53 protein-coding genes, 2 tRNA genes and 2 pseudogenes (1 of these 57 only partly in view) are annotated in these 56,038 nt (G+C 70.6%); 22 read left to right on the top strand and 35 right to left on the bottom strand.

Annotated features, from left to right (window positions below; all coding sequences use genetic code 11):
• Together cydD and FEF34_RS19090 are read left to right on the top strand one after the other, a co-directional pair.
• A protein-coding gene (gene cydD / locus FEF34_RS19085; protein WP_138054244.1) for a thiol reductant ABC exporter subunit CydD crosses the window boundary here: on the top strand, positions 1–1,018 show its 3' end. The gene continues 2,621 nt to the left of window position 1, outside the view; only the last 1,018 of its 3,639 coding nucleotides appear in the window; the start codon falls outside the window, past its left edge; it ends in the stop codon at positions 1,016–1,018.
• Between the two features lie 342 nt (positions 1,019–1,360).
• Positions 1,361–2,413 (top strand): M23 family metallopeptidase, encoded by a 1,053-nt coding sequence (locus FEF34_RS19090; RefSeq protein WP_138054245.1) that lies wholly within the window; start codon positions 1,361–1,363, stop codon positions 2,411–2,413.
• Between the two features lie 45 nt (positions 2,414–2,458).
• On the opposite strand, the gene FEF34_RS19095 is transcribed toward FEF34_RS19090, so the two are convergent.
• The 3 genes from FEF34_RS19095 to FEF34_RS19105 form a co-directional block, all read right to left on the bottom strand.
• Entirely contained in the window at positions 2,459–3,328 is an 870-nt protein-coding gene (locus FEF34_RS19095) for an HAD family hydrolase (RefSeq protein WP_138054246.1), read from the bottom strand.
• Between the two features lie 104 nt (positions 3,329–3,432).
• Positions 3,433–4,365: an LLM class flavin-dependent oxidoreductase gene (locus FEF34_RS19100; RefSeq protein WP_138054247.1), complete on the bottom strand. Its 933-nt coding sequence runs from the start codon at positions 4,363–4,365 to the stop codon at positions 3,433–3,435.
• 113 nt (positions 4,366–4,478) lie between these two features.
• On the bottom strand, positions 4,479–4,778 hold the full coding sequence (locus tag FEF34_RS19105; protein WP_138054248.1) for a hypothetical protein: 300 nt from the start codon (positions 4,776–4,778) through the stop codon (positions 4,479–4,481).
• Positions 4,779–4,988: 210 nt separating this feature from the next.
• Here FEF34_RS19105 and FEF34_RS42065 point away from each other — a divergent pair, with 210 nt between their 5' ends.
• The 5 genes from FEF34_RS42065 to FEF34_RS19130 all read left to right on the top strand — a co-directional run bounded on the left by FEF34_RS42065 (position 4,989) and on the right by FEF34_RS19130 (position 9,580).
• Positions 4,989–6,890 (top strand): hypothetical protein, encoded by a 1,902-nt coding sequence (locus tag FEF34_RS42065; protein ID WP_199800679.1) that lies wholly within the window; start codon positions 4,989–4,991, stop codon positions 6,888–6,890.
• Positions 6,891–7,253: 363 nt separating this feature from the next.
• Positions 7,254–7,565, top strand: a complete 312-nt coding sequence (locus tag FEF34_RS19115) for a hypothetical protein (protein ID WP_138054249.1) — start codon at positions 7,254–7,256, stop codon at positions 7,563–7,565.
• 52 nt (positions 7,566–7,617) lie between these two features.
• Complete coding sequence (locus FEF34_RS19120) at positions 7,618–8,820, top strand: hypothetical protein (protein WP_138054250.1); 1,203 nt, start codon at positions 7,618–7,620, stop codon at positions 8,818–8,820.
• Positions 8,821–8,933: 113 nt separating this feature from the next.
• Complete coding sequence (locus FEF34_RS19125; protein ID WP_138054251.1) at positions 8,934–9,182, top strand: type II toxin-antitoxin system CcdA family antitoxin; 249 nt, start codon at positions 8,934–8,936, stop codon at positions 9,180–9,182.
• On the top strand, positions 9,179–9,580 hold the full coding sequence (locus tag FEF34_RS19130; protein WP_138054252.1) for a DNA-binding protein: 402 nt from the start codon (positions 9,179–9,181) through the stop codon (positions 9,578–9,580). Before FEF34_RS19125 ends, FEF34_RS19130 begins: the two co-directional genes overlap by 4 nt.
• Before the next feature lie 56 nt (positions 9,581–9,636).
• Here FEF34_RS19130 and FEF34_RS19135 read toward each other — a convergent pair.
• The 5 genes and pseudogenes from FEF34_RS19135 to FEF34_RS19155 all read right to left on the bottom strand — a co-directional run.
• Positions 9,637–9,873, bottom strand: a pseudogene (locus tag FEF34_RS19135) (LLM class flavin-dependent oxidoreductase); the annotation flags it as partial.
• Between the two features lie 65 nt (positions 9,874–9,938).
• Positions 9,939–10,481 (bottom strand): RNA 2'-phosphotransferase, encoded by a 543-nt coding sequence (locus tag FEF34_RS19140; RefSeq protein ID WP_138054253.1) that lies wholly within the window; start codon positions 10,479–10,481, stop codon positions 9,939–9,941.
• Positions 10,482–10,619: 138 nt separating this feature from the next.
• Positions 10,620–11,561, bottom strand: a complete 942-nt coding sequence (locus tag FEF34_RS19145) for a MerR family transcriptional regulator (protein ID WP_138054254.1) — start codon at positions 11,559–11,561, stop codon at positions 10,620–10,622.
• Positions 11,562–11,677: 116 nt separating this feature from the next.
• Positions 11,678–13,462, bottom strand: a complete 1,785-nt coding sequence (locus FEF34_RS19150; RefSeq protein ID WP_234042456.1) for an SDR family oxidoreductase — start codon at positions 13,460–13,462, stop codon at positions 11,678–11,680.
• A complete protein-coding gene (locus tag FEF34_RS19155) occupies positions 13,459–14,307 on the bottom strand; it encodes a M24 family metallopeptidase (RefSeq protein ID WP_138054255.1) in 849 nt (282 codons plus the stop codon). The genes FEF34_RS19150 and FEF34_RS19155 overlap by 4 nt, the downstream gene beginning before the upstream one ends.
• 262 nt (positions 14,308–14,569) lie before the next feature.
• Between FEF34_RS19155 and FEF34_RS19160 the strand changes: the two genes are divergently transcribed.
• The 6 genes from FEF34_RS19160 to FEF34_RS19185 all read left to right on the top strand — a co-directional run bounded on the left by FEF34_RS19160 (position 14,570) and on the right by FEF34_RS19185 (position 19,002).
• Positions 14,570–15,535 (top strand): ABC transporter ATP-binding protein, encoded by a 966-nt coding sequence (locus tag FEF34_RS19160; RefSeq protein WP_138057585.1) that lies wholly within the window; start codon positions 14,570–14,572, stop codon positions 15,533–15,535.
• Positions 15,532–16,443, top strand: coding sequence for an ABC transporter permease (locus tag FEF34_RS19165; protein ID WP_138054256.1), 912 nt, complete (start codon positions 15,532–15,534; stop codon positions 16,441–16,443). The genes FEF34_RS19160 and FEF34_RS19165 overlap by 4 nt, the downstream gene beginning before the upstream one ends.
• A gap of 2 nt (positions 16,444–16,445) precedes the next feature.
• The gene (locus FEF34_RS19170) at positions 16,446–17,357 is read left to right on the top strand and encodes an ABC transporter ATP-binding protein (protein ID WP_138054257.1); all 912 of its coding nucleotides are present in this window, start codon (positions 16,446–16,448) and stop codon (positions 17,355–17,357) included.
• A 14-nt stretch (positions 17,358–17,371) separates the two neighbouring features.
• Positions 17,372–18,091, top strand: coding sequence for an ABC transporter permease (locus FEF34_RS19175; protein ID WP_138054258.1), 720 nt, complete (start codon positions 17,372–17,374; stop codon positions 18,089–18,091).
• A gap of 105 nt (positions 18,092–18,196) precedes the next feature.
• A complete protein-coding gene (locus FEF34_RS44485; protein WP_456114600.1) occupies positions 18,197–18,649 on the top strand; it encodes an SGM_3592 family protein in 453 nt (150 codons plus the stop codon).
• A 264-nt stretch (positions 18,650–18,913) separates the two neighbouring features.
• Positions 18,914–19,002 (top strand) — tRNA-Ser (locus FEF34_RS19185).
• A 273-nt stretch (positions 19,003–19,275) separates the two neighbouring features.
• Here FEF34_RS19185 and FEF34_RS19190 read toward each other — a convergent pair.
• From FEF34_RS19190 to FEF34_RS19230, 9 genes are all read right to left on the bottom strand, one after another.
• Entirely contained in the window at positions 19,276–20,079 is an 804-nt protein-coding gene (locus tag FEF34_RS19190; RefSeq protein WP_138054259.1) for an HAD family hydrolase, read from the bottom strand.
• Positions 20,076–21,353, bottom strand: coding sequence for a serine--tRNA ligase (gene serS, locus FEF34_RS19195; protein WP_138054260.1), 1,278 nt, complete (start codon positions 21,351–21,353; stop codon positions 20,076–20,078). Before serS ends, FEF34_RS19190 begins: the two co-directional genes overlap by 4 nt.
• Positions 21,354–21,926: 573 nt before the next feature.
• The gene (gene pheA, locus FEF34_RS19200; RefSeq protein ID WP_138054261.1) at positions 21,927–22,868 is read right to left on the bottom strand and encodes a prephenate dehydratase; all 942 of its coding nucleotides are present in this window, start codon (positions 22,866–22,868) and stop codon (positions 21,927–21,929) included.
• 40 nt (positions 22,869–22,908) lie between these two features.
• Complete coding sequence (gene efeB / locus FEF34_RS19205) at positions 22,909–24,159, bottom strand: iron uptake transporter deferrochelatase/peroxidase subunit (protein WP_138054262.1); 1,251 nt, start codon at positions 24,157–24,159, stop codon at positions 22,909–22,911.
• Between the two features lie 51 nt (positions 24,160–24,210).
• Positions 24,211–26,370, bottom strand: a complete 2,160-nt coding sequence (locus FEF34_RS19210) for a copper resistance CopC/CopD family protein (RefSeq protein WP_138054263.1) — start codon at positions 26,368–26,370, stop codon at positions 24,211–24,213.
• Positions 26,371–26,416: 46 nt separating this feature from the next.
• Positions 26,417–26,866 (bottom strand): copper chaperone PCu(A)C, encoded by a 450-nt coding sequence (locus FEF34_RS19215; protein ID WP_138054264.1) that lies wholly within the window; start codon positions 26,864–26,866, stop codon positions 26,417–26,419.
• Complete coding sequence (locus FEF34_RS19220; RefSeq protein ID WP_138054265.1) at positions 26,863–27,525, bottom strand: SCO family protein; 663 nt, start codon at positions 27,523–27,525, stop codon at positions 26,863–26,865. Before FEF34_RS19220 ends, FEF34_RS19215 begins: the two co-directional genes overlap by 4 nt.
• 36 nt (positions 27,526–27,561) lie before the next feature.
• On the bottom strand, positions 27,562–28,308 hold the full coding sequence (locus FEF34_RS19225) for a YcnI family copper-binding membrane protein (RefSeq protein ID WP_138054266.1): 747 nt from the start codon (positions 28,306–28,308) through the stop codon (positions 27,562–27,564).
• A 120-nt stretch (positions 28,309–28,428) separates the two neighbouring features.
• Entirely contained in the window at positions 28,429–29,274 is an 846-nt protein-coding gene (locus FEF34_RS19230; RefSeq protein ID WP_138054267.1) for a hypothetical protein, read from the bottom strand.
• 214 nt (positions 29,275–29,488) lie between these two features.
• Between FEF34_RS19230 and FEF34_RS19235 the strand changes: the two genes are divergently transcribed.
• Positions 29,489–29,932 (top strand): ATP-binding protein, encoded by a 444-nt coding sequence (locus FEF34_RS19235; RefSeq protein WP_138054268.1) that lies wholly within the window; start codon positions 29,489–29,491, stop codon positions 29,930–29,932.
• Positions 29,933–30,005: 73 nt separating this feature from the next.
• Here the strand turns inward: FEF34_RS19235 and FEF34_RS19240 are convergent, their stop codons facing one another.
• Entirely contained in the window at positions 30,006–31,496 is a 1,491-nt protein-coding gene (locus tag FEF34_RS19240; protein ID WP_138054269.1) for an aminopeptidase P family protein, read from the bottom strand.
• Positions 31,497–31,600: 104 nt separating this feature from the next.
• Positions 31,601–33,112, bottom strand: coding sequence for a PP2C family protein-serine/threonine phosphatase (locus FEF34_RS19245; protein ID WP_171053311.1), 1,512 nt, complete (start codon positions 33,110–33,112; stop codon positions 31,601–31,603).
• A 452-nt stretch (positions 33,113–33,564) separates the two neighbouring features.
• Between FEF34_RS19245 and FEF34_RS19250 the strand changes: the two genes are divergently transcribed.
• On the top strand, positions 33,565–34,275 hold the full coding sequence (locus FEF34_RS19250; RefSeq protein ID WP_138054270.1) for a bifunctional DNA primase/polymerase: 711 nt from the start codon (positions 33,565–33,567) through the stop codon (positions 34,273–34,275).
• Between the two features lie 158 nt (positions 34,276–34,433).
• Positions 34,434–34,988, top strand: a complete 555-nt coding sequence (locus tag FEF34_RS19255) for a hypothetical protein (RefSeq protein ID WP_138054271.1) — start codon at positions 34,434–34,436, stop codon at positions 34,986–34,988.
• A 283-nt stretch (positions 34,989–35,271) separates the two neighbouring features.
• Here the strand turns inward: FEF34_RS19255 and FEF34_RS19260 are convergent, their stop codons facing one another.
• The 3 genes from FEF34_RS19260 to FEF34_RS19270 all read right to left on the bottom strand — a co-directional run bounded on the left by FEF34_RS19260 (position 35,272) and on the right by FEF34_RS19270 (position 37,953).
• Positions 35,272–36,243, bottom strand: a complete 972-nt coding sequence (locus tag FEF34_RS19260; protein ID WP_138054272.1) for a DUF5926 family protein — start codon at positions 36,241–36,243, stop codon at positions 35,272–35,274.
• A gap of 222 nt (positions 36,244–36,465) precedes the next feature.
• A complete protein-coding gene (locus FEF34_RS19265) occupies positions 36,466–37,068 on the bottom strand; it encodes an ATP-binding protein (RefSeq protein ID WP_138054273.1) in 603 nt (200 codons plus the stop codon).
• Positions 37,069–37,161: 93 nt separating this feature from the next.
• Positions 37,162–37,953, bottom strand: a complete 792-nt coding sequence (locus FEF34_RS19270) for a glycerophosphodiester phosphodiesterase (RefSeq protein ID WP_138054274.1) — start codon at positions 37,951–37,953, stop codon at positions 37,162–37,164.
• A 286-nt stretch (positions 37,954–38,239) separates the two neighbouring features.
• Between FEF34_RS19270 and FEF34_RS19275 the strand changes: the two genes are divergently transcribed.
• The gene (locus FEF34_RS19275; protein WP_138054275.1) at positions 38,240–39,655 is read left to right on the top strand and encodes a S1C family serine protease; all 1,416 of its coding nucleotides are present in this window, start codon (positions 38,240–38,242) and stop codon (positions 39,653–39,655) included.
• A 138-nt stretch (positions 39,656–39,793) separates the two neighbouring features.
• Here the strand turns inward: FEF34_RS19275 and FEF34_RS19280 are convergent, their stop codons facing one another.
• The gene (locus tag FEF34_RS19280; protein WP_138054276.1) at positions 39,794–40,927 is read right to left on the bottom strand and encodes a glutathione-independent formaldehyde dehydrogenase; all 1,134 of its coding nucleotides are present in this window, start codon (positions 40,925–40,927) and stop codon (positions 39,794–39,796) included.
• 202 nt (positions 40,928–41,129) lie between these two features.
• On the opposite strand from FEF34_RS19280, the gene FEF34_RS19285 reads away from it, so the two are divergent.
• The gene (locus FEF34_RS19285; RefSeq protein WP_026165024.1) at positions 41,130–41,321 is read left to right on the top strand and encodes a hypothetical protein; all 192 of its coding nucleotides are present in this window, start codon (positions 41,130–41,132) and stop codon (positions 41,319–41,321) included.
• A 566-nt stretch (positions 41,322–41,887) separates the two neighbouring features.
• Here FEF34_RS19285 and FEF34_RS19295 read toward each other — a convergent pair.
• From FEF34_RS19295 to FEF34_RS19305, 3 genes are all read right to left on the bottom strand, one after another.
• Positions 41,888–42,871, bottom strand: coding sequence for a serine hydrolase domain-containing protein (locus FEF34_RS19295; RefSeq protein WP_138054277.1), 984 nt, complete (start codon positions 42,869–42,871; stop codon positions 41,888–41,890).
• On the bottom strand, positions 42,868–43,104 hold the full coding sequence (locus FEF34_RS19300) for a hypothetical protein (RefSeq protein ID WP_138054278.1): 237 nt from the start codon (positions 43,102–43,104) through the stop codon (positions 42,868–42,870). The genes FEF34_RS19295 and FEF34_RS19300 overlap by 4 nt, the downstream gene beginning before the upstream one ends.
• 127 nt (positions 43,105–43,231) lie before the next feature.
• Positions 43,232–43,774 (bottom strand): site-specific integrase, encoded by a 543-nt coding sequence (locus tag FEF34_RS19305; protein ID WP_234042457.1) that lies wholly within the window; start codon positions 43,772–43,774, stop codon positions 43,232–43,234.
• 460 nt (positions 43,775–44,234) lie between these two features.
• Here FEF34_RS19305 and FEF34_RS19315 point away from each other — a divergent pair, with 460 nt between their 5' ends.
• Complete coding sequence (locus FEF34_RS19315) at positions 44,235–45,695, top strand: IS1380 family transposase (RefSeq protein WP_234042458.1); 1,461 nt, start codon at positions 44,235–44,237, stop codon at positions 45,693–45,695.
• 561 nt (positions 45,696–46,256) lie between these two features.
• On the opposite strand, the gene FEF34_RS19320 is transcribed toward FEF34_RS19315, so the two are convergent.
• From FEF34_RS19320 to FEF34_RS19330, 3 genes and pseudogenes are all read right to left on the bottom strand, one after another.
• On the bottom strand, positions 46,257–46,445 hold the full coding sequence (locus tag FEF34_RS19320; RefSeq protein ID WP_138054279.1) for a hypothetical protein: 189 nt from the start codon (positions 46,443–46,445) through the stop codon (positions 46,257–46,259).
• 111 nt (positions 46,446–46,556) lie between these two features.
• On the bottom strand, positions 46,557–47,363 hold the full coding sequence (locus FEF34_RS19325) for a hypothetical protein (protein WP_138054280.1): 807 nt from the start codon (positions 47,361–47,363) through the stop codon (positions 46,557–46,559).
• A 146-nt stretch (positions 47,364–47,509) separates the two neighbouring features.
• Positions 47,510–47,670, bottom strand: a pseudogene (locus FEF34_RS19330) (IS982 family transposase); the annotation flags it as partial.
• Between the two features lie 134 nt (positions 47,671–47,804).
• On the opposite strand from FEF34_RS19330, the gene FEF34_RS19335 reads away from it, so the two are divergent.
• Positions 47,805–47,892 (top strand) — tRNA-Ser (locus FEF34_RS19335).
• Between the two features lie 1,457 nt (positions 47,893–49,349).
• Here FEF34_RS19335 and FEF34_RS19345 read toward each other — a convergent pair.
• The 5 genes from FEF34_RS19345 to FEF34_RS19360 form a co-directional block, all read right to left on the bottom strand.
• Positions 49,350–50,201, bottom strand: coding sequence for a hypothetical protein (locus tag FEF34_RS19345; protein ID WP_138054281.1), 852 nt, complete (start codon positions 50,199–50,201; stop codon positions 49,350–49,352).
• On the bottom strand, positions 50,182–51,075 hold the full coding sequence (locus FEF34_RS19350; RefSeq protein ID WP_138054282.1) for an aldo/keto reductase: 894 nt from the start codon (positions 51,073–51,075) through the stop codon (positions 50,182–50,184). Before FEF34_RS19350 ends, FEF34_RS19345 begins: the two co-directional genes overlap by 20 nt.
• Positions 51,072–52,253, bottom strand: a complete 1,182-nt coding sequence (locus tag FEF34_RS19355) for a cupin domain-containing protein (protein WP_138054283.1) — start codon at positions 52,251–52,253, stop codon at positions 51,072–51,074. Before FEF34_RS19355 ends, FEF34_RS19350 begins: the two co-directional genes overlap by 4 nt.
• Before the next feature lie 19 nt (positions 52,254–52,272).
• Entirely contained in the window at positions 52,273–52,404 is a 132-nt protein-coding gene (locus FEF34_RS43705; protein WP_267883507.1) for a hypothetical protein, read from the bottom strand.
• A 169-nt stretch (positions 52,405–52,573) separates the two neighbouring features.
• The gene (locus tag FEF34_RS19360; RefSeq protein WP_138054284.1) at positions 52,574–52,801 is read right to left on the bottom strand and encodes a hypothetical protein; all 228 of its coding nucleotides are present in this window, start codon (positions 52,799–52,801) and stop codon (positions 52,574–52,576) included.
• A 243-nt stretch (positions 52,802–53,044) separates the two neighbouring features.
• Here FEF34_RS19360 and FEF34_RS19365 point away from each other — a divergent pair, with 243 nt between their 5' ends.
• Together FEF34_RS19365 and FEF34_RS19370 are read left to right on the top strand one after the other, a co-directional pair.
• Positions 53,045–54,349 (top strand): helix-turn-helix domain-containing protein, encoded by a 1,305-nt coding sequence (locus FEF34_RS19365; RefSeq protein WP_234043102.1) that lies wholly within the window; start codon positions 53,045–53,047, stop codon positions 54,347–54,349.
• Positions 54,346–55,167, top strand: coding sequence for a class I SAM-dependent methyltransferase (locus FEF34_RS19370; protein WP_138054286.1), 822 nt, complete (start codon positions 54,346–54,348; stop codon positions 55,165–55,167). Before FEF34_RS19365 ends, FEF34_RS19370 begins: the two co-directional genes overlap by 4 nt.
• 288 nt (positions 55,168–55,455) lie before the next feature.
• Here the strand turns inward: FEF34_RS19370 and FEF34_RS41325 are convergent, their stop codons facing one another.
• Positions 55,456–55,626: a hypothetical protein gene (locus FEF34_RS41325; protein WP_171053013.1), complete on the bottom strand. Its 171-nt coding sequence runs from the start codon at positions 55,624–55,626 to the stop codon at positions 55,456–55,458.
• Positions 55,627–56,038: the final 412 nt, after the last annotated feature.

Consider the following 56,038-nt stretch of genomic DNA (forward strand, 5'->3'; position numbering starts at 1 on the left):
CGTCGCCTTCGCGGCGTACGCAGGTGTCACGGCCGTGCACTCCGGCCGGGTCGAAGGGGTCGAACTCGCCGTCGTCGTGCTCACGCCGCTCGCCGCCTTCGAGGCGGTCGTGGGGCTGCCGCTGGCGGTGCAGTACCGGCAGCGTGTGAAGCGCAGCGCCCAGCGGGTCTTCGAGGTGCTCGACGCCCCGGTGCCGGTGAGCGAGCCCGCGGAACCGGTCCCCGCGCCTGCCTCCGTGTTCCCCCTGGAGGTCCGGGGGCTCACCGTGCGCCATGCCGGCGGGCGGGAGGACGCGCTGTCCGGCTTCGACCTGACACTCACCGCCGGCCGGCGCGTCGCCGTCGTCGGTTCCTCCGGGTCCGGCAAGACGACCCTCGCGCAGGCACTGCTGCGCTTCCTGGACGTACGGGCCGGGACTTACACGATCGGCGGGACGGACGCGACGGCGCTCGACGGGGACACCGTCCGCCGCCGCGTCGGCCTCTGCGCCCAGGACGCCCATCTCTTCGACAGCTCCATCCGGGAGAATCTGCGGCTCGCCCGGACCGGTGCCTCCGAGGAGGAGCTGCGCGCGGCACTCGCGGCCGCCCGGCTGCTGGACTGGGCCGAGGGGCTTCCGGACGGGCTCGACACCCTGGTGGGTGAGCACGGAGCCCAACTCTCCGGCGGTCAGCGCCAGCGGCTGGCCCTGGCGCGTGCCCTGCTCGCCGACTTCCCCGTGCTGCTGCTCGACGAACCGGCCGAGCATCTGGATCTCGCTACGGCGGACGCCCTGACCGCAGACCTGCTGGCCGCGACCGAGGGCCGTACGACGGTGCTGATCACCCATCGGCTCCGCGGCCTCGACACGGTCGACGAGGTGCTGGTACTGGACGAGGGCCGCACCGTGCAGCGCGGGCCCTACGCGGAGCTGGTGGCAACGGACGGTCCGCTGAGCCGCATGCTCGAACGTGAGCGTGCCGGTGATCTGCTCGGAGAGCGCCTCAGGGATCCCGCTTTCTCGGCCAAACAGGAATAGGTCGGACTCATCGGCGGGGGTCGTGCTGCTGCCGAGGGCGAAGGCGGACTGGAGGTGGTCGAGGGCGGTGGCGGTACGGCGGTCGCCCGGGAGGCCCGCTCCAGGCGCAGAACGCCCTCGCCGCGCCATCGGCCGACGCGGCGGGGCCGAGCCGCCGCGGGCGTGGTCCCTCCCCCCGACGCCCCGTCAGCAGGTGGTCCGGCCACCAGTCCGGCGGTCCCGACGCACCGTCACCAACGCGTCGTGAGGTGTCGCCGAGGGCCCCCGGACGGCTGGGCCGGATGGCCGTACGTACCTGGATAAATGTGGCAAAACCTCAGGGTCTGATGTGACGATCCGAGCATGGGACACCGACAACGCGACTGCCACCGGCGGCTGTTCAGGCCATTGCTGTGCGCGCTGCTGGTCGCCTTCCCACTGCTGCCCGCGCCCGCCGCGTCCGCGAATGACGGCCCCAACGTCAGCGTGCAGGTCGCCCAGCTGCTCGAGGAGGTGTCCAAGGCCACCGCCACGTACGAGCGGGGACTGCAGGCGTCCGTCGCCGAGCGCGCCCGGCTCGACCAGCTGCAGTGGCAGCTTGCCGACAGACGGCGCGAGATGCGGAAGATGCATGACAAGCTCGGCGCGGTGGCCAGGGCGCAGTACCGCAGCGGTGGCAACCTTGCGCCCACCGTCGAGCTGATGTTCGCCTCCGATCCCGATGAGCTGCTGCGCGGGCAGCGGATGTACGCCAAGGCCACGCTGACGGTGAACCTGCTGCTGGAGGAGGCCAGGGAAGCCGAGCACCTGACGGCCGTGGCGGAGAAGAGGGCTCGTGAGGCCTGGTACCGCCTGGACGCCCGTACGGCGGAGCTGGCGCGGATCAAACGCGGCATCGAGACCAAGCTCGACGCGGCGCGATGGTCACTGCAGGCACAGGCGGACCGGAGCGCGGCCTCCGGGCAGTGCTCCGGCTCGGTCCCGCTGCCGCAGACGGACTTTCCCGAGGGTTCGGCCTGGGTGACGCCCGTCCAGCGCTACACGCTGTCGGCCGGCTTCGACAGTGCCGGTACACGCTGGGCGAACCGGCACACCGGGCAGGACTTCGCCGTCGGGATCGGCAGCCCCGTGCGCTCGATCGGCGCCGGCCGGGTGGTGTCCGTCTCCTGCGGCGGAGGCTTCGGCATGCAGATCGTCGTCCAGCACAACGACGGCTGGTACTCGCAGTACGCGCACCTCGCCTCCGTCACGGTGGACCAGGGCGACCGGGTCCGCACCGGCCAGTGGCTCGGCCAGGCCGGGACCACGGGCAACTCGACCGGGCCCCATCTCCACTTCGAGGTGCGGCTCACCCCGGACTTCGGATCGGCGGTGGATCCGGTGACCTGGCTGCGGAACCGCGGAGTCTGGCTGTGACCCTTCGGCGGGCGGCCGAGGCCCGTCCCCGATGCTTCCCGGGCGCTACGCCCGCGGCCGGGCTCCGTGCGACGCGGCGAGGAGCCGCTCGATGACGACCGCGACACCGTCGTCGTTGTTCGCCACGGTCCGGCCGGACGCGGCGGCGACCACGTCGGGGTGGGCGTTGCCCATGGCGAACGACGTGCCCGCCCAGGTCAGCATCTCCACGTCGTTCGGCATGTCGCCGAAGGCCACGACCTCGTCCGACGATATGCCGCGCTCCGCGCAGCACAGGGCGAGCGTCGAGGCCTTGGACACCCCGAGACCGCTCACCTCCAGCAGCGAGGTCGGGCTGGAGCGGGTGATGGTGGCCAGGTGCCCGGCGGCAGTGCGGGCCAGGTCGAGGAAGCCGTCGGGGACCAGTTCGCCGTGCTGGGCGAGCAGCTTGAGTACCGGGGCCGCGGACCCCGCCTTCTCCTCGTGCAGCAGCTTCTCGGCGACGGCGACCGTGGCGCCGGGGTCGAGGTGGAAGGGCGGGTAGCCGGGTTCGTAGTGGATCCCCGTGGCGGTCTCGACCGCGAACGAGGTTCCGGGTGCCGCGTCGCGCAGCCTCCGTACGACGTCGAGCGCGTTCCCGCGCCCCAGCGGACGGACCTCCAGGAGTTTCCCGCCGGCGTGCAGATCGACCACCGCCGCGCCGTTGGCGCAGATCGCCAGCCCGTGGCCGTGCACATGGTCGCTGACGACGTCCATCCAGCGCGCCGGGCGGCCCGTGACGAAGAAGACCTCGATCCCCGCCCTCTCCGCCGCCGCGAGTGCGGCGATGGTGCGCTCCGAGACGGACTTGTCGTCACGCAGCAGGGTGCCGTCGAGGTCGGTGGCGATGAGCCGGACGGTCGAGGGCAGTGGCAGAGGATCGGTAGCTGAGGTCACGCGTGCATTCTCCCGTACCCCCTGCACGGCCGTGCAGGGGGTCGCACATCTGAGTGGTCGTCCGCTGGCTCCCCGTAACCGGGACGCCGTCGGGCCCTGCGTGATCAGCCGAGCCGGGAGACGGCCTCGGTGGCGATGCGCTCGAAGACGGCCTGGTCGGCAGCGAAGACGGAGTCGTCGATGGGCCAGTGGACGACGATCTCGGTGAAACCGAGCTCCGCGTACCGCCCGGCGAAGTCCACGAACGCCTCCAGGGAGTCCAGCGGACGGCCCCGCCGGGGGGCCGGGACGGCGGGATTGAAGTCCGGGGTGAACCCGGTGAGCAGGATCCTGTCCAGCTCGGAGGCGTCCCGGCCCGCCTCGGCACAGGCCTTGCCGAGCTTGGTCAGCTGACCGGCCACGGCCTCGACGGACTGCTCGGGAGTGCCCGTCTCGAAGAGCTTCGGATCGCCCGTCGTCACCCAGGCCTGCCCGTACTGGGCGGCGAGCCCCAGTCCGCGGGGGCCCGTGGCGGCGACGGCGAACGGTAGGCGGGGCCGCTGTACGCAGCCGGGTACGTTCCGTGCCTCCCGGGCCGCGTAGAAGCGGCCCTCGTGGGTCGTGCCGGCGGGCTCGCGCAGCAGCCTGTCGAGCAGGGGTACGAACTCGCCGAAGCGGTCGGCCCGCTCCCGGGGCGTCCACGGCTCCTCGTCGCCCTTCAGCAGCGTGGTCGCGTCGAAGCCGTTGCCCCCGGCCCCGATGCCCAGCGTCACGCGGCCGTCGGAGATGTCGTCGAGAGTGATCAGTTCCTTGGCGAGGGTGACCGGGTGCCGGAAGTTCGGAGACGTGACGAGGGTGCCCAGGCGCATACTCTGTGTTGCTGTCGCGGCCGCCGTGAGCGTGGGCACGGCGCCGAACCACGGGCCGTCCCGGAAGGACCGCCAGGAGAGGTGGTCGTACGTGTACGCGGCATGGAAGCCGAGGTCTTCGGCCCGCCGCCAGATCTTCTGTCCTTCGGCCCACCGGTGGATGGGGAGGATCACCGTGCTCAGTCGCATGCCAGCGACCCTACGCTCCTGCGATCGGTGAGCGTCGGGCGCGCGAGGCTTCCGCGACTGCGCTGCGGCGGGCGGCGTTGAGTCCACGTACTCCGAGCGGTACCTGGCGCCGTTCAGCTCTCGCGGTAGCGCGCGAAGACTCGAGCGCGCTCCTGCTCCCAGGTCGAGTCCGCGGCCGTCCGGCTGAATGGGGCACCCTTCGTCAACTCGAAGAACTGGCCGGCGGGCCTGCCGGTTGCCTTGAGGACCACGATGGCGGACAGCATGGGCTCAAGCCCCAAGCTGTCCCGGCGGCAGGCGTCACCCAACAAGAGGCTGATGATCCGGCCGCGGTAGTGGACGCTGTGCCCATTCGCCTTCAGCTCTTGGCTGAGGGACTTGTACCAGCCGTCGATACGTCCTCCCGTGCCCAACGCCGAAGGATCTCCATCGTCGCGTCCAGTGCTGCCAGGTACTCGGCGTCGCCCTGTCTCATCCGAACCCCGCCCGTCTCGGTAACTCCCCCATCCCGGCGGAGCATGTCGACGTCGTGCCCGCCACGACTGCTCATCCGGGGGACGGTGACGTGACCAGCGAAGCTGGATCCGCCGCCGACTCGACACAACCTGCCGCATAATCCTCGGGTGTCCCAGACCCCCGTACCGATACCGTCAGGCTCCGTTTCCGAAGGCGTTCCCGCCTGGCTGTCCGCCGACGCAGCGGCCTGGGCGAGCGCCCGCCCTGCCTCGTGGGCGAGGCCGCTGTGGTCCATCCTGGCGCTGTTGGCGACGGTGGTCGCGGCGATTGCCATGGAGCCGGTACCGGTGTGCAGCGACGCGGACCCGTGCGGTCCGGACTGGATCGGCATGGTGCAGATGGGCCTGGCCGTCGGCTTGTTGTACTGGTACGCCCGGCTCCCGGAGCTCACCCTTGTCGCTGCACCGGCTCTGGTGGGCATCGTGGCATGGGAGGAAATTCCTTCCTTCGGATGGGCATCCCGGGCAGCGAATCTGGCGGTCATCGCGGCCCTCGGCTTCGGCTGGGCAGCGGCGTGGGCCCGGCTGGCGGCCCGGCAGCGGCAGCGGCGGCTCGTCGAGCGGACCGCCGGCGCTGAGCACCGCCGGGTGGAGCTTGTCGGCCCGCTGAGGCGGGGGACGATCCCGATCACCGCCGGGCTGGTGCTGTGCGCCGTGGCCGTCGGCGCGATCGTCCTGGGCTTGCGTGCTGTGCAGGTGGACGAGCGGCAGGCCGCCGTGGCGACGCGTACCGAGGCCGAAGTCACCAGCCGTACAGACATGTCGCTGCGTGTCCGCACCCATGACGGGCGTCGCATTACCGTCGACGCCCTCTTCCCCGAGGATTACAGACTCGGAACCACCGTGGTGGTGCTGGAGGACGGATCGTGGCGGCGCCTGGCCACCGAGCCGTACGACGCGTTCGGCTGGCAGTTGCTGACCCTGGCCGGCGGATTGCCCGGGCTCTCACTGTTGACGACGGGGATTCTGGCACGTCGACGCGATACGGCGCTGCGTCTCGGACCGGTGCACGCTCTGCGGATGCTGGAGCGGTTGGACCACGAGGGCCGGACCTGGGTCTACGCCGCCGACGACGCCGCGGGGCGCACACCCCTCTTCGTCTGTACCTGCGTACCGGTGCTCCCGGACGCGGATGACCGCGAGGAGCCCGGCGCGGAGACCGGTGTCGTCCACGACGCCGACGGCGCCGACGACATCGACGACGTCCCGATCACCGAGACGAGGCTCCACGAAGCCGTGATGCTCGGCGCGCCGTACGAAGGTGGCGAGTTGGCCTTCATCACCACGGGCGCCGATGGGACCCCCGTAGTGACCCACACCGTCGGACCAGTCCGGATGCCCGGGCCTGGGGAGGGGCCCGTAGGGGAGACTCCTGCGGACATGGACGCCGCATCCGCCGTCACTGAAGCGCGGCACGGCGACGGCGTGGATCGCGCTGACCATGTGGATAGTGTGGCCGCGGGCCGGAAGCCCACCGATCGTCCCATTCGCTGGGGACCGGGCGCCGTGGCCAGAGTCGGCGGGCTGGCGCTCAGCGCGGTGATCGTCGGCGGGGTCCACGTCCTCACCGGCTCACTAATGACCGACGGACTCGGCTGGGACATCGTCCCCCTGCTCGGCCTGCTCATGCTGATCAGCCCGGCGGCCACCCTGCTCAACTGGCGCGTCACCGCGGACCGGGAGGGCGTGTGGCTCGTCGGCCCCTGGAACGTGCGGAACGTGCCGTGGGACCAGTTGCGGGCAGCCGTGTACACCCCGGACGGCAGCGTCGAGATCCGCCTCTGCAGAGGGGACCTCTGGCGCCTCCCCGGCCTCGGCTGGCCATGGGTCGAGCGCCGACTGGGGCTGCGCCCGTCACACACCCGGGTGGTCGAAGAACTCACCGTCTTGCACCGTCAGCCAGAGCTGCGTCCCGTCGGGCAGCGCTTCTCACGTCGCAATGGCCTGCCACTGGGGCCCTCCCTTGCCCTGGTGGTCGGCCTGGCCGCTGCTTCAGCGTTCGTCGGATGAGAGCTGAGGCGGCGACGCCGCGGGTATGCCCGCATGCATGATCGTGGGGTTGCCGAGCGCGGCTCCCCGCTCGCGGCGCAAGGAGCGTTTCAGCAGGTCAGCCCGCGATGGGCGGACGAGGTTTGACTGACGTGAACTTGTGCCTCCCGGCTTTCTGGTCTGGATGGTTCACCTGGCGACTCACGGTGGCGGTCATATCTCGTTCAGGTCGGTGACCGCTGCTCCCAGACTGGGGCGAGCGCCGCGACGGGGTCGGTGTTGGCCGATGCTGCGGGCCACCATGCGCCATCGTCGTACCGGAGATGGGATACCAGCGGTGTCATGGCCGCCCTGTGTCACCCCGAGGGTGGCTAGTGTTGCCCCATGAGCGCGTTGGACACGGCCGAGCTTGAGGCCATGATCGAAGATGCGACTGTCGACGCCTACAACGAGGACGAGCAGCTGACCGGTCTGTTCACCATGCTTGAGGAGCACCTCTGCCTGCCCTTCACCACCCCGGTTCTCGGCGTCGAGGTAACCGTGGGCGGCATCGACCTCACGCCGGACGGAAGGATCGTCGCCCTGTGCTCTCGCGGCGGCATGCGGCAATCGATCGGAATCCTGGAGCTGCCGTTGCCCAGCCCGGCGCCTGAGGGCGCGGAGTGGATCGAGGCGTACCGTCACTGGGCCGGTTGAGGTCGGGCACCGCACACCCCACTCGGAACCGGCTTGTCTGGGAGGGCTGAACGTGGCTGACGCCGTACAGGGCACGCATCGGGGCGGCGGCGAACCGTCGCTGGCCGACCTCATCGAGCGCAGTGCCGAGTTGAAAGGGCAGCTGGTCGCCTTCGGGCAGAGCGCCCGCTTTGACCGGTGGTTGACGCCCCTCCTGCTGGAGGCCGCTGGGCCTGAGCGGCAGTTGGACGAGGGCGGGGCAATCCGGATCATCGACCACTTCATCCTGCGGTACCGCCTTCCGGGCGGTTCGACCGTGGTGGACCGTTTCGTCGCGGGACGGAAGGACTTGACCGCGGTCGACCGGGAGATTCTGCTCGGCTGGCGTGACCCGGTCGAGGGCATCTTCGAGATCCAGCGCAAGGAGAAGGATGCCGTCGTCTTGCTGAACCTGGTCGACGACCTGGAGTACCGCACGTACTCCAATGTCGGGCGGGCGGCGTTCCGTGGAGTGTCCAAGGGGGGCTTCCTGCACACCTGCCTGGTACCGGTCCACTCGGCCGGCGGGGCGTGGCTGGTGTCCGGGGCGATGTCGAGTTACCCCAAGTCCAGTGCCACCGAGATCGCCCAGGCTGCTATCCGTCTGGCGACCAACCAGCCCGAACTCGTCTTCCGCAACCCCGTGAAGATCGAGCAGGGCTGGCAGCGGATGCGGGAGGACCGGGCCGCGTTCGTCGAGTTCTGCGGCGGCGACGAACTGGTCCTTCCGCCTGCCGAAGCCGAGGACCTCCTCAATGGCTACTACCGCCACCGCCAAGAAGCCGCCGTCGCCGGACAGCCCGGCCGTGCCCGGGGCAGGCGGCTTCCCGGCCTGGACTTGCCCTTCTTCGAGCTGCCGCGAGAACTGGCGGACTCGGACACCATCGGTGTCATCTACGACCAGGTTGACGGGCTCAACTTCTACGTGGACTACGGGATGCTGCGGGACCTGTTCGCAGACCCGGCCCTCGTGGCCCGCAGGCAGCACCAGGACCTATTGCGCACGTACCTGCGAGAGGAGTCGATCGCTCCACTGCCGATCCGCCGACTGGCTGCCGCTCACCCGGAGACAGCCGACGCTGTATTCCGGAAGCTGTTGCGGAAGCCCGGATTCACCTGGAGCGAGCACGGCGAGGCGCTGCTGCGCCGACGCAAGCCCTGGTACTACGCGGACGAACCCCGCCCCGGTGTCTCCGTGATCGGCGACAGACTCAGCGCGCTTGCCGTCGGCCGCTGACAGTCACCGATTCCCGTTGAGGCCCCGGGCCGCTGTCGGCCGCGGCCCATCGGAGCGGAGGAACCGCAGGCCGGAATGGCCCGAGGGTGCGCATATCGCAGTATGCTCGGGTCATGGCGGACACGACACGGATCACGGTGACGCTGCCGACCGAGCAGGTCGCCGAACTGAGGAAGCTCACCGACAACGTCTCCGGTTATGTGGCCGAGGCGGTGGCGCGTCAGCTGCGGCACCAACTGCTCGGCGCCGACCTGCAGCGCCACCAGGAGGAGCACGGGGCGTTCACCGAGGAGGAGCTGGCAGAGGCTCGCTCCAGGATCTTCGGGACGACGGGCGCGGGCGGGTCGGCGAGTGCGGCGTGAACGAGCACGTCGAGACCGTCGTCCTGGACTCCCAGGGGGTCTCCGCCTGGATTGTCCAGGACCGCAAGATCCTCGCGATGTTCCAGGTGTTTCATGCCATGGGTGCCGATTTCGTCATCGGAGCCAACACCATTGTGGAAGTCAGCCATGCGCGGGTGAACATGCCCCGGCTGCGGTGGGTGCTGTCCCGCGTCAAGGTCGAGCCGGTGACCGAGAACGCAGCGAAAGCGTCCGCGGAACTGCTCAAGGCCGCAGGTCTGCATGGCCACAAGTACGCGATCGACGCGACTGTCGCCGAGATGGCACTGCGCCAGCCCGGGCCGGTGGCCATACTGACGTCCGACCTTGACGACATGGCCCGGCTGTGCGGTGACCGAGTCCGGCTCATCGGCGTCTGAGTACGGAAGTGCCGTTGCCACCACCGGCCCAAAGCGAATCCCCCAGGTCACGTTGCGATAGGCGAAAAAGCCTTGACTGACGTGACGAGGGTGCCCAGGCGCATACTCTGTGTTGCTGTCGCGGCCGCTGTGAGCGTGGGCACGGCGCCGAACCACGGGCCGTCCCGGAAGGACCGCCAGGAGAGGTGGTCGTACGTGTACGCGGCATGGAAGCCGAGGTCTTCGGCCCGCCGCCAGATCTTCTGTCCTTCGGCCCACCGGTGGATGGGGAGGACCACCGTGCTCAGACGCATGACCTCGACCATACGCGGGCTTCCCGCTGCCCCGGCGTGTACCCTTCCGGGCGGCTGCCGGTCCCTCAGTGGGGGAAGCGCAGGAACCGCGGCGGGACGCCGTCCGTGAGCCAGACGCCGTTGGCGCTGACGTGGAAGACATGGCCGGCGCGGTGCATCGCTCCCGCGTCCACGGCGAGGACGACAGGGCGGCCCCTGCGGGCACCGACCCGGGTCGCCGTCTCCCGGTCCGGCGAGAGGTGCACGTGGTGGCGGGCCATCGGGCGCAGCCCCTCGGCCCGGATCGCGTCCAGGCTGCGGGCGACCGTGCCGTGGTAGAGGTGTGCGGGCGGCTCGGCGACCGGTAGATCCAGGTCCACCTCCACGGTGTGGCCCTGGTTCGCCCGGATCCGCAGGCCGTCGATCATGAAGCGTCGTTTGTCGTTCGCCGCCACCACGTGGTCCAGCTCGTCCCGGGTGATGGGGAACCCGTTCCCGGCCGCGGCGCGCAGCAGTTCCTCGATCGCGATCCAGCCGTTCGCGTCCAAGGTGATCCCGATGCGCTCCGGCTGGTGCCGCAGGTGCTTCGCGAGGTACTTCGACACCTTCACGGTGCGTTGCTCGTCCATGTCCTCAGGGTGCCGCCGGAAGTCGAAGCGCCGCCACGAGATTTTCTTCCGGACGACAACGGCCGAAATGTTTGGTCCACAGCCAACTCGGTTTATCCACAAGCAAATTGACGATGTTGTGGACAACTACGCGGGCCGTCAGCCGTTTTGATCAACATCGATGGCCTCGTGCCTGTTTGCCGTAAGTGCATCCAATGTCCTTGTATGTACCTCCCTTTCCGTGGCGGCGGTGATGAAGTCCGCTGCGTGCTCTCGCCCAACAAGCGCTTCCACGGCCCGAATCGTCTCCGCGGGAAGAGTCACCCGGCGTGAGTCGTCGCCGCTCTCCGGAGCCCCCTCGGTGCCGAGGTGGTAATGCAGGTGGCGCGTGGCGAACAGCCGCATGGCCCGCGCCAGTTCGGCGTCGACGGTCTGCTGGGCGAGGGGCCGCAGCCGTCGCGCCATCGACGCCGCATCCGCCGCGTCGGCGTCCGTCGGAGGTCGATGGCCGAGATAGCGGGCGAAGACGTGCTCGGTGGTGAACTCCAGGAAACGTGAGGCTATATGCTCCACTTGTCCTCGAAGTTCCCTCAGATGGCCCGAGATCGCCACCAAGGGGACGCCGGCGGCGTGCAACTCGGCGGCCACTGCCAGCTCCTGGGGGCTCGGCACCAGGAACTCGTCGTCCCTGCCCGGGATGCGCTCCAGTACGCCGAGGTCCACCGCCTCGGCGATCGCCTCCTCGTCGGGTTCTCCTCCGAAGGCCGCTTCCAGCTCAACCCGGCTTATCCGGTCGGCCTCCTCGTCGGACCAGGGGCCGTGGACCTCCGCGACGAGCCCCAGCACCCCGCCCAGTCCGCGCCCCGCGTCCCAGGCATCCAGGAGCTCCTTGATCGATGCAAGGGTGTACCCGCGGTCGAGGAGGTCGGCGATCTGACGCAGCCGTGCCAGATGGGAGTCCCCGTACACGTTCGACCGGCCGCGCCGCTCCGGTTTGGGCAGCAGTCCGCGGTCCTGGTAGGCGCGAATCGTCCGGACCGTCGCCCCGCTGTGGTGGGCGAGGTCCTCGATCCGGTACTCCACCGCATGCTCCCCGGACACGACCACTCCTCACTGCTCCATGACGGTCGGCACGCCCCATCTCTCGCGGGCGCCTCCAGGCCGGGACGCCGCCTCCCGGCCGGGGGGCCGGTGCGGCGCGACCACATCATGACCGCTCACAGCGGAGGTTCCAACCGTGCAATCGCCCGCAGGGCCCCGGGTGTGAACCGGGACAGCAGCCGGGCGCCCCGGGCCTCCGGGGTCACCGGCACCACCGCCTGGTCGTTCAGGACGGCGTGGAGGATCGCCCCGGCCACCTTCTCCGGGGGGTAGTTGCGCATCCCGTAGAGCTTGGAGCTCTTCTTCCGCAGCCGGTTCTCCTCCTGCTCGGAGACTCCGGCGAAGCGCGCCGTGGCCGTGATGTTCGTGTTCACGATCCCGGGGCAGATCGCTGAGACCCCGATGCCCCGGCCGGCCAGCTCCGCCCGCAGGCACTCGCTCAGCATCAGGACCGCGGCCTTCGACGTCGCGTACGCGGGCAGGGCCTTGGAGGGCTGAAAGGCCGCTGCCGACGCCGTGTTGACGATGTGGCCGCCCTGGCCGCGCTCGGCCATCTGCCCGCCGAAGACCCGGCAGCCGTGGATGACCCCCCACAGGTTGACGTCGAGCACCCTGCGCCAGTCGTCGGCCGTGGTGTCCAGGAACGAGCCGGAGAGCCCGATCCCGGCGTTGTTCACGAGCACGTCCACGATGCCGTACTCGCCGGCGACCTTCTCGGCGAGCTTCTCCATCGCCGCCTCGTCGGAGACGTCGACCGTCTCGGGCCATGCCTCCGGCGCTCCGATCAGCCGGGCCAACTCCGCCGTCCTGGCGGCCCCCTCGCCCTCCCGGTCCACTGCGACCACGCGTGCTCCGGCCTCGGCGAAGGCGAACGCCGTCGCCCGTCCGATGCCGCTGGCCGCGCCCGTCACCAGCACCAACTGCCCGCCGAACCGCTCCGCGTACTTCCCCCAGGACCCCGTCGCGGGAGTGGGCCGGGAGGTGCCCGAGGTGCCTCCCTCCTCGTGAGTGGTCACGAACTCGGCTATCCAGCGGGACAGTTGATCGGGGCGGGTGCGGGGCACCCAGTGCTTGGCAGGCAGCGTGCGGCGCACGAGCCGCGGGGCCCACAGCGCGAGGTCGTCGTAGAGCCGCTCGGAGAGGAACGCGTCACCGGTGGGGGTGATCAGCTGTACCGGCACGTGTGCGTACGCGTCGGCGCGGGGGTGGAGCAGCCGGAAGCGGACGTTGTCGCGGTAGAGCCAGGCTCCGTGCGCCGCGTCCGACGGCAGCGAGGCGGTGGGGTAGTCACCGCCCGGCACCTTCTCCAGCCGCTCCAGGATCTTCGGCCACCGCCGGCCCAGTGGCCCGCGCCAGGCCATCTCGGGCAGTGCCGGGGTGTGCAGCAAGTACACGTACCAGGACTTGGCGCCCTGGCCGAGGAGCTGTGCCAACCGGCGCGGAGTGGGCCGGGCCGTACGCTTCTTGATCCAGTGGCCGAAGTGGTCGAGCGACGGGCCGGACACGGACGTGAACGAGGCGATCCTCCCCTCGGTCCGTTTCACCGTGACGAACTCCCAGGACTGCACCGAGCCCCAGTCGTGGCCCACCAGATGCACCGGCCGGTCCGGGCTGACCGCGTCCGCCACTGCCAGGAAGTCGTCCGTCAGCTTCTCCAGGGTGAAGCCCCCGCGCAGCGGCACCGGAGCCGTGGAGCGGCCGTGGCCCCGGACGTCGTACAGCACCACGTGGAACCGGGCCGCCAGCCGGGACGCGACCTCGGACCACACCTCCTTGCTGTCCGGATAACCGTGCACCAGCACGACGGTCGGCTGCCGTTCGTCGCCGAGCTCCGCCACGCACAGCTCGATCCCGCCCGTGCGCACCCGGCGCTCGCGTGCTCCCTCGATCCCCGTGGTCACACCGTCTCCTCCTCGGTCCAGCGCCGCACGTGCGGCAGGTCGTCGTCCAGCCAGAAGGCGCTCTGCTCCGGGTCCTTCGAGTCCGTGACCACCAGGATCTCCTCGAACTTCGCGCCCGTCCCGCGGAAGCCGAGATGGGGCTCCACGGCCCACAGCCCAGGTTGCGGCGGATGGTCGGAGAAGCGGTAGGGCGACCACAGAGGCGACCAGCCCTCCCGGTGGCCGCGCAGCGCGTCGCTCGCCAGGCCCTTCAGCGAACGCGTGCCGAACCCGAACAGCGTCGGTGTCCAGCGCCGCGGCCCGACCCGGTCGACCTTGTGGGCGATGACGCCGAACGGATACGCCCGGTGCCGGTTGGCGTAGCCCTGGCGCACCATGAGCCCGTCCACGTCCTCGTAGACCTCCCGGAGGGAGCGGCGCTCGCGCACCTCGCGCAGGATGAGCTCCCGGTGTGCCCGGAGGTCCCCGAGCAGCCTGTCGTGCAGGGGGTGGGGCCCGAGACATCCCGAATAGCCGATGTCGGCCGTGAAACCGTTGTGGATCGGTGCCATGTCGAGGATGAAGGGCATGCCCGCCTCGAGCCTCCGGTCGGTCGGGAAGAACTGCAGCGGTATCCGGAAGCCCGCGAACGCCGTCCGGTCGCCGAACCAGGCGAAGGGGAGATGGAACCAGTCCCGCACCCCCCGCCCGTGCAGCCAGCGGCGCTGCATGCGTGCCGCCTCCCGCTCGGTCACCCCGGGTCTCAGCTGCGCCGCGACCGCCTCCGCGCACTCATAGGCCAGGCGCTGCACTTCCCGGAACCCCCGCAGTTCTGCGGTTCGTTCGCTCAGCACTGCCGAGGTCATGCCACCGTCCCGTCCGGATCCGACGCGTAGCGTCCGTCTGCCTGTGCGGTACGTGCTCGTAACGTGACACTGATGACTGTGACAATGTCCCACGGCTGCGTCAAGGGGCCTGCGGACGCCTGTGGACGACCGCCGGCGCACCGCGGCCGTCTCCTCCTCCGGCGCTGGCCCCTACGGGTCCGTACGCCTGGAGTCGGATGCGGAACCAGCCGCCAGGGCTGACGCCTGGTGTGGTGTGCACCACTACCGTCGAAGCGTGACTGTGATCGTGACCGAAAGCCTGAGCAAGCGGTTCCCCCGGGTGACCGCGCTTGACCGGCTCTCCCTGGACATCGGGCCCGGCGTGACCGGACTCGTGGGCGCCAACGGGGCCGGCAAGTCCACACTGATCAAGATCCTGCTGGGTCTGTCCCCCGCCACGGAGGGCCGCGCCGAGGTACTCGGCCTCGACGTCGCCACCTCAGGCGCCGCCATCCGTGAGCGCGTCGGCTACATGCCCGAACACGACTGCCTGCCGCCGGACGTCTCGGCCACCGAGTTCGTCGTCCACATGGCGCGCATGTCCGGACTCCCGCCGACCGCGGCACGCGAGCGCACCGCGGACACCCTGCGCCACGTCGGCCTCTACGAGGAGCGCTACCGGCCCATCGGCGGCTACTCGACCGGCATGAAGCAGCGTGTGAAGCTCGCCCAGGCCCTGGTCCACGACCCGCAGCTGGTACTGCTGGACGAGCCGACCAACGGCCTCGACCCGGTCGGCCGGGACGAGATGCTCGGCCTGATCCGCCGCGTCCACACCGACTTCGGCATTTCGGTCCTGGTCACCTCGCACCTCCTCGGTGAGCTCGAGCGCACCTGCGACCACGTCGTGGTCGTCGACGGCGGCCGGCTGCTGCGCTCCAGCTCCACCAGCGACTTCACCAAGATCACGACGACCCTGGCGGTCGAGGTCACGGACTCCGACACCCACCCCGACGGGACCGCGGCACTGCGCGAGGCGCTGTCGGCCGCCGGGGTCACCCTGCACGCCGGGGTCGAGGACGGGCTGCCGGGCGCCGGCCACATCCTCCTGCTGGAGGCCACCGGCGAGGAGACCTACGACACCGTCCGGGACACCGTCGCCGCCCTCGGCCTCGGCCTCGTACGGATGGAACAGCGCCGCCACCACATCGCGGAGGTCTTCCGCCCCGAGGCGGCGGCCCAGCCCATGGAGGTGCCGGCGCGATGAGCAACGGGACGACCCGCACGGGGACGGCGCTCAACGAGACCACCCGTATCCACAACATCGGGTACCGCAACTACGACGGAGCGCGGCTCGGCCGCGCCTACGCCCGCCGATCGCTCTTCGCGCAGTCGCTGCGCGGGGCGTACGGGCTCGGCCGCTCCGCAAGGTCGAAGGTGCTGCCGATGATCCTCTTCGCGGTCATGTGCGTGCCCGCGGCGATCGTGGTCGCCGTGGCGGTGACCACCAAGATGAAGGAACTGCCGCTCGACTACACGCGCTACGCGATCGTCACACAGGCGGTCATCGCCCTCTTCCTCGCCGCTCAGGCCCCGCAGTCCGTGTCGCGGGACCTGCGTTTCAAGACCGTGCCGCTGTACTTCTCGCGGCCCATCGAACGCGTCGACTACGTCCTGGCCAAGTTCGGCGCGATGGCCTCGGCGCTCTTCGTCCTCACCGCCGCACCCCTCCTGATCCTCTACATCGGCTCGCTGCTGGCGAAGATGGACTTCGCCGACCAGACGAAGGGCTTCGCACAGGGACTGGTCTCCGTGGCGCTCCTCTCGCTCCTCTTCGGCGGTCTCGGCCTCGTCATGGCCGCGCTCACCCCGCGCCGCGGCTTCGGCGTCGCGGCGGTCATCGCCACGCTCACCATCACCTACGGGGCGGTGTCCACGGTCCAGGCCATCGCCTACGAGACCGGGTCCGAAGGCGCGGTGGAGTGGCTCGGGCTCTTCTCGCCCGTCACCCTCATCGACGGCGTGCAGACCGCCTTCCTCGGTGCGTCCTCCTCCTTCCCCGGCGGACAGGGGCCCGGCACGGGCACCGGAGTGGTCTATCTGCTGGCCGTCCTCGCGCTCATCGCCGGCTCGTACGGCGTCCTGATGCGCCGCTACCGAAAGGTCGGGCTCTGATCATGACCACTGTCCACATCGACCACGCCTCGCGCTGGTTCGGCAACGTGGTGGCCGTCAACGACGTCACCATGGCCATCGGTCCCGGCGTCACCGGACTCCTCGGCCCCAACGGGGCCGGCAAGTCCACGCTCATCAACATGATGGGCGGCTTCCTCGCCCCCTCGACGGGCACCGTCACCCTCGACGGGGAAACGATCTGGCGCAACGAGTCCGTCTACCGGCAGATCGGCGTCGTGCCCGAGCGGGAGGCGATGTACGACTTCCTCACCGGACGGGAGTTCGTCCTCGCCAACGCCGAACTGCACGGCCTCGGTGCCAAGGAGGCCCAGCGCGCCCTGGCCACGGTGGAGATGGAGCCCGCGCAGGACCGCAAGATCGCCACGTACAGCAAGGGCATGCGCCAGCGGGTCAAGATGGCGTCCGCCCTGGTGCACGAGCCGAGCGTGCTGCTCCTCGACGAGCCCTTCAACGGGATGGACCCGCGCCAGCGCATGCAGCTCATGGACCTGCTCCGGCGGATGGGGGGCGAGGGACGCACGGTCCTGTTCTCCTCCCACATCCTGGAGGAGGTCGAGCAGCTCGCCTCCCACATCGAGGTGATCGTCGCGGGACGGCACGCGGCGAGCGGCGACTTCCGCAGGATCCGCCGGCTGATGACGGACCGGCCGCACCGCTATCTGGTGCGGTCCAGCGACGACCGGGCGCTCGCCGCCGCGCTGATCGCGGACCCGTCGACCGCCGGAATCGAAGTGGACGTCCAGGAAGGCGCGTTGCGCATTCAGGCGGTCGACTTCGGACGCTTCACCGAGCTCCTGCCGAGGGTGGCCCGTGAGCACTCCATCCGGCTGCTCACGGTCTCGCCCTCCGACGAGTCCCTCGAATCGGTCTTCTCCTACCTCGTAGCGGCCTGAAAGGAGCCAACGACATGTACGACCCGACAGTCGCCCGGCTCACCTACCGGGCCCTCCTCGGCCGCCGCCGCGCGGCGATCCTCTTCGTCCTCCCGGCGCTGCTGCTGCTCATCGCCGTAGCCGTACGGGCGTTCAACGGCGTGGACGACCAGGTCGCCGCCGACGTGCTGGGCGGATTCGCCCTCGCCACGATGGTGCCGTTGATCGGCGTGATCGCCGGAACGGGGGCGATCGGGCCCGAGATCGACGACGGCTCGATCGTCTATCTGCTGGCCAAGCCGGTGAAGCGGCCGACGATCATCGTCACCAAGCTGATCGTGGCGATCGCCGTGACCATGGTGTTCTCCGCGGTCCCCACGTTCGTCGCGGGATACATCCTCAACGGCAACGGACAGCAGGTCGCCGTGGCCTACACGGTCGCCGCGCTGGTCGCGTCGATCGCCTACGCCGCGCTGTTCCTGCTGCTCGGCACGGTCAGCCGGCACGCGGTCGTGATCGGTCTGGTCTACGCGCTGGTGTGGGAGACGCTCTTCGGCAGCCTGGTGCCCGGGGCACGGACGCTCAGCGTGCAGCAGTGGTCGCTGGCCCTGGCCGAACGGATCGGCGGGGAAGGGATGATCACCTCCGACGTGGGCCTGCCGCTCGCGACGGTGCTGCTCGTCGGGGTCACGCTACTGGCGACGGGATACGCCGGGCAGAAGCTGAGGACGCTGACGCTGGCCGGTGAGGAGTAACGAGGCATGGCGCGAGACGCCCCGGGGGCCCTCCTCCCGGGGCGTTCCCGTCCTCACACGGACCCGACGGGGCGGCGGGGACACTGTGGGTGAGAGGAGACCGTCATGCCGGAGGAGCCGACCCCCCGACCGGAGCCGGGACCGGACCCGGGTGAGTGCGGACCTGGACCGGACCAGGAGGAGCGCGGACCGGGACCGGACCCGGTGTCCGGCGAGCCCCGCAGCGGCCCCGGTGGCGGACCGCCGGGCCCCGCCGCCGTGGGCGGAGGCGCGGGCGGTCGTCCGCGGGGTGGTGCCGGCGGCGGAGGTCCCGGCGCCGGCGCGGGTGATCGGCGGGACGCCTGGGACGAGGTGGTTCTCGACGAGGACTTCGTGCGTGCCGCCGGGACCTCCGAGCCGTCGGCCCGTGCGCGGATGCTCACCGCCCGGTGGCGCGGCTCCGCGCCCGAACCGCAGCCCTGGCGTTCGGACGAGCCGCCTGCGGGCTGGTTCTGGAGCCGGGCCCGGGCACGGCGCCGCAGCGGCCGGCGCTGGTGGCGCCGGTGGCGCGGGTCTTGAGACGGTCCGCACGGATATTCGGTGGCATCGGAGGGTGCGTACCGGGCACAGTGGGCGATGCCGCCGCCGGATGTGCGGGGGCACAACAGGGCCACGATGTCCGAGACCGGGGAGGGGCGCGGCGATGACCGAGAGTACGAGTCCGTCGAGCTCCCTGCAGGGCAGCGCACGGCAGGCTTCGGAGTAATCATCGGACTCCGTGGAGCCGCCGGAAGACTGCCCGGGCGGCCGCTTCGAGCGCGCATCCGCGCGGGCCGCCCTCCCGGAGGATTGGCCGAGTGGTAAGGCACCGGCTTGCTAAGCCGTGGTCGGGGTCGACCCCCGCGCGCGTTCGATCCGCGCATCCTCCGCCATGGGTACGCGTCTGCGGACGCGTACCCGGAGTCCCGTGACGGGCCATGGGTCCGGCGGCCCGACGCCGCACACGACCGACCCGCCGGGGACGTTCCGGAACGAGCGGCAGCTCCGCATCGGACGGGAGGTCCGCACGCCGGCCCCGGGGGCGTGAGCGCAGTGGGCTGCGCCGACGACCGACAGCGCCGCGTGGGGGCACTCCCCCGTGCCCGGAGGGCCATTGGGGGAGTGCATGCCGGACGTCCCGGCCGGACGGGACTTTCGAACGCGCCCTAACGCCCCAGCAGTTCCTCCAGCACCTGTGCGATGCCGTCGTGCTCGTTCGACGCCGTGATCTCGTGTGCCACGGCCTTCAGTTCGTCGTGGGCGTTGGCCATCGCGACACCGTGCGCGGCCCAGCCGAACATGGGGATGTCGTTGGGCATGTCGCCGAAGGCGATCGTCTGGGTGGACTTCACGCCCAGCCGGCGGGCGGCCAGCGACAGGCCGGTGGCCTTGCTCAGGCCGAGGGGGAGGATCTCGACGATGTCCTCGCCGGCCATCACCACGTCCACCAGACCGCCGACCGTCGAGCGCGCGACGCGGGTCAGCTCGTCGTCGTCGAGGGCCGGATGCTGGATGTAGAGCTTGTTCAGCGGAGCCGCCAACAGCTCGGCCGGGTCGTCGAAGACCACGACCGGGAGCGGACCCTCCTGGAACCGGTAGCCGGGGCTGACGACCACCTTCCCGTCCAGGCCGTCGCGGCTCGCCGCCAGGGCGAGCGGACCGACCTCCGCCTCCAGCTTGGCGAGGGCGAGGCCGGCCAGCCGGCGGTCCAGCGTCACCGAGGTGAGCAGCTTGTCCTCACCCGCGTGGTACACCTGTGCGCCCTGTCCGCAGACCGCGAGGCCCTGGTAGCCCAGGTCCTCGAGGATGTGCCGGGTCCAGGGGACGGCCCGTCCGGTGACGACGATGTGGGCGGCGCCCGCCGCCGTGGCGGCGGCGAGCGCGTCGCGCGTGCGCTGCGAGACGCTCTCGTCGGAGCGCAGCAGGGTCCCGTCGAGATCCGTGGCGATCAGGCGGTACGGAAAGCTCACTTGGCGACCGGTTCCAGGACCTCACGGCCGCCGAGGTAGGGCCGCAGGACCTCCGGCACCCGCACCGAGCCGTCGGCCAGCTGGTGGTTCTCCAGGATCGCGACGATCGTGCGCGGCACGGCGCACAGCGTGCCGTTCAGCGTCGCGAGCGGCTTGACCTGCTTGCCGTCGCGCATGCGGACCGACAGCCGGCGGGCCTGGAAACCGTCGCAGTTCGACGCCGAGGTGAGTTCGCGGTACTTCCCCTGGGTCGGGATCCACGCCTCGCAGTCGTACTTGCGGGAAGCCGAGGCCCCCAGGTCGCCGGTGGCCACGTCGATCACCTGGAACGGCAGCTCCAGGCCGGTCAGCCACTGCTTCTCCCACTCCAGGAGCCGCTTGTGCTCGTTCTCGGCGTCGTCCGGGTGGACGTAGGAGAACATCTCGACCTTGTCGAACTGGTGGACGCGGAAGATGCCGCGGGTGTCCTTGCCGTAGGTGCCGGCCTCCCGGCGGAAGCAGGGCGAGAAGCCCGCGTACCGCAGGGGCAGCTTGTCGGCGTCGAGGATCTCGTCCATGTGGTACGCCGCGAGCGGGACCTCGGACGTGCCGACGAGATAGAAGTCGTCCTTCTCGAGGTGGTAGACGTTCTCCGAGGCCTGGCCGAGGAAGCCCGTGCCCTCCATGGCACGCGGGCGGACCAGCGCCGGGGTCAGCATCGGCGTGAAGCCCGCCTCGGTGGCCTGCGCCATGGCGGCGTTGACGAGGGCGAGCTCCAGCAGGGCACCGACGCCCGTCAGGTAGTAGAAGCGGGAGCCGGACACCTTCGCGCCGCGCTCGACGTCGATGGCTCCCAGCGCCTCGCCGAGCTCCAGGTGGTCCTTGGGCTGGAAGCCCTCGGCGCCGAAGTCGCGGACGGTGCCGTGCGTCTCCAGGACCACGAAGTCCTCCTCGCCGCCGACCGGGACGTCCGGGTGGACCAGGTTGCCCAGCCCGAGCAGCAGTCGGCGGGCCTCTTCCTCGGCCTCGTTCTGCTCCGCCTCGGCGGCCTTGACGTCGGACTTGAGCTGCTCGGCCTTCTTCAGCAGCTCGGCGCGCTCGTCCGGGGACGCCTTGGGGATGAGCTTGCCGAGCGACTTCTGCTCGGAGCGGAGTTCGTCGAAGCGGACGCCGGACGACCTGCGCCGCTCGTCGGCGGAGAGCAGGGCGTCGACGAGTTCGACGTCCTCTCCACGGGCGCGCTGGGAGGCGCGAACACGGTCGGGGTCCTCACGGAGCAGGCGAAGGTCAATCACCCCACCAGGCTACCGGTGTGTGCTCCCGGCACCCCAGTTGATATTGGTTGCGTGTCAGTTTGACCGAATTGCCGGAATTGAGGAAAGGGTCGGTGAATCCCGCGCATGGTCCGCGGGCGCCTCGGCGCCGGCTGCCGAAAAGGGGTGAATGCCGCTCCGTCCCGACGGTTGTCCGCTGCGGACCGTGGAACCCCGGGCCGTTGTCCACAGGGGAGGGAGGGGGCGCGTGAGTTATCCACAGGCTGTGGGAGGGGGCTGTGGATTGCGGAATTGATCATTCCGAAAGTCGGCAGAAGGTCCGGGGATTGCGTCTCCGAGCATGGCTCACGCACTCGTTCGAGTGGGAATTCCCCGCACTTCTTCGCCCCAAAGAGTTGATCAAAGGAATTGGGCTGACATGGGCATTCGATGTGTGCTGTGGAAGTAGCCGGGGTGAGTGAGATGATTTGTCGACTGTGTCGGATTGTGTTGTCGACTTGTCCCCAGATCGAGAAGCCGCCCTGTGGATAACTCTGTGGGTAACGGGGAGGGGCGAGGAGGACCGGGTGACGCAGGGGTGCGGTGAACCCCGGGTTAAGCGCGGCCGTCCTGACAGCGCGCCAGCCACTCCGCCGCGTCCACGAACTCCGCGTCCGAGGTCCCGGGACGCAGCGTGCGCCTGCCACGCCGCGGAGCCGCCACTCCCGCCTGCGGATAGGACCCGAGGAACCGCACCTTCGGGCAGATGCGCTTCAGACCCATCAGCGCCTCCCCCACCCGCCGGTCCGAGATGTGGCCTTCCGCGTCGATCGCGAAGCAGTAGTTCCCGATGCCCGCGCCCGTGGGCCGCGACTGGAGCAGCATCAGGTTGACGCCGCGCACCGCGAATTCCTGGAGGAGCTCCAGCAGGGCGCCAGGGTGGTCGTCCCGCTGCCAGATGACCACCGACGTCTTGTCCGCGCCGGTCGGGGCCGCGGGCCTTGCCGGACGGCCCACCAGGACGAAGCGAGTCTCCGCGTTCTGAGCGTCGTGGATCTCGGTGACCAGCGCCTCGAGCCCGTACGTCGCAGCCGCGAACTCACCCGCGAAGGCCGCGTCGAAGCGGCCCTCCTGCACCAGCCGCGCACCGTCCGCGTTCGACGCCGCCGACTCCCACACGGCGTCCGGGAGGTGGGACCGCAGCCAGTTCCGCACCTGCGGCTGGGCCACCGGGTGGCCGGTCACCGTCTTCACGTCCGACAGCTTCGTCCCCGGCCGCACCAGCAGCGCGAAGGAGATCGGCAGCAGCACCTCGCGGTAGATCATCAGCGGCTCGCCGGAGGCCAGCTCGTCGACGGTCGCGGTGACACCGCCCTCCACCGAGTTCTCGATCGGCACCAGCGCGGCAGCGGCCTCACCGTTGCGCACGGCGTCCAAGGCGGCCGGCACGGACACCATCGGGACGAGTTCGCGGGTGGCGGCCTCCGGGAGGGTGCGCAGGGCGGCCTCGGTGAAGGTGCCCTCGGGGCCGAGGTACGTGTAGCGCGTGGCGGACATACCCGTCACCCTAGTGCGCCCCGGACCCCTGCGGCGCGCCTCACGACTCCAGCAGCCGGCTGCCGACGTACCCGCCCTCGTCCGCGCCGCCCGGGACGGCGAAGAGGCCGCTCGCCTCGTGCCGGATGAAGGGGGACAACGCGTCGCCGCGGTCCAGCTTCCGCTGGACCGGGACGAAGCCCCGCAGGGGGTCGGCCTGCCAGCAGACGAAGAGCAGACCCGCGTCGGGAGTGCCGTCCGCCGCCATGCCGTCGTGGTACGAGAACGGCCGGCGCAGCATCGCCGCCCCCGCGTTCTGCTCCGGGGCGGAGATCCGGGCATGGGCGTCGGCCGGAATGACCGGGGAACCGTCCGGCCCGGTCCGGTCGAGATCGAGCTCGGTCGTCTCGCCGCCGCCGGTCAGGGGGGCGCCGTCGGACTTGCGGCGGCCGATAACCAGCTCCTGGTCCTTCGGTTTCAGCTTCTCCCAGTCGTCGAGCAGCATCCGGATCCGGCGGACGACCGCGTACGAGCCGCCCGCCATCCAGGCCGGCTGGTCCGGCGAGCCCGACCCGGACCCGGGGACCGGGACGAACACCCTGCGGTCGAAATCGGGATCGGACGGCTTGGGGTTGCGGGTGCCGTCGATCTGGCCCATGAGGTTGCGGCTGGTCATCGGCCGGGACGTGATGCCCGGCGAACGGTTGAAGCCGTTCATCTGCCAGCGCGTCCGCGCCGCGCCGCCCGCCGACTTCTGGACGGCGCGCAGCGCGTGGAAGGCGACCAGTGCGTCGTTGGCGCCGATCTGCACCCAGAGGTCGCCCTCCGAACGACGCGGATCCAGCCGGTCGCCGGAGAACGCCGGCAGCGGGTCGAGCTGGACGGGGCGCCGCGCGGCCAGACCCGTGCGGTCGAAGAAGGTCCGGCCGAAGCCGAAGGTGACCGTGAGGGAGGACGGGCCCGCGTCCAGGGCGACGCCGGTGTCGTCGTCGGCGGGCTCGCCCGCCGCCAGCCGGGCGGCGGTGGCCGACCAGCGGCGCATCAGAGCGGCCGCCTCCTTCCGGCCCGCCCCCGGCGCCAGGTCGAAGGCAACGAGATGGCCGTGGGACTGCATCGGCGTGGTGATGCCCGCCTGGTGCTCGCCGTGGAACGGCTCGCCGGTGGAGCCGACGGTCGCCAGGGCGGTCGCGGGGTCCGCGGCGGCCGCCGCGTACCCGGCGGCGCCGCCCGCCGCGCCGAGGGCCAGTCCGGTCGCTCCGGCGGCACCGACCGTTCCGAGCAGCCTGCGCCGCGAGATCTCGTTGTCGCTCATGCCTTGCCCACTGTTCCCACTGTTCCCGCTGTGCCTCGTCGGCCGACCACGTCAGCCGATCCTCACGTTCTTCTCGACGGTCGTCTGGTCGATGTCGGACGTCCGTACGGTGATCCGGACCTGCCATTCGCCCGGCAGCGGGATCTGGATGTTGCTCGCACTCCACCGGCCGGCCGCGACGCGTTCCGGGACCAGCGGGAGCGGACCGATCTTCTCCGCGGTCAGGGTGAAGGAGACCTTGACCTCGGGCGCGTCCAGGGACTGCCCACCCGGGCCCTTGGTCCACAGACGCAGTTCGTTGGCGCCCGAGCGGCCAGGGCTGACGGTCAGCCGAGCCGTGCCCCTGCCGTTCGCGCCGCCGGTGTCGAAGGGCAGGGTGACGTCGACGGGCTTGGACGGCGCGGCCTCGGAGTTTCCGCCGCCCGCCCGCGCCGCCTGCTCCTCCGTACGGCCGGGTTCGGTGGACGTCAGGACCGTCGTCACGGCGAGCACGACGACGGCGACGCCGGCCTCCGCGAGGACGGAGCGGCGCAGTCCGGAGCGCTCAGGGTCGGCGTCCCTGAGGCGCTTGCGGGCGGCCGCGGCCACGGCGGCGTCCTGCCGGGCGAGTTGGGCGGCGCGCACGGGGTCGTCGGGCGCCGCTTCGGCGGCACGGGCCCCACCGTCGTCCTCGGTGGAGGCGCCCGTGTCCCCGCCCGTGCCCGTGTCCGCCTCCCCGTTCCCGTCCGTCGGCGTACGTTCCGACAGCCGGGCCGTCCAGCGCCGCGAGATCCAGGCGATCCCGACCAGCACCGCGACCAGCCCGACCTTGACCAGCAGCAGCCGCCCGTACGAGGTGCCGGTCAGGGCCGACCACGAGCCGACCTGCCGCCAGGACTGGTAGAGCCCGGTCGCGGCGAGCACGAGGACGGACCAGAACGCCACCCGGGAGAAGCGGAGGACGGCCGGCCGCTCGATGGAGGGCGCCCGGTGGAGCGCCACGAGCAGGGTGGCCAGGCCGCCGAGCCATACGGCGACGGCCAGCAGGTGCAGCACGTCGACGGGCATCGCGAGACCGGCCTGGACACCGGCCGAGGCGTGCTCGGACAGTGCCCAGGTGGCGGCGATCCCGGCCGCGACGACCGTGCCGCCGACGGCCAGACCGAAGGTGAGATCCTGGTTCTCCCCGGCCCGTTCCCGGGCCGCTTCCGGGTGGCCCCCGGCGGCGTCCGCGCCCAGGTCCGCGGTGCTCTCCGGATGGGCCGGGCTGCGCACGGTGGGATCCGCGGTGCCCTCCGGATGGGCCGGGCTGCGCACGGTGGGATCCGCGGTGCCCTCCGGATGGGCCGGGCTGCGCACGGTGGGATCCGCGGTGCCCTCCGGATGGGCCGGGCTGGGCACGGTGGGATCCGCGGTGCCCTCCGGTCCGGTGGCTCGCTTCGGGTAAGCCCCGAACAGCACCGCGATGAACAGCGCCGCCGCGCCGAGCAGCAGCAGCCGTGAGACGAGCGCCGTCCCGGTCTTGGTCGTGAGGACGGCCTGCAGCCCGGCGAGGTCGAAGGCGTCGCCGAGTTCGCCGGAGCCGGCGTAGGGATTGCGCAGCATCAGCATCGCGAGGGTGGCGGCGGTGAGCGTCACCCAGCCGCCCACCACGAGCCGCTGCACCGGCCGGACGACCGCCCCACGCGGCCAGCACGCCAGCACGAACGCGGCACCGCCGACCAGGACGGTGAAACCGGTGTACGCCGCGTACCGGGCGATGCCGTAGAGCGTGCCGACGAGCCCGCCGCCCGCCTCCTGCTTCGGCAGTTCGACGGCGGTCTTCGAGGGCGCCCCGACCGAGAAGGTGAACGCGCCGGCGATCGGGTGGCTGTCGGCGGAGACGGCCTGCCAGGCGACCGTGTACGTGCCGTCCGGCAGGCCGGAGCGCAGCGCCACCCCGTACCTGACGACGTCCGCTGTGCCGAGGTTCCTCACCTCGCCGGTGTCGATGCGTTTGCTCTTGGGGTCGAGGACGCGGATCGAGTCGTTCCCCAGGGCGACCTGCTCGGAGAAGGTGAGCGTGACGTCCTCGGGGGCGACGGCCAGCACCGCCCCGTCCTTCGGGTCGCTCCCCGTCAGGGCGGCGTGCGCGTTCGCCGTGCCGGTGAGCACGGTGCCGAGCAGCGCCGCGGTGATCAGCAGCAGCCGCAGGAGAGTCGCCGTGCCGAGGCGCGGGGCGGTGGTGGTCATCGTGTGTCGTCAGTCCCTCGAATGGCCGAGAGCCTCTGCACGGGGCTCAGTGCTGCTTCGGGTTGTGGGTCCGCTCCTCGACGGGGAGCTCGACCCTGATCGGTTCCGACTTCTCGAAGTGCAGCTCGACGTCGATCGTGTCGCCCTGCTGCGGCTGCTTCTTGATGCCCATGAACATGAGGTGGTCGCCACCGCGTTCCAGCCGCAGCTCCCCGTTGGGGGGTACGTCGAGCGACGTCACCTGCCGCATCCTGCGGTCCTTCGTCTCGTGTATCTGGACGTCGTCCGAGAGGCTGCTGGTGACGGACGTCAGCCTGTCCGCGGTGCCACCGCTGTTGGTGACGGTGAGGAAGCCGCCCGCCATGTCGCCGACGGGCTGTGGCATGAACGCACCGTCGACCGTCAGCTCGGGTGCGGACGAGGAACAGCCCGCCAGCACCGGACCGGCGGAGAGGGCCAGTGCCGCGGCGAGGGCGGTCACCGTTCGGCGGGTCACGGGTTCTCCCCCTCGACGAGCTTGGGGAGGTCCTTGGCGAAGTCCTCGGGGGTGGTGTCCTCTCCGTACAGGACGTAGCCCCGGTCGGTCTTCGGGGAGAACGCCACGACCTGCGTCCCGTGCATGGACACGACCTTGCCGTTCTTGTCCTTTGTGGAGGGCTCGACACCGATGCCCAGCTGGCGCGCCCCGGCCTGGATGGTCGGGAAGTCGCCGGTGAGTCCGACGAAGGAGGGGTCGCCCGCGGCGGGGAGCCACTTGGCCAGTTCGGCCGCGGTGTCCCGCTCGGGGTCGGTGGTGACGAAGACGACCTGGAGCCTGTCCCGGTCGGCCTCGGGCAGTTGCTTCATGGCGACGGCGATGTTGCTCATCGTCAGCGGGCAGACGTCGGGGCAGTGGGTGTAGCCGAAGTAGATCAGGGTCGGCTTGCCCTTGGTCCGCTCGCGGAGGTCGTACGGCTTGCCCGTGGTGTCGGTGAGGACGAGGTCCGGCTTCTCGAAGGGCCGGTCGAGGACGGTCGCGGCCTTGTCCCCGGGCTGGGCGGAGACCTCGGCGACGGAGCCGTCCGCGTTGTCCGACCCCCCGTCGGGGCCGCAGGCGGAGAGGGAGAGTACGGCCGCCACCGCCAGGGCGGCGGCCGTCACGATCTTGTTGCGCATGGAGAGATGTCCCGGAAGTGGAGGATGTGACGTCGGTCAGGCGGTGCGACGGCGGCCGGCCAGCACGCCGAAGGCCACGCCACCGGCACCCACGAGGATGCCGACGACGGCGAGGACCCGCGCCGTGGTGTCCGTGGAGCTCGCCGTGGTCCCGTCCTCGCCGTCCGCGTGGTCCGCGGCGTGGGCGGCGTTCTTGCCGTCCGCCGCGTTCTTGCCGTCCGCGCCGCCGCCGTGGTGGTCACCGGTCGCCGCGGAGAGGGCGAGCACGGGCGCGGGGTGCTCCGGCTCGGCCGCGTCCTCCTGCGGCTCCTCGATCCAGCGCACGACCTCCTTGTTGTCGTACGTCTGGAGCGCCTTGAAGACGAGCTCGTCGGCGTCCTCCGGCAACCGGCCGAGGGACACCGGGAACTGCTGGAACTCACCGGGGCCGATCTTGCCGCCGGCCGCGGTCCAGGTGATCTTCGAGACGGCCTCGGTGATCTGCTTGCCGTGCACGCTCAGCGGCTTGGCCAGCTTGGTCTTCGTGACCTCGGCCTTCCAGCCCGGGACGGGCTGCGGCATCACGGACGACAGCGGGTGATCGGCGGGGACGGTGACCTCGAGCTTCACCGTCGAGGCGTTGTCGCGCTCGTTCGGGACCTTGAAGTTGACCGTGGCGTAACCGCCCTTCGCGGCCTCGCCCTGCGGCTGCACGCTGACGTGCGCGAGGGCGGGGCCGCAGAGCAGCAGTACGGAGGAGGCGGCGACGCCGCCTGCGACGGCGAGGCGAGAGACCTTGTTCATGGCAGGGAAACTCCACGTGAGCAGGGAAGGTGATCGGTCCGCGCGCGGGTGCGCGGGAGCGCCGCGGCACCGATCACCAGGGACACCCGTTTCGGGGTACGTCGCCGGGTGGCGCCGCGTTCAGGCTGCGAGAACGCAGACTGCGGGGACGCGGTGCGCGGGAGGGCCGCGCCTGATCACGATGTGCTGGAGAGCGGCCGCCACGGGCGGAGCGGAGCCGCCGGGGTCCGCCCCGACGGGTCCGGGACGGGCGTCCGGTGCCGCCGGCAGACCGGCGAGCAGCTCGCACACGAGGACGAGCGCGGCCCGCAGGGCACGCACGAGCGCGCCTTCGGCCATCACCTCGCCGGCGCCCTGGGCACCCTGCGCGGAGAGCTCGGCCAGCCGGAACAGTGCGAGGTCGCCGCGGCGCAGCAGCCAGCCGGTGACGAGCGCCGCGAGCAGATGGCCGAGGACCATGGGCAGGCTCGGCAGCAGCCCGGTGGACTCGAGTGCGGCGTTCGGCCCGGCGGCGGCGTGCCCGGCGTGGGCGGCCCGCGCCGCGGCTGCCGGGTCGATGCCCGCGCCGGCGACGATCCGGTGGGCGTCGGCCGGGCTGAGCGCGTTGCCGCCGGCCCCGCACACGAGTCTGGCCGCCATCCGGATCAGGGCGTCGTCGGCGCTCGGTGACACGGTGAGCGGGCGCTGGCCCAGTCCGAAGAGGGTGTGCAGGCCGAGCTGCCCGAGCGCCAGGGCGCCGACGACCGCGGGGAGCGAGCGCGCGCGGCCGGCGAACGGCACCACCACCGCGAACACCGCCAGGAAACCGGCGAGGAGCGTCCACCAGGGGACGGTCGCGCAGGCTGCCAGGACATGCCCCAGCGCGGACAGCACGAGGCAGACCGCGGCGAACACCGCGGCCCTCAGCAGCCGCGGTCCGGCCGCGGCCGGCGCGTCGCCGGGTGCGACCGGCAGGTGGGCAGACATGGCCGGGACATCATCGCACTGCGCCTTCCGGAGCCGTGCGGCAGGTCCGGAAGATCACGTTTGAGACCCACTCGCCCACCTGGCGTGGGCATACACCGGCATGGCCGATCGACGCATCCGCCGAATGAGGGCAATCGCGTCAACTCCACGCTTACGAGCGTGATGACGCGGCAATACGTAACCGTATGTCGAGCCGCAGCCAGGAGGCTGGAGCATGAGCATCTGGTGGTCTCTCCATTTGCGGCGCGAGGCTGCGAGCGTGCCGCTCGCTCGACGTCTTCTGCTCGGTGCCATGGAGACCGCGGGCGTCGATCCCGACATCTCCTTCGATCTCTCCGTCGCGCTGAGCGAGGCGTGCGCGAACGCCGTCGAGCACGGTGGCTTCGGCGCTCCCGGATCGGCGGCGGACGGATACCGCGTGACGGCGTATCTGGACGGCGAGAAGTGCCGTATCGAAGTGGCGGACGGAGGGCCGGGGTTCCCGGACTGCGCCCATCTCACCGGCGCGGGGCCCGCCGCGGAGAGCGGCCGCGGCCTCTGCCTCATCGAGCAGCTCGCCGACCACGTCCATCTGCGGAACCGGCCCGGCCGGGGCGCGGTGGTGAGCTTCGACAAGGTGCTGAAATGGCGGGACGGCGCCCTGCTCGGAGCGGTCTGAGCGAAGGCGCCGTCCCGGTGTGGCGGCCGGTCCGTCCGTACGGGCCGCGCGGCCCGTACGGAGGGTGCGGGGATCAGCCCTTGAGCCGGGCCATCCACGACTCGACCTCGTCCGCCTGTCGCGGCAGCGCCGCCGAGAGGTTCCGGTTGCCGTCCTCGGTGACGAGGATGTCGTCCTCGATCCGGACGCCGATGCCGCGGTACTCCTCGGGCACGGTCAGGTCGTCGGCCTGGAAGTACAGACCGGGCTCGACGGTCAGGCACATGCCGGGCTCCAGCGTGCCCGCGACGTAGGTCTCGCGGCGCGCGGCCGCGCAGTCGTGGACGTCCATGCCGAGCATGTGCCCGGTGCCGTGCAGCGTCCAGCGGCGCTGGAGGCCGAGCTCGAGCACCTTCTCGACGTCGAGGTCGCCGAGCAGACCCCACTCCACGAGCCGGGTGGCCAGGACCCGCTGGGCCGCGTCGTGGAAGTCGCGGTAGGGGGCACCGGGCCGCACCGCGGCGATGCCGGCCTCCTGCGCCTCGTACACGGCGTCGTAGATCCTGCGCTGCAGCTCGGTGAAGCGGCCGTTGATCGGCAGGGTGCGGGTGACGTCGGCGGTGTAGAGCTCGGTGGTCTCCACGCCGGCGTCCAGGAGCAGCAGCTCGCCGGAGCGGACCGCACCGTCGTTGCGGACCCAGTGCAGGGTGGTGGCGTGCGGACCGGCCGCACAGATCGAGCCGTAGCCGACGTCGTTGCCGTCGACCCGGGCGCGCAGGAAGAACGTTCCCTCGATGTAGCGCTCGCTGGTGGCCTCGGCCCGGTCCAGAACCCTGACGACGTCCTCGAAGCCGCGGGCCGTGGCGTCGCAGGCCCGCTGGAGCTCGGCGATCTCGAACTCGTCCTTGACCAGGCGGGCCTCGGAGAGGAAGACGCGCAGTTCCTCGTCGCGCTCGGCGGTGACCTTGTCGTTCAGGGCGGACTCGACGCCGGCGTCGTGGCCGCGGACGACGCGGACCGGGCCGGTCGCCTCGCGCAGCTTCTGCGGCAGCTCGCGCACGTCCTCGGCCGTGATGCCCAGCAGCTGCCCCGCCTCGGTCAGCGAGTGGCGGCGGCCGACCCACAGCTCGCCCTGGCCGTCGAGCCAGAACTCGCCGTTCTCCCGGTTGGAGCGCGGCAGCAGGTGGACGGTCGCCTTGTGGCCGTCGGCGGTGGGCTCCAGCACCAGGACGCCGTCGTGGCTCTGGTCGCCGGTGAGGTAGGCGTACTCGGTGGAGGCGCGGAAGGAGTACTCGGTGTCGTTGGAGCGGGTCCTCAGGTTGCCCGCCGGGATCACGAGCCGCTCGCCCGGGAAGCGGGCGGAGAGGGCGGCGCGGCGGCGCTCGGTGTGCGCGGCCTGGGCGACGGGCTCCAGGCCGTGGAGCTCGGTGTCGGCCCAGCCCGACTTCATGTTCTCCGCGAGCTCGTCGGAGACCTCCGGGTACAGGCCGTTCTTGCGCTGCTTGATCGGCTCCTCGGTCCCTTCCGCCTCGGCGGTGCGGTCGGACTCGTTCTCCGGGGTCTCCGGGGTGAGCTCCTCTGCCACGGGTCTGCCTCCTAGTCGGTACGACGCTGAACCCCCACCCATCGTACGGTCGCACCGCGACGGTGCCGGAAGCCTTGCGGCCCCCGGCCCGCGTCACCGGAGCGTCACTCGAACCGGGCAGCCAGCATCACCACGTCCTCGCCGTCCGCACCGGCGTCGAGCCCACCGGGCAGCACCGTGCGCAGCACGTGGTCGGCGACCGCGCCCGGGTCGTGGCGCATGGCCTTGGGCACGCTCGCCGCCGCGGTGTGCAGCCGGGTGAAGGCCCGGTCCATCGGATCGCCGGTGCGCCGGAGCAGACCGTCGGTGTAGAGCAGCACCGTTTCTCCTGGGGCGGGGGAGAACTCCACGCTGGGCGCCTCCCAGCAGGCGAGCATCCCCAGCGGCGCCGACAGCGACGTCTCGACGAACTCGGTGCGGTGCTGCCCGACGATCAGCGGCGGGGTGTGCCCGGCGCCGGCCAGCACGATCTTGCTGCCCGAGCCCTCGGCATGGGGCGCCGTCGCGGGTTCGCAGTACGCGAAGAGCGCGGTCGCCGAGCGGGCCGGTTCGGTGAGCCTCAGCAGCAGCTCCAGGTCCGAGAGCACGGCGACGGGGTCCTCCCCCTCCATCACCGCGTACGCCCGCAGACTGGCCCGGAGCCTGCCCATGGCGGCCAGCGCGCTCGGTCCCGAACCGGAGACCGAACCGACGGCGAGGCCCAGGGCGCCCTCGGGCAGTGGCAGCGCGTCGTACCACTCGCCACCGCCGCGCGGTCCGGTGAGATGGCGGGCCGCGAGCCGTACCCCGGGGATCCGGGGCAGCCTGCTGGGCAGCAGCTCCTCGGCGATGACGGCCATCTGCCGGCGGGCCCGCTCCAGCTCCAGCAGCCGGGCGAGGTGCTCGGTGGCGTACCGCCCGTAGAGGCCGACGAGATGGCGCTGGCGGTCCACGGGTTCGGCGGGCTCGTCGTAGAACCAGACGGCGACGCCCAGCCTCCCGGCCTCCTCCGTGGCGAGCGGCAGGGCGTAGCTCGCGGCGTAGCCGAGGCGGGCGGCGACCTCGCGGTGGAGCGGGTCGAGCGCCTCCTCGTGGAAGAGGTCCGCCTGGACGACGGGGGAGGGGACGCCGGCCGTCCCGCTGTCGAGGATCCGGCCGTACCCGGTGGCGCTGCGGGGGACGGTCTCGATGTGGCCCAGGTCGGCGCGGGCCAGGCCGAGTCCGACGGTGCCGGCGGGCCCGCGGCCGTCGGCCGGTTCGAGGACGGCCATGCCTCGGCGGGCACCGACCAGGGCGGCGCCCGCGAGCAGGAGTTCGTCGAGTGCCTCGTCCAGCGTGCCGGTCCTGGCGAGCCGTTCGGTGAGTTCGTGGAGCGTGGTCAGGTCGGAGACCCAGCCGGCCAGCCGGTCCTGGATCACCGCGCCGGGCGCGGGATCGGGGGCGAGCGGTCCGGCAGTGTGCGCGGAGGGCGGAACCGCTGAGTCGATTCCAGCCACTTTCGGCAGGTGAGGGGCGCTCATGGCAGCCGGCCGTCCGGCTGGTGCGTTCTGCTCAATAGCATCGCAAACCCCCATGTCAATCTGCGCCGCTATCACTGCATCCACATCTACACGCAGACAAAGGGGGATGTCCAGCATTGTCCTGGTGGTATCGCTGGTGTCCATGGGGTTGGTAACTTGGCCAAAAAATGCCCCCCATGAACGCGATTTGCGGTCGACTGAAGGCGTTCGGCATGGGGATCCCACCCAGGGTGAAGTCCGAGGCGAAGCCCGAGGCGGGAGTCATCCCGGGCGTGATGGGTACGTAAACGGTGATGGCCAGGGGCAGTTGGGACCGCCCCGGAACCTGGCGGGGAGCCCGGGCGTCTTAACCGTCGTGGGCCGCCGCCCCGTCCCGAGTGGCGGTACGAGTACAGCGGGAGAGCAAGCGCCATGCGCGCGCCACCCCTCGCCACGCGTTTAATGGACAGAGCCCATGAGGCCGCCCGTGCATACGGCAGGGGCGGCGAGACGCCGCTTTGTACGCACAGTCAAGTGATGCACACATGGTGTGATGGACCTCGGCGTTCAACGGAAAGGAACGAGCGCTCATGCGCGAGATCCTCGGAAGGCGACGCAGGCTCCGGTTCTGGCGCAAGGGGAGGCCTGCTCCTCAACTCGACGCGGCGCTGACCTGCGCCACCGTATGGAAATGGCCCGTGCTGCCCGGTGTGGGACTCACGACCGGCGGCGGGCGGGCCGATCGCGTCCGCGGCTGTGCCTGCCCCGACCGCGAGTGCGTCGTACCCGGCGCGCACCCCTTCGACCCCGGGCTCCTGGCGGCGACCACCGACGAGCGGATGGTGCGCTGGTGGTGGACCCAGCGGCCCACCGCCCCGATCGTGCTCGCCACGGGAGGCCGCGCGCCGTGCGCGGTGAGCCTGCCGGCGGTCGCCGGGGCCCGGGCGCTCGCCGCGCTCGATCGGATGGGGATGAGACTCGGCCCGGTCGTCGCCACGCCGACCCGGTGGTCGCTGCTCGTCGCCCCGTACTCGATGGAGCAGCTGGGCGAGCTGCTGCACGCCAAGGACCGGGTGCCGAGTTCGCTGCGCTTCCACGGCTCGGGCGGCTATCTGATGCTGCCGCCCTCGGAGACAGGCACGGGCCAGGTCCGCTGGGAGCGGGCCCCGCTTCCCGGCTCGGCCGCGCCCTGGCTGCCCGATGTGGAAGCCGTGGTGGACGCCCTAGTCGAGGCGAGCGTCAGCACCCCCTCGGGTGTGACGCCTCCGGAGACCGGGGAAGGGTCCCGCCTCGCGTACTGACGGCCGCCCTCTCCCGTACCGAAGGGCGCCGCCGTCGCGCGGACGACCGGGCGGGGGCCCGGAGACTCACTCGTTCGGGTAGGAGCCGGGCCCCGTCACAAGGGAATTGGGGCGGACGCGGATCCGGACGCCGCCGTCCGCCGATATCTTCGGCCCACATGAATCAGCGCCTGACCGGGATCGCGCTCGCCGTCGTCTGTGCCGCACTGCTGCCGCTCGCCGCCTCCGCCGCGCCGGAAGGTGCCGACGCGACGGCGAATGGCAAGAGGGCGGGGTGGTCGGCAAGTGTGGCCGGAATGTATGCCCCGCGTGGTCCACGGCAGGCGTCCGAGGCGGTTGACGACGCCGCCGGCGCCCGACGCACAAGCGAACACTGCGGCCCCGAAGTGATCTCACCGCACGGCATCGAAGCACAGACATGCGTCCTGACCGACGGCCCGGACGCTTGGGCGCGAACGTACTACCGCAACGCGACGGGCGGAGGAATCATGCCCGTGCTGAGCCTGATGGGGCCGGGCGGAAGGACGGTACGCGCGCATTGCGCGGCCGAACCGGGAGATGAGCCCGCAGTCTGCGAAACACCGCGTGAGAAGGCCCGGGGCGAAGTCGGCGGCTATTACGCGATCGCGGAGTTCGCACGTTCCGGAGAAGCCGGAGATGATCCGCTGTTGCTGCGCGCGGGGAGCAACTCACCGGTCTCCGGGAGCAGTTGAACCCGGGCGGACCCCGGGGTCATTGCGGGAAATAGAGACGCCCGGTCGCTGGCGACGGGGGATGCACCAGCGACCGGGCTTCCAGAACGGTAACAAGAGATCTGCTGTTCGCAAATTCGATCTCGGGTATTCGGACAGCGAATTATCGCCCCGCAGGGCCGGTTGTGACGGGGATCACTCGCCATGGGGTGGTGGGCGTCGTACCGCGGCGGGCGGCGGCCGGAGCCGCCGCCCCGTCACCGTTGTCGTCGGCAGGGCGCGAGGACGGCCCGTGACACCGCCGTCAGCTGAGCGTGACCTGGCGGTTCGTGAGACCGCTGCGGGCCCGGCGCTCCTCGCCCGTGAGCGGGGAGTCCGTCGAGAGTGCCTTGGCGAGCCGCTCGGCGAACTCCGCCGCCGGCTTCTCGCACTCCTCGGCGCCCATGCCGCCGGGCAGGTCCCAGACCGGGACCACCAGACCGTGCGCACGGAACGATCCGACGAGGCGGGTGCCTTCACCCAGGGTCGACGCGCCGGCCGCGTGCAGTCGGGCGAGCGCGTCCAGCAGGCGCTCCTCGGAGTGCGGCATGACCCAGCGCAGATGGTTCTTCTCCGGGGTCTCGCACCAGTACGCGGCGTCCACGCCGGACAGCTTCGCGGTCGGGATCGCGGCCGCGTTGGCGCGCTCCAGCGAAGCGGTCACCTCGGCGCTCGTGGTCTCCACCGACTCGGGGATCCAGAACTCGAAACCACTGTGGACGACCGGCTCGAACGGGGCGTCCGCGTCGATCAGGTCCTGCAGCCGCGGACCGTCGCCGGGGGCGCGGCGCGGGGGCACCGCGTTGCCGGGCTTCGTGGTCAGCGCGCGCTGCAGGGTGTCGGCGAGGTCGCGGCTGAGGTCGCCGGAGGGCGTGTCGTTCTGCAGCGCGAGCATGACGGAGCCGTCCTCGCGGCGCAGCGCGGGCCACGCCATGGGCAGGACGGTCGCGAGCGTCAGCGACGGGACGTCCTCGGGCAGCCCGTCCTTGAGGGTCAGGGCGACGGTCGCGGCGGGCACCAGCTCGCGGAGGGCGACCCAGTCGCCCTCGCAGGGAAGCCCCTCGAAGGGGCGCTGGACCAGCTCGGTCACGGCGTGTGCGGCGGCCCGCCCGTGGCAGGCCTTGTAGCGACGGCCCGAACCGCAGGGGCAGGGCTCGCGGGCGCCGACCACCGGGATCTCACCGTCGGTGACCTGTGGCTTGGCGGCGGCCTTCGTCTGGGGGCGCTTCTTGGCCATGATGTGGCTCTCTCCCGATGACGGCGTGCTTGTCTCGGGCGCGAGCCTAGCCGTTGCGGCCGTGGCAGCGGTCACAGCGGCGCTTCACGTCGCGTGCCCGCCCCCGCCGAACCCGCCGGAAGGGCGTCTTCCGGGTTGCCCGCGGACAGGCTGGTGGGCGGTGTCCGGTCCGTGACCTCGGGAGAGTGCCCGGTCCGGCCTGGGCGGACGGCGTCCGGGACCTCAGTCCATTTCCTCGTAGGCGTCCGCGAACTCGAAGCCGGGACCGGTGACGCGCGTAGCGAAATCGTCGCGGCGATGCCCTTCGGTGACGAGGACCCATACGGTGACCTCGCCGGCCGCGCTGTCCCGTACGCCCCAGTCGCGGGCGAGCGCGCTGATGATGTTGAGCCCGCGGCCGCCGTGCGCCGTGACCGAGGGGGTCGACGGAACCGGGCGGGTGGGACCGCCCCCGTCCGTGACCTCGATGGTCAGCCCGCCCGACGGGTCGAGACGCCAAGCGGCGCGGATGTCGCCGTCGCCGATCTCCGCGTGCTGCCCGAGCGGTCTGCCGTGTCGGCAGGCATTGCTCAGCAGTTCGGAAAGGATCAGAACGGCATCGTCGACGACCGATTCGGGCACCGCGCTGCGCCGCAGTTGCTCACGCATCCGATGCCTCGCCTCACCCACGCCCGCAGGGCCATGGGGTACGGCCATGCTCGACGACGTGGGCACCTCCTGTGCCACCACCAACGCCACCCCCGAGACCTCCTTCGCCCCACGCCACGGTGTGGATGCCCCAATGGCCTGGACCGGAAACCGGCCAATCAGCGTCTGGTGACGCACTCGTCACGTTCGCACACGGATCGAACGCGCCGGAGCACTCCCTGTAATGGTCCGGTCGCGGTGCGGGAGCCTCCGGTACGGCCCGTTTGCCCCTCAGAGACGGCCCAACTGGGAGAGGACCTGCTTCGGGCGGTTGGTGATGATCGCCTCGACCCCGAGCCCGGCGCAGAGCTCGACGTCGGCCGGCTCGTTCACGGTCCAGACGTGCACCTGGTGACCGGCCGCATGCAGCCGGTCGACATAGGCGGGGTGGTTGCGCACGAGCCGGATCCCCGGGCCCGCGATCCGGGCGCCGGCCGGCAGCCGTGCCTCGCGCGCACGCAGCGGGAGGAACTGCATCAGGTACACGGACGGGAGGCCCGGCGCCGCGTCCGCGATCCGGTGCAGCGAGCGGGCCGAGAAGCTCATGACGCGCACGGGGGACTCGTCGGGTGCCGCCGGGGCGTCCAGACCGAAGCGCTTCAGCAGGCGGACCAGCCGCTCCTCCACCTGTCCGGCCCAGCGGGTCGGGTGCTTGGTCTCGATGGCGAGCTCGATCCGCCGCCCGGAGTCCGTCACCAGTTCGAGCAGTCGCTCCAGGGTCAGCACGGAGGTGAAACCGGGATCCTTCCAGTCCGGGCTCTCCTCGCTGTCCTTCCAGGAGCCGAAGTCGAGCGCGGCGAGGTCCGCGAGTTCCAGCGCGGAGACCGCGCCCCGGCCGTTGGAGGTGCGGTTCACCCGGCGGTCGTGGACGCAGACCAGATGTCCGTCCGCCGTGAGGCGCACATCGCACTCGAGAGCGTCGGCCCCGTCCTCTATGGCTCTCACATAGGCGGCCAGGGTGTGTTCGGGGGCGTCCTCCGAGGCGCCTCGGTGGGCGACGACCTGGATCCGGTGTTGAGTCACCGCGTCATGGTGTCATCCGTCGGAAGGCGGGCGCCCCGCCCCTGCCCGCGATGTTCGCGATGTTGGCGATGTTCGCGATGTCCGAGACGAGGAGAAGCCGAGGGGCGGAGAGGCGGAGAGGTTGGGAAGCGGAGGGAAGGGGAGGCGCACAAAGGCACAGAGGCACAGAGACACAGGTCCTGCTTACAGTGGCCTGACAGGCTGTGGGAAAAGCTGTCTGCAGCGCATCGGTGCGGTGCCGCGCCACCGCGGACCGCCGAATCGTGGAATCGAGGAAGAGGAAGCTGTGAGCACTGAGAACGAGGGCACCCCGGCACACGCGGGCCCGTCCGTACCTCCTGTGCCGGCGGCTGCTCCCGAAAGCGCTGCCGCGCACGCGCCCGCCGGTGCGGACGCCCCGACGCAGCCCGGCCGGGCGGTGCCCCCCGAGCCCCCGGTCCCGCCCACCGCCCATGGATCCGCACCCGGCGACCACTCCCCCGCCGCCACGGCCCCGTACCCGCAGGGTGGCTGGCCGCCGCCCCCGCCGCCCGTCTCGTCATGGGGCGAGCCCGCGCCCGGTCCGCACGGGCCGCGCAGGCGGTCCGGCGGGATCATCGCGTCCGTCCTCGTCGTCGCGCTCGTCGCCGGTGGTGTGGGGGGCGGGATCGGCTACTGGGCCGCCGAGCGCAACGACAGCGGGGTCTCGACGACCGTGGCCGCCGGCGAGGCCCCGGCGGGGTTCAAGCGCGACCCGGGCACGGTCGCCGCCGTGGCGAGCAAGGCGCTGCCCAGTGTCGTCACGATCGAGGCGAAGTCCGGTAGCAGCGAGGGCGAGGCCGGCACGGGCACGGGCTTCGTGTACGACAAGGAAGGCCACATCCTCACGAACAACCACGTGGTGGCCTCCGCCGCCGACGGCGGCACGCTCTCCGCGACCTTCTCCGACGGCAAGAAGTACGACGCCGAGGTCGTCGGCCGGGCCCAGGGCTACGACGTGGCCGTGCTGAAGCTGCGGAACGCGCCCGCCGGGCTCGACCCGCTGCCGCTGGGCAACTCCGACCAGGTCGCGGTCGGCGACTCGACCATCGCGATCGGCGCGCCCTTCGGCCTCTCCAACACGGTCACGACGGGCATTATCAGTGCCAAGAACCGGCCGGTGGCCTCGGGTGACGGTTCCGGCGGCAAGAACTCGTACATGAGCGCGCTGCAGACCGACGCCTCGATCAACCCCGGGAACTCCGGCGGTCCGCTCCTCGACGCGCGCGGCGCGGTGATCGGCATCAACTCGGCGATCCAGTCCGCGGGCGGCGGCAACGGCTTCGGCCAGCAGTCCCAGGCCGGCTCCATCGGCCTCGGTTTCGCCATCCCCGTCAACCAGGCGAAGAACGTTGCCGACCAGCTCATCAAGACGGGAAAGCCCGTCTACCCCGTCATCGGGGCGACGGTGAACATGACGGACAGGGGCGGCGGCGCGACGATCGCCCGGGAAGGCGCGGGCGGCACGGCGGCCGTCACCCCGAACGGCCCGGCGGCCAAGGCGGGGCTCAGGCCCGGCGACGTCATCACCAAGTTCGACGGCAAGCCGGTGGACAGCGGTCCGACGCTCATCAGCGAGATCTGGACCCACAAGCCCGGAGACCAGGTCCGGATCACCTACGAGCGGGACGGACGGGAGGTCACGGCCACGGTCACGCTGGGCCAGCGCGAGGGTGACGGCTGACCCGGGTGGCTTCCGGCCGGTGAACGGGACCAAGGGGCTGCCGATCCACTCGGCAGCCCCTTCGTCGTGGGGTTCTGCCCCCGTGGTCTCCCCGTGGCCGTGCGTCGCCGCCGGGGAGCCGTGGCCGACCCGGTGGTGCTACGGGTGCAGCACCACCTTGGTGTAGCCCTCGACCCTCTTGTCGAACTTCTCGTACGCCGACGGGGCCTGGTCCAACGGCAGCTCGTGGGAGACGACGAAGCTCGGCGTCGCCCTGCCCTCGATGATCATGTCGCGCAGGTACCGGTTGTAGCGCTTCACGTTGCACTGTCCGGTGCCCATCTTCAGGCCCTTCTCGAAGAGCCTGCCGATCGCGACGCTGAGCATGCCGTGCTTGGACTGCTCGTCCGGACCGCCGGGGTCGGAGGGTACGTACAGCCCGGGTACGCCGAGCATTCCGGTGGCCCTGACGGTGCCGATGAGCGAGTTCAGCACGGTCGCGGGCTCCTCGCGTCCCGTGTCGCGCACCGTCGCCTGGTAGCCGACCGCGTCCACGCCCTTGTCGGTGCCGATGCCCTCGGTCTGCTCCTTGATCTGCTCCACCGGGTCGCCCTCGGCGAAGTTGATCGGCGTCGCGCCGATCTCCCGTGCCTTCTCGAGGCGTTCGGGGACACGGTCCACGACGAAGACCTTCTTGGCTCCCCGCAGCAGGGCCGAGTACGCGGCCATGAGGCCGACCGGTCCGCCGCCGTACACGGCGACGCTCTCGCCGGGGCGCACCTGGGCGAGTTCGCAGCCGTGGTACCCGGTGGGGAAGATGTCCGCGAGCAGGATGAAGTCGGTCTCGTGCTCGTTCCCCGCGGGCAGCTTCAGGCAGTTGAAGTCCGCGTAGGGGACACGCAGGTACTCGGCCTGGCCGCCGGGCCAGGGGCCCATGGCGACGTAGCCGTAAGCGCCGCCGGCGAACCCGGGATTGACGGTCAGACAGAACCCGGTGTACCCCTCCACGCAGTTCATGCAGAACCCGCATGCGACGTTGAAGGGCATGACCACCCGGTCGCCCTGCTTCAGCGAGGTGACGCCGTCACCTGTCTCCTCGATGATCCCCATGTTCTCGTGGCCGAAGACGATGCCCGGCTCCGCCGCGGTACGGCCCTCGTACATGTGCAGGTCGGAGCCGCATATCGCGGTGGAGGTGACCCGTACGATCACGTCGTTCGGGTGGTGGATCCGCGGCATCTCGACGTCCTCGACGGCCACCTCGAACGGTTCCTTGTACACAACGGCTTTCATAGCTGTGACCTCCGCTGGCGATACGTGCGTGGCTATGCCCCCGCCCCCCACCCCTCCCTTTCACTGGTGACCCACTTGTGGCACATGTCTCATGATTCTCCGGCCCGAAGGATCGGACAAGCCGGTAATCTCAGGAGGAATCCCCACGCCGGGTGGTGCCTCCAGGTACCGCACCGAGTCAACCGAACGGGAGGGTGAGAAAGTGGCAGCACAGAGGCTAGGGACCCTGCTCGTCCCCGTACCGGGCCTCTCCGGAGCCACGTACCCGGCCGGTACGACGGTGACGGTCCGCGGTCGTGGCGCCACGGTGGATGCCTTTGTCGACGGCGACTGGCTTCCCCTCTCGTGGTGGGAGTTCTCCGACGGTCTCCGCGAGGACATCGCCGACCGCTGAGCCACCGCCGGGCCGACGCTCGGCCACGGCCGAGCCACGCCCTGCCCCACCGGGTCCGGCACCTCCGGGCGACTCTTCCCGGGCCGCCTCACGGGAGATCCGCGAGCCGGTAGGCTGTAGCCCGCCCCGCAGCAGGTGAAGCGGGGCGCAGGTGGGTTGCCCGAGCGGCCTAAGGGAACGGTCTTGAAAAACGTGAGGACGTGAAAGCGTCCCCGTGGGCTCGAATCCCACCACCTCCGCAGGTCACAGACGTGCTGGTCAGAAGGAGTGCCCCTTCTGCGTGGAGGCTGTCTCACTCTGATCCGGCCGTGTCGCGTTGTGGATCAGTGCGTGTGGACCAGGCGTGGACCAAGAACCGGCGGACGGGGGCCGGGAACCTGCTGGTCAGCGGCCTGGGTGTATTGACACGCGTCGACAACCCCGCGGGTCGATACACCCAGCGCGCCACGCGGTAGCCGGCTCGGCTCGCAACCGCTCGAACTCCTCCGCCAGGCCGCCGGAGACCAGCCGCATTGCCCCGCACCGCCGACAGTCTCAAACACGGCTAAGGGGCGTCCCGTGTGTCATCAGCCGTTGTCGCGGCTGTGCTCAGCCAGAAGTGCGAACCCGTGACGGTCGACTGGTGCGGCGGTGGCCGAGAGGATGACGACGCCAGTGCCGGTGCTGCGGTCGAGTCCGAGCCAGGACCGGAAGCCGCCGGTTCCGCCGTTGTGCCAGGTGATCGGTTGGCCTTTCACCTGGACCGTGATCCATGCGGCGCCGATGTAGGCGTCCGTGCCGAACGGGGCGATCGGATCGAGTGCGGTGATGCCCGGGGCGCTGCCGTCGAGCATCGCTGCTGTCATGCGGGCCATGCTGGTGATGGAGGCCCGGATGCCGCCTGCCGGTCCGAGTCCCTCGCCGGTCCAGGGTTGCCGCGGTCGCCCCCGGCGGCTTCTGCCGTTGAGCGCGCCGAGGCGAAGTTGGTCGACCGTGCCCGGGGCATAGAAGCAGTCGAGTTTCAGCGGGGTGGCGACGCGCCGGTGGACGAGCTGGGGGTAGGTCGTCGCGGCGGCATGGGCGAGGGCGTGGCCGAGTAGCTCGAACCCGAAGTTGGAGTAGCGGGGCCGCGGCTTGCCCGGCGGAACGTCCCGGGCCTGGTCGAGCAGCTGTTCGAGATCCTCGCCGTAAGGATTGGTTCCGCGTCGCCACAGGGCGATGGTGCGCCGCCATGGTTGCGCGGACTTGGGCAGCTGGGGCAGGCCGGACCGGTGCGTGCTCAGCGACCGCAGTGTCACTCGCGCGGCGGGGACGTCGCCCAGCGGCAGCAGCTCGCCAAGGGTCGCATCAGGGTCGATCTCGCCTCGGGTGAGCGCGTCGGCGTACAGCAGCCCGGTGACGCCCTTCGAGATCGAGCCGATCTCGAAGTCGGCGTTGAGGTCGGTGCCGCGGCCGACCACTGCCATGCCACGAGGAGAGACCACGGCCGCCGCGGCGACGGGGTGGCGTGGGCCTAATAGTTCGCCGAGCCTGGCAGCGAGCCTCTCGTCGCCATGGATCGCGGCGGTCATGACCGACCGTCGAACAGGCGTCGGCCGCCGTGCTTTTTGTGGACCGCCTGCTTCGAGACGCCCATGACGGCAGCGATTTGCGGCCACGTGGTGCCGTTGTTGCGGGCGCGGCGCACCAGTACAGCTTCGATGCGCTCCATCTCGGTGCGGAGCTGCGCCACGGCGCCCAATCCCACCAACGGGTCGTGGTCGGTCGTCGACGCCGCGAGTTCGGTCAACTGTTTCACATCCATGCGTCAACCATGGTTGACCACAACCCAGTCCGTCAATCAAAGTTGACGCCATTCCGAGACGGCGAGAAGGCGCCACCCTCTTCCTGGTAGGGGTGAGGATGGCGCCTGTGGTCGAAGCGCCGCCGGTCTATTCGCCGTCGTCAGCCTCCAAGGCCCTCTCGATCTGTTCGTTCGCGCGCTGCTGATTGCGGTGGATGGCCTTGGCGTAGAAGCGGAACAAGACTGCGATGCTGTGGCCTGCCCGGCGTGCGACTTCTGCTGGGGAGACGCCGGACTCAAGCCAGAGCGAGACGCCCAGATGACGCAGGGAGTACGGCACGTCAGCCAGGGGGGAAGCCGCTTCGGATTCGGTCAGCACCGCGAGTCGAGCCGCTTTCCAAACCTCCCCGTACTCCTTGGACAGCAGGCCGCCACCCTGGGCCGCAGGGTACAGCCGGCTGTCTTCAGCGGTGCCGAACTCCTTGATGTGCTCGCGGACCAGGCGCACGAGCACGGGGGGAATCGGCACAGGCCGGGTTGCCTTGCGGGCCCGCTTCTTCAGGCCGCGCGTATCGAACGACTCGCCTGTGTCGGTCCACCCGGAGCCGACGCGGGGTGTGCTCGTGGACAGCAGCACTTCTCCCCAGCCCTCTTCGGACAAGGTGAAGTCTTCTTCCCGGAGATTGGCCACCTCCCCAGGGCGGTTGGCCGTAGTGGGTGTGTCGTTGATATTAGACACTCCCGGCGTCGGTGGGCACGTGAGTCGTTGGCGTGATCAGCGGGTCTACGCGCACCCCGCGCAGCATGACGTGTCCGGGCTTGTCTCCCGGCAGTGCTGACACGCGGGTCATACGCCAGGCATCAGCCAGGTAGGGGGCCGCTTTCTGATATTGCGCCAGGCCGCCGCCCGGCAGACAGGTCGCCCGCGCGATCACCCCGAACGCGTCATGCGTGACCTTCAGCGTGGGTACCAGGACGCGGGGCTTGACGGGCTTGCCGCATCGTGCTCCATCCGTCGGGGCTTCTTCCCTTGACCTCATGTATTCAGCTACGGCCGTGACTTGATGCCCCGACAGAAGAAGGGTGCCTCCCACCTGCGATGATCTGGATTTCCTAGATCAAAACCGTCGCAGAGAAGAGACACCCAACAGGTGCAGGCTACCGAATGGGATCACCGGCTTGCCGTGCGGGCCGATGGCAAGAACCTGACCGGCCACGCGGGCGTGGTGCTGCTGCGGAAGGTCGCCGACCGCGTCGGCCTGGCCACCGTGCTCAGCGCGGCGCTGCCGAAGGGCACTGGGCCTGGCTGGCGTGACCGGGGCATGGCGCTGGTCCAGCTGGCCTGTGCGATCGTGCTCGGCGCGACGAACATCCTGGAAGCCGAGCAACTACAGCACCACTGGAAGAGCCTGTTCCCGCGGCCGGTCTCGGACAGCACCCTGCGCCGCACTCTGGAGGCGATCGACGGTCCGGTGGCGGCGCGGATCGAGCGCGTGCGCGCCGTGGTCCGGCGCATGGTGTGGACCCTGCTCGCCCTGCGCCCCGGCGGCTTCCCTTGGATCGCGGTGTGCGGCAGAGAACTCACCGGCTGGTACGTCCTCGACCTCGACGCCACCATCGTGACCTGTAGCAGCAAGAAGGAGGGTGCGGCCGGCACCTTCAAGGGCAGCTTCGGCCGCATGCCGCTGGGAGCGTGGGTGGCCAACACCCGCGAGTGTGTCGCCATGCTGCTGCGACCCGGCAACGCGCCGCCGAACGATGTCGACGACCACAAGAGTGTCCTGGCCTCGGCGTTTCGGCAGCTCCCGCTGCCGCTGTGGTCGAAGCTGCTGATACGGATCGACGGCGCGGCCTTCAGCCACGACGTCCTCGGCCACCTCCAGAGCCTGACCACCAGCCGGCGCCGGGTGCGCTGGGTGACCGGCTGGGCCATCAACGACGCCGACGAGAAGGCCATCGCCCGGCTGCCGGAGAAGGTGTGGACGGCGGCGCTGCGGCAAGACGGCCAACTGCACGAGATCAAGGGCCCCGACGGCGAATGGCTGTCCTACCAGGTCGCTGAGCTGACCGGGGTCCGTGACCTGACCGGCTGGCCCCAGGGGATGCGGTTGATCGTGCGCCGGGTCAAGCCCTCGCGCCGGGATGCGAAGAAGCTGACCGCCTTCGAGAAACGCACCGGCTGGCGCTACCAGATCGTCGCCACGAACATCCCCTCCCACCAGGGACTTTCAGGGGTACCCGGCTCCGGCCAGGTCTGGTTCGTCGACGCCCTGTACCGCGATCACGCCGAGGTCGAGGACCGCGTCAAAGCGATCAAGCGGGTCGGCCTCGGGCTGCTGCCCTCGAAATCCTGGCAGTTCAACGCCGCCTGGGTGCTGGCCGCCACGCTCGCCGCCGACCTCGACGCCTGGACCCGGCTCCTCCTCCTGCACGACGAGCCCGAACTCGCCGCCGCCGAACCGGAGACGATCCGCAGGAAGCTCTACCACCTGCCCGCCCGCCTCACCTCCCACGCCCGCCGCCGCACCCTCCACCTTGACCGCACCTGGCCCTGGGCGGCAGCGTTCACCGCCGCCTGGAAGCGAGCCACCGAACTCCCGGCCCGTACCTGACGACCGGCCACCACCCCGACGACACCGGAGAGGAGAGGACCGCAGCACCCCCGGGGCCCGTGGAACCCGACGCCCCGCAGCGTCACGCGACGGCCAGTCCCGACACGGCACGGGACATACCGGGCAGCCAGCCGCACACGGCGACGCCGTCACGCCACCGAAGAATCGAGGTTGACGGTACCCAGACCGCACGCTGCGTGTGCAGTGCTCCAAGTCAGTGAATACCCCGATGCCTGGGCCAGCCTCCCCTATGGTGGCCCAGACCTGCCGTCGTCCGCAGCAGCGCCGTCTTCAGGATCCCGATTCATCCGAGTGTTCAGTAGTCCCACGGCCGCGGGTACGTTGAAAGAGGTGCCTTGTCAGCAACGCCACCCAGGCCGCCAGACCGAACGCCGCGATGCACCGCAGCCAGGGCTCGGGTGCCGCTACTGGCGGCCGCCCACCCATAGAGCAGAATGTTGAGACTCATCCAGCCCGGACTATCGAAGAACTCCCCCACATTTCGCGACATCTCCGCCCTCCCTCCTCGCATGTTTCCTGCGCAGGCCGAGCAAGACCTGCTCAGGATCCGTCCCATATCCCCAGACGCTTGAGCCTGCGCTGCCGGAGCCGCTCTGACGCCGCTGTGAGACCAAAGATGAGTCCTAGGGACAGCCCGAAGAGCGTCGCGATGAGGATGTCCTCCAACTCCGCCTCATCAGAGAGCATTACGAAGAAGAGCACAAAGAAGAGCGCGGCGGGGGCGCCCACGCACAAACCGGCTTTGATCGGGTGTCGGCCCACCCACTTCTGGAACCGAGTCGGACGCCGCTGCCCGCCCAGAACCCGATCCAGAGCCCAGAACGCACTCGTCACAGACCGCTACCAGTTCGCCAGGTAGCGGGGCCAGGTGCCGGTGTCGGCGGCCCTGCTGGGGGCGGGTCTGCGGCTGTGTCGTCCGGGGTTGTGTCTCTCCCGGCGCTCGACGACGAGCCAGACCGCGGGCAGCAGCGCCAGCCACAGCAGCGCCACGACTACCGGTCCGGTTCCGGTCTCGTAACCGATGATGCCCGCCGGCACAGAGGCGAATACGGCTCCCATGGTCCATCGGCCCCGGGGTGCCACCCAGTCGGGCAGTGATCGCCGCCGTGCGTGGCGTACCGCCGTGGCCCCCGCGAAACCGCCGTAGCCTCCCACGGTCAGCAAGTCGAGCGCGAAGGCAGTCTGGATTTCGGGCCAACCCTCCGGGGTGTCGGTGGACTCCTGGGTCACGCCGTCCTTGGTGACGGCCGTCGCGTAGTCGCGCCAGACGGTCACCGTGACGTGGTCGCCTTTACGCAGATGCTTCAGCAGCGGGACCTCGTCGTCCATGTCGAGTTCCGCGGGAATCGGAGGCGGGCCGTCGAGCTTGAGCAGATACAGCTGACTCCGGCCCTGGTTCTCGACGGCCGTTCCGCGCACCGTCGCGGGGTAGGTGCGCAGGCAGTCGGCCGCGACGGCCGCCGGGAAGGTGCACGGCCGGGCGGAGCGAAAGGCCCGTACCTCGTTCACCGAGTCCGGCACGGTGACCAGGACCACGACGCCTGTCGCGCCTGCCATGACGGCCAGCGGCACCACGAGCAGCCCCCAGGCCCGGTTCCACCATGCGCGCCGACGCCGCCGCGCCTCCGCTCTCTTGCTCCTGCTCACCGGGCCTCCCTTCCGCTTCCGCCCCCGTTCGCGGGTGGGCATATTGAGCCACAGTGCCTTCCCCGGCACGTAGGCGGGACCACAGCATGATCCGCACACAGGTGTTTGCCGGAACCCGGCAGCAAGAGGTTTGGTGTCCGCCTCCCGCCAGGCCGATCCTTGTCGGCGAGGATCACCTGCCCGGCCCGGACGAGGCGGTGGTCGCGTTCCAGAGTGCGGCCATCACCTCCCGCTCGCCGAGTTTCGGGTTGGCCAGGCACCAGGTGACGGGCATGCCCTCGGCGGTGGTGACCAGGTAGAGCCGAAAGCAGCCACAGGAGTGTCTGGCCGTTGGCCCTCACAGCCAGAAGCCAGCCAGTGGACCCCGTGTGGACCAAGGAGCCCGCGCGACGCCCGAGCCCGGTACTCTGTAGCCGTTCCGCCCCTGGTAGGCGGGACGGAGGTGGGTTGCCCGAGCGGCCTAAGGGAACGGTCTTGAAAACCGTCGTGGCGCAAGTCACCGTGGGTTCAAATCCCACACCCACCGCCAGGTCAGCGTATGTGCTGGTCACAAGGGGTGTTCCGATTCCGGGGCGCCCCTTTCCCACGGACCTGTCTCACCGTGATTCGCCTCTGTCACGTCGTTGATCAGTGTCTGTGGACCAGGCGTGGACCAAGATCCGGTCCGCGGAGGACGAGAAAGCGCAGTTCACGACCACCGCTGTGGGCCATGTGTGGGCCATGTGCCCGACAACGCGAAGGCGCCACCTCTCCCGGTATCGGTGAGGTGGCGCCTTCGTGGCTGTCACGCCAAGGGCGGCTGCGAGTGGAGGAGGGCTGCTACTCGTCGTCGGCTGCTTCCAAGGCCCGCTCGATCTGCTGGTTCGAGCGATGCTGGTTGCGGTGGATGGCCTTGGCGTAAAAGCGGAACAAGACCGCGATGCTGTGGCCAGCGCGACGGGCGACCTCGGCGGGCGAGACGCCCGAGTCGAGCCAGAGTGAGACACCAGCGTGCCGCAGCGAGTACGGAACATTCGCCAGGGGCGAAGCAGCTTCAGGCCCTGTCGGAACCTCCTCCCGCGCGGCCTGCCAGACCTCCCCGTACTCCTTCGACAGGAGGTGTCCGCCCTGGACCGCACGGAAGAGGCGGCCGTCCTCGGCGACGCCGCGGCAGAGATCCCCGGATTCATGGGCACACGGCAGTCAGCGCATCGGTATGGGGCTGGTCAAGGGGTCCGCGCGGCGGAGCTGTTCAGAGTTTCTTTACTGGATCCAGACCTCCCCGTACTCCTTCGACAGGAGGTGTCCGCCCTGGACCGCACGGAAGAGGCGGCCGTCCTCGGCGACGCCGCGGCAGAGATCCCCGGATTCATGGGCACACGGCAGTCAGCGCATCGGTATGGGGCTGGTCAAGGGGCCCGCGCGGCGGAGCTGTTCAGAGTTTCTTTACTGGATCAAGGCGGCCCGCTGACGCGGGCCGCGCGCGCTGGCGGCCCGGGGCCGCCGCCCGCTCCTGTCTACCGCCCCGCTGGCACCGGCCCCCAACCGCTCAGCGCGCAGCCCGAAGGAGCGGACGCACCAGACCCGCACGGAAGTCCGACCGGGCCACCAGACAGCTCCGCACCAAGCAGCCGAACACGACGCCCCGACATCCACCCCGGGCAGCCCCGCCACCAGCCCGAGCCCACCGGCCAACCCCCTGTGGCCGGGGCGGACGGCTTCCACGGCTTTACCCACCTGTTCGGCCCGGGGCCCGCGTCGAGCAAGGCCAGGGGGCCACTCGGACACATTGCGGGCAGGGGACAAGCCTGCCCGAGTTGCCGGGCAGCGTACGGCCCCCTGACCATGCCCGACCCCAACCCGAACAGGACACCGGCCAAAGCCGCTCCGGCCGACCGCGATGCGCAAGCGCGGCAGCCGTCACCAAATGCCAAAGACGGGGCGGGAGTTAACGCACGCGAGCCCCAGCGCGGAGGGGTGCGCTGGGGCTCGTATGGGAGGCGCCAATCAGGCGGTCGGATGGGCCGGGGCCGGAGAACGGACGCCCGTCAGTTCCTCCGCGCGTCGGCGTAGGAGCGGGGCCAGCTCGACGTACCAGCCACGGCCCACGGCCTGGAGCATTTCGGCGAGGGCGATCTGTTCGCCGATCCGGCCGGCGGGGGTGTCGAGGATGTGGGCGAACTCGGCACGGATGCGGTCGGCGACGGCGGGGACGCGGAGGCTGTTGACGTAGAGCATCGCAGAGTCGTAGCCGACAGGGACGGCGCCCCAGCGCTCCCAGTCCAGGATGACGAGCGGGTCATGGGTGAGGTTGGCCCACTGTAGGTCGGCGTGCCCGGTGACGCGTTCGGTGATGGCCGGGGCGGGGATGCCCAGGAACTCGGGGAAGACCCGGTCGGCCCAGGACTGGCGGATGGTCTCACGGGGCGGTTCGGCGGTGCTGAGGGCGTCCAGGCTCTCCCGCAGGGTCGTCCACCAGGAGTCCGGCAGGCCCGGATCCGCGGTGAGGTCGGGTGTTTCCGGGGAGATGACGGGCTGGGCGATGTAGTCGATCAGCTCCGCCTCGAAGACGTACGCGCCGCCGTCCCAGCGGTGCAGGTCGTGGAGGTGCGGGCGGGACACCTTGTCGGACACCCGTTCCTCGGCGAGGGCGATCCCCTCGTTCCGGGTGGCGGGGGTCTTGGCTGCCTCGCCGCAGTGGACGCGGAGCCAGTGGCCGCCTGCGGTGCGGCTGCCGATGGTGCGGCCCAGCCATCCCCAGGCCGGCGCCCCCGTCGTTGTGGTGGAGAGATGGGCAGCGGCGTGGGCCAGGGCGTCCTCCATGCGTGCCCTGGTGGTCTCATCCTTGGGCGAGTACATCGGTGACCTTCCTGAGGTGGCCCGGATCGAGCGGGGCGGCAACGGTTGCCTTTGCGGCGGCCCAGTGGGGAGCGGTGCCAGCAGACAGCAGTACCACGTCCAGGCTCGGGCAGGAGGCCGCAGCGAGGAGACAAGCGGTGCCCGGAGAGGCCCCCGGGCGGATGAACTCGGAGAGTTCTGGTGTGACGAGGCCGGGCAGTTCGCCGCCGTGCAGAGGCGAGGAGCCGAAGGTGATCAGGCCCGCCGCACGAGCCAGGACGAGCGGGCCCCTGCCGTCGAGGGCGAGGGCGATCGGCCTTGCCACGACGAGGCTGACCGGCTGTTGGACGGCCCGGAGGTGATGTTCACCCAAACCAGCGGCCTCCATGGCCAGCCCCAGGAGTTCGGACACGGAGAAGGCGTCATGCTGGAACCCCGACCAGGTGGCCACGCCGTACCCGCCGATCCGGCCCGCAGCAGCGAACTCCTCCAACACCGCGAACACTTCACGAAGCGCCGAATGCAGCTCCGAGGGTCGAAGGCCGGCGTGCTCCGGGTTGTGGACGAACACGAGGTCGATCCGGCCGAGAGCGACCAGGGACCGTTCCGTCTGCCAGCGGACGAAGCCGGGGTCGAGGCTGTGTCCTGCCCGGACCTGGGCGGCGGTGAGGACCCCGGCCCGAAGAGCAGCCGCGCCCTCATCCGGGGTGAAGAAGCCCGTCTTCGTCGCCACCATGGCGCGCGGATGGTCGGCGATGACGGAGCCGAGCGACTGGTGGGCACTGCCGTAGTTGGGGGCGGTGTCGATCCACACGAGCCCGTCGGCGCACGCAGTGCGAGCCGCCTGTTCGACAGCGCGCACCCGGTACGTTCCCAGCCCCAGGGAAGCGGTCAAGAGGAGCCCCCGACCACGGCGACGGCTTGACCGGCAACCAGCGCGGAGACGACCTCCGCCACCTGGACGAGGGTGAGGCCGGACTCGGCGGCCAGGTCCGCGAGGGTGGCCGGCGGGCCACCAGCGAGCAGGCGGAGGACCGGGGCGACGGAGAGGGCGAAGGTCCACTCGTTCCCTGCCCCGGCGAAGGTCACGGCCTGGTCGTCCTCGATCCGGGCACGGGGCACCGTGGCCTGCACGGTGATGCCCGGTTCGGCAGGAACGGCGGTGAGGTGTGGCAGCGACAGGCGCGGGCGCCCGGGGTGCGTCGCGTCCAGGGACGTTTCCCAGCGGGCCAGAACCGCAGGGTCGTCCAGGGCGGCCAGTACGTCCCTCCGTACGGCAGCCAGGTAGTCCGCACGCTCCTCCGGGGTGCCGAAACGCGGTACGTCCGCCCGGACGGTCACGCTCGCCCGCAGGTCGTCGCACAGCCAGCCCAGGAACTCGGCTCCGGTCTGCGTGGCGAGTCCGAAGGTGAGGTGGAGGGAAGCGGTGCCCTGGTCGGCGCTCACGGCGTGCCACCAGCCGCGCGGGAGATAGAGCAGGTCGCCGGGCGTCATGACGATGTCCGCGATCGGCTCGCCGGTCGGGGCCTCGGGTGCTTCCATGTCGCGCCAGGCGGGGGACTGCCGGGTGGGGCCGTAGATCTTCCACCGCTTGGAGCCTTCGAGCTGGAGCACCACCACGTCGTGGTCGTCCCAGTGGGTGCCAAAGCCTTCCTCGGCGGTCCACGAGGCGTACGCGTTGACCTGCACGGGGGTGCGGAAGAACCGTTCGAGGCCGGCGGCGGCTTCCCGGACGGGCGGGTGGATCTGGTCGATCGCGTCGATGACCAGGGACGCGCCCTCGGCGAGCCGGGCATGGAACTCGGCAGGCTGGGGCTGGTACCAGGACACCCCGCGACGGTTCGTGCGGAGGATCGAGTATGCCGTGGCCGGGACAGCCTGCCCAGCACGCGAGAGCCGCATCCGAGGCGGTTCGAGCCGGTGAGCGGCCACGATCTCGTTGAGGTCGTCCCAGGTCAGCGGCGAGGGGAAGGTGGTGCCGTTGGAGCGGATCACTTTGTGGACCCGGAAGCACGTCTGGGCGAGGAACGTGTCCCCGCCCAGACGCTCGGCCCACGATGCCGAATCAATCACCGTGGGTCTCCTCGGTCGATCAGGTGTCGTTCATGTCCGACTTGCCGCCCGTGTTGTCCGAGGCTTCCTCGGCACGCGAGCGGGCCGCGGCGATGCGGCGGACACCGATCAGCAGACCGCTGGTCTGCTCGGTGGGAGCGTTCTCGTTCATCCCGTACTCCTTCCTGATCTCGATGGGTCCCCCCGGGGGACCGGAGGGAAATCTGTGGTTCAGCTCCTCGAATTTCCAGCTACGGCCAGGGCGACCACCAGGACGCTGACCGCGACGACGTACAGGAAGACGGCGAGCTGTTGACGCCAGCCCCAGGGGGCGCGTGCGGTCAGCCGCGTTCCAGGCTGGAGGGGTCCTCGACCACCCACTCCACCCCACCGCCCTCCGGCCGGGCGAAGACGGCGTTCTGCATGACCACACGAGTCTTCGGGTCCTCGAACTCGCCGATGAACTGCACGATGCCGGTGCGGCCCTTCACCGGGTCACGGATGAGGGTGCCTTCGCTGACCCAGCCGGGCACGGTCTGACGCTGACGATTGCGGCTCTTCGTGGACACTGCGCCTTACCTCGGTCTCGGTCGGGCTCTGCAATCCAGGGACACAGCGGGCCGCAGGTGTGACGTTGCGGACGGTCCTGCGGCCCGCTGCGATGGGGAGGCCGCCTCTCCGGGCGGCTGAGATCAGTCAACTCCGCTGGCCAGGCGCCCAACAGGGCATTCCTCTAGGCACGTTGCAGGCACCCAGAAGGCAGATTGCGGCTACGCTTTCGGCGCCCGACTCGACCAGCGGACGGCGGGATGATGGCGAACGAAGCTCTTCGTAGACGCAGAGACGCCCAGCGATGGACTCAGGCCCAGGTCGCGGAGCGCGTCTGCGCTCAGGTTCAGGCCGCAACCGGGCGCGATCCGGAGCTCGATGCGAACTGGGTGTCCCGTCTTGAGCGTGGAGCCATCACGTGGCCTTCCGGCGAATACAGGGCGGCCTTGTGCGTGGTGTTCCAGGTCGCCAACGAGGCGGAGCTGGGCCTCTATCCGAAGGGGTCCGCCGCACCAGAGGAAAGGCCGGCCGCAGAGACCCCGCCTGATGATGTCCGATCGCTGGCCGCCGATACGGAGCTGTCCGCCCGGTTGACTCGGCATGCGGCGGAGACCAACGTCAACGCCCTCGTGCTGGAGGAGTTCGACGCGGACGTTGAACGACTCGCGCGGGACTTCGTCAGCCGTCCTCTGTCTCTCCTAGTCCCGGAGATCCGCACGGCTCGTACTGAGGTGTTCCGGTTGCTGGAGGGCCGACAGCAGCCCAGCCAGACTCGGCACCTGTACGTGGTCGCGGGGTGGCTATCCGGTCTCGCGGCGCATGTTTCGCTCGACCTGGGGGACCGCTCCGCCGCAGCTACGCATGCCCGCACTGTGGTGCAGTGCGCGGAGATCTCCGAGCACTCACCGTTACGCGCGTGGGCACGGTCGTTCCAGTCACTGGCCGCCTACTGGGCGGGGGACTACCGGCGGGCAGGAGACCTTGCGCAGGCCGGCCAGAGCGAGGGTCGAGGCCCCGGCACGGGAACTATCAAAGCCCGGCTGCTGAGCTTGGAGGCACGGGCTCGCGCAGCCGAGGGCGACAACCGCAGCGCGCTGCGGATACTGGCACTGGCCCAGGAGGCGCGGGGTGCTGCGGGACCCGACGAGTTGCCCGGGGTCTTCTCGTTCCCCGAGGCCAAGCAGTGGACCTACGCCGGGACCACGCTGTTGGCCGTCGGGGGCGACGAGCAGATCCGGCACGCCATAAGCGCGTCCGATCGTGCCGTGGAGCTGTACCAGGCTGGGCCGGAAGGCGAGCGCTCCCCCGGCGATCTACAGGCCGCCCATCTGGACCTGGCCACGGCCTACCTTGCCAGCGGTGAGGTCGAGGGAGCCGCTGCGAAGCTCTCGGAGGTGTTCACCGCCGAGGGATATACGGCGAGCATCACCATCAGGCTTCGCAATCTGGCCGCACTCCTCGGAAGCGAGCCGTACCGTGGCGCACAGTCGGCAGTCAGTCTCCGCGCGCACATCCACGAGGTGACCGTCCGGCCTGCTCTCGCCAGCAACCCCACGGAGTCCCGATGACCACCCAGCCCAAGCATGATCATTTGGTCACCGACCGCAACCTTCTTTCGAGCAAGGCGTACGGCACGGGTCAGCACTTGGCCGCGCGCCAGTCCCTCTACCAGTGGCAGACGCCGCGGCATGATCTTCCGGGCATCGTGGTGAACGAACTGGTCGGCATACACGGCGCGGTCGCGGATGTGGGTTGCGGTAACGGCAAGTTCGTCGCCCGGGTACGGGAGGACCGTCCCGACTTGGCCGTGCTGCCCATGGACGTGTCCCACGGCATCCTCGGTGCCATCCCGGTAGCCGTCGTCGCGGACGTCCAACAGCTCCCCATCGCCGATGGAGTCCTCGGCGCGGTCCTTGCGCTACACATGCTGTACCACGTCGAGGACCAGGCCCAGGCCGTGCGGGAGCTGGGCCGTGTACTCGCGCCCGGCGGCATCGCGATCGTCTCCACCAACAGCCAGACCGACAAGCGGGAACTGGAGCACCTTTGGCGCCAAGCCGCGGGGGATGTGCTCGGCATTCCGGAGGGGCCGGCACGAGTGCAGCTGTCCGCCCGCTTCACCCTGGAGGATGCCCCGACGATCCTCGGAGCGGTTTTCGGCGACATCCGCACGATCCCCCTCCCCGGGGTGATCGAGGTGACCGACGCTGAACCGGTCGTCGCGCACTTGGCCTCATACGAAGCCTGGGCGGACAAGATGGGTGTTCCGTTCCTGGAGACGATCGAGCGTGCACGGGAGCGGGTCAACGAGATCATTCAGGCAGAGGGCGCTTTCCGCGTCACGTGCCTGGGCGGCATACTCGTCTGCCAGGGACCACAGCGGTAGAACTCACCTTTCGGGGCCAGTGGACCAGGTATGGACCGCCGTCGGCGGTGACGGGCCCCGGGGGCAGGGAACGTGCAGGTCATCCACCAGGTAGATGCTTCCCGCAGCCAGCACTCTCTTGAAAACCGTCGTGGCAGCGATGTCACCGTGGGTTCAAATCCCACACCCACCGCAGGTGAACGGCCCCTGAACAGGCAACTCGGTCGGGGGCCGCTGTGCTGCCGCTGCCTGCTGACGACTGTTGTTCCCCGTGGCTTCCCGCTTGATGGGGCACGCCAGGGGGCACGGCTACCGGCTGAGTGTCTCGGCCAGGTCCAAGAACAGCGATGCACCGAAGATGGCGACGACGCCGATCCCGATCACCAGCAGGGCGACGACCAAGGCGATCGCCATCATGATCCGTGTCCGTCTCACAGCCGACCTGTAGTCGGTGTCGTCGTTCCAGTTCTGATCAAGCACTGTGACCCCTTAGCAGGGGCACCGTACAGCGAAGGTCGGAGTCGCGGCTTTGGGCGTGTAGCTGTCATGGGGCGAGCTATAGGGGCCCGTACGCTGGTCAGTGAAATCGGGCAGCCTGATGGGCCTGACCGGTATCGGCCCGATGCGGGCCCCGATCTTCGAGGCTCGCCCCATCGTGGCTGCGCAAAGCCGCGGAGCCCGCCGCCCCAGCCGCAGCTGGATGAGTTGAGCGCTGAGATCGACCGGATCGCTGCCCTCGTGTCCGACCGTTGCGAGGGTGCCGAGGAGGCGATCCGGGCCTTCAACGCGATGACCGGTCACGACTACGTGGCCTACGACTTCGCCGAGTACCGGGGAGGCCGGAGTGTGGAGGAGTTCGCCAGGGAAGCGGCCCGGCCGGCTCGCCCGCGGG

Origin of the sequence: Streptomyces marianii (genome assembly GCF_005795905.1) — a bacterium.
GTDB lineage: Bacteria > Actinomycetota > Actinomycetes > Streptomycetales > Streptomycetaceae > Streptomyces > Streptomyces marianii.

Bases quoted from the DNA above. Each gene is read 5' to 3' on its own strand.
- FEF34_RS19370 (WP_138054286.1), top strand. From the start codon at position 54,346: ATGACCACCCAGCCCAAGCATGATCATTTGGTCACCGACCGCAACCTT.
- FEF34_RS19245 (WP_171053311.1), bottom strand. From the start codon at position 33,112: ATGCTGGACATCCCCCTTTGTCTGCGTGTAGATGTGGATGCAGTGATA.
- FEF34_RS19345 (WP_138054281.1), bottom strand. From the start codon at position 50,201: ATGTACTCGCCCAAGGATGAGACCACCAGGGCACGCATGGAGGACGCC.
- FEF34_RS43705 (WP_267883507.1), bottom strand. From the start codon at position 52,404: ATGAACGAGAACGCTCCCACCGAGCAGACCAGCGGTCTGCTGATCGGT.
- FEF34_RS44485 (WP_456114600.1), top strand. From the start codon at position 18,197: ATGCCGGAGGAGCCGACCCCCCGACCGGAGCCGGGACCGGACCCGGGT.
- FEF34_RS19115 (WP_138054249.1), top strand. From the start codon at position 7,254: ATGAGCGCGTTGGACACGGCCGAGCTTGAGGCCATGATCGAAGATGCG.
- FEF34_RS19125 (WP_138054251.1), top strand. From the start codon at position 8,934: ATGGCGGACACGACACGGATCACGGTGACGCTGCCGACCGAGCAGGTC.
- FEF34_RS19235 (WP_138054268.1), top strand. From the start codon at position 29,489: ATGAGCATCTGGTGGTCTCTCCATTTGCGGCGCGAGGCTGCGAGCGTG.
- FEF34_RS19230 (WP_138054267.1), bottom strand. From the start codon at position 29,274: ATGTCTGCCCACCTGCCGGTCGCACCCGGCGACGCGCCGGCCGCGGCC.
- FEF34_RS19210 (WP_138054263.1), bottom strand. From the start codon at position 26,370: ATGACCACCACCGCCCCGCGCCTCGGCACGGCGACTCTCCTGCGGCTG.
- FEF34_RS19155 (WP_138054255.1), bottom strand. From the start codon at position 14,307: ATGACCTCGGCAGTGCTGAGCGAACGAACCGCAGAACTGCGGGGGTTC.
- FEF34_RS19165 (WP_138054256.1), top strand. From the start codon at position 15,532: ATGAGCAACGGGACGACCCGCACGGGGACGGCGCTCAACGAGACCACC.
- FEF34_RS19225 (WP_138054266.1), bottom strand. From the start codon at position 28,308: ATGAACAAGGTCTCTCGCCTCGCCGTCGCAGGCGGCGTCGCCGCCTCC.
- FEF34_RS19175 (WP_138054258.1), top strand. From the start codon at position 17,372: ATGTACGACCCGACAGTCGCCCGGCTCACCTACCGGGCCCTCCTCGGC.
- FEF34_RS19090 (WP_138054245.1), top strand. From the start codon at position 1,361: ATGGGACACCGACAACGCGACTGCCACCGGCGGCTGTTCAGGCCATTG.
- FEF34_RS19170 (WP_138054257.1), top strand. From the start codon at position 16,446: ATGACCACTGTCCACATCGACCACGCCTCGCGCTGGTTCGGCAACGTG.
- FEF34_RS19365 (WP_234043102.1), top strand. From the start codon at position 53,045: ATGGCGAACGAAGCTCTTCGTAGACGCAGAGACGCCCAGCGATGGACT.
- efeB (WP_138054262.1), bottom strand. From the start codon at position 24,159: ATGAGCGACAACGAGATCTCGCGGCGCAGGCTGCTCGGAACGGTCGGT.
- pheA (WP_138054261.1), bottom strand. From the start codon at position 22,868: ATGTCCGCCACGCGCTACACGTACCTCGGCCCCGAGGGCACCTTCACC.
- FEF34_RS19250 (WP_138054270.1), top strand. From the start codon at position 33,565: ATGCGCGAGATCCTCGGAAGGCGACGCAGGCTCCGGTTCTGGCGCAAG.
- FEF34_RS19100 (WP_138054247.1), bottom strand. From the start codon at position 4,365: ATGCGACTGAGCACGGTGATCCTCCCCATCCACCGGTGGGCCGAAGGA.
- FEF34_RS19295 (WP_138054277.1), bottom strand. From the start codon at position 42,871: ATGACCGCCGCGATCCATGGCGACGAGAGGCTCGCTGCCAGGCTCGGC.
- FEF34_RS19260 (WP_138054272.1), bottom strand. From the start codon at position 36,243: ATGGCCAAGAAGCGCCCCCAGACGAAGGCCGCCGCCAAGCCACAGGTC.
- FEF34_RS19280 (WP_138054276.1), bottom strand. From the start codon at position 40,927: ATGAAAGCCGTTGTGTACAAGGAACCGTTCGAGGTGGCCGTCGAGGAC.
- FEF34_RS19220 (WP_138054265.1), bottom strand. From the start codon at position 27,525: ATGCGCAACAAGATCGTGACGGCCGCCGCCCTGGCGGTGGCGGCCGTA.
- FEF34_RS19255 (WP_138054271.1), top strand. From the start codon at position 34,434: ATGAATCAGCGCCTGACCGGGATCGCGCTCGCCGTCGTCTGTGCCGCA.
- FEF34_RS19140 (WP_138054253.1), bottom strand. From the start codon at position 10,481: ATGGACGAGCAACGCACCGTGAAGGTGTCGAAGTACCTCGCGAAGCAC.
- FEF34_RS19300 (WP_138054278.1), bottom strand. From the start codon at position 43,104: ATGGATGTGAAACAGTTGACCGAACTCGCGGCGTCGACGACCGACCAC.